Genomic DNA, 56,441 nt, shown 5'->3' on the forward strand with positions numbered 1-56,441 from the left:
GTCGCTCCCCGCGCGGGAGCGTGGATCGAAACGTCGAGTTTCAAGCGCATCAGACGCTGCCGCACGCGTCGCTCCCCGCGCGGGAGCGTGGATCGAAACCAGCGCTCGTCGAGGGCGCTCTGCGCCGCCTGATTGTCGCTCCCCGCGCGGGAGCGTGGATCGAAACCGCATCGATCGCCTTTGCATCGATGTAGCGCCTAGTCGCTCCCCGCGCGGGAGCGTGGATCGAAACGAAATATGGGAGCCAGCCTGCGGGCCGGGGTCGAGTCGCTCCCCGCGCGGGAGTGTGGATCGAAACCGGGCGAATGTAATCGCGGGATAGTGCGTCAGCACGTCGCTCCCCGCGCGGGAGCGTGGATCGAAACACCAGCCGAGACGATGCAATCTGCCCGTCAATGGGTCGCTCCCCGCGCGGGAGCGTGGATCGAAACAACCGCTGCCTGACCATTGCGAAGGCGGTCGCGGGGTCGCTCCCCGCGCGGGAGCGTGGATCGAAACATGCCCTGCGCGCGGATCACCGCGCCCGTGGCGAGGTCGCTCCCCGCGCGGGAGCGTGGATCGAAACGACAGCCTTCGGCGCTTCCGCAAGATCGTGGGCAGGTCGCTCCCCGCGCGGGAGCGTGGATCGAAACTTCTCGGCAAGCATGAGCTTCTGCGCGGCCTCCGGTCGCTCCCCGCGCGGGAGCGTGGATGCGCGGCAGGCAAGCCTTGATCCGGCGAAGCCGGTCTTCATCGACGAGACATGGATCAAGACCAACATGGCTCCCCTGCGCGGCTGGGGGCCAAAGGGAAAGCGTCTGCGCGCCTATGCTCCGCACGGCCATTGGCGGACGCTGACATTCATCGGGGCGCTGCGGCTGGACCGGCTCACCGCGCCTTGCGTCTTCGACGGCCCGATCAACGGCGAGTGCTTCCGCGCCTATACCGAACAGCAATTGGTCCCGGTCCTCAAACCCGGCGACATCGTGGTCATGGATAATCTCGGCAGCCATAAGGGCAAGGCCGTGCGGATGGCGATCCGCAAGGCCGGGGCGAGGTTCCTGTTCCTGCCTCCCTATTCCCCTGACCTTAATCCGATCGAGCAAGCCTTCGCCAAGATCAAACACTGGATGCGATGCGCCCAGAAGCGAACCATCGAGGACGTCTGCGCCCAGATCGGCACCCTCGTCGAAACAATCGTCCCCGCCGAATGCAAAAGCTACTTCGAGAACGATGGATACGGTTCCGTCAAAGCATGAAACGCTCTAGGTCACGTCCCCATAAAGGGGTTCCCGAATCGGGCGTGCTGTGATTCCAACTCCCAAACGGGGGAGTTTCTCATGGCGCGCTTCGATCTGACGGATTTCGAGTGGTCTGTGATTGAGCCTTTGCTGCCGAACAAACCGCGCGGCGTTCCGCGCGTGGACGACCGTCGCGTGCTGAACGGCATCTTCTGGCGGCTGCGCACCGGTGCGCCGTGGGCCGATATTCCGGCCCGATATGGCCCCCATACGACCTGCGTGAACCGCTTCAACCGCTGGCGAAAGGCGGGCGTGTGGGACCGACTTCTCGAAGCGGTTTCAAAGGCTTACGACGGCGACATCCCGATGATCGACTCGTCATCCATCCGTGTCCATCAGCACGCGGCCAATGGTAAAAAAAAGTCGTCCGATCCCGTTGCATGGGTCGCTCGCGGGGCGGCCTGACGACGAAAATCCACGCACTCGTCGACGCCAACGGCCTGCCGATCACGTTGAAACTCACCGAGGGGCAGGCCCACGACGGCCGCTCGGCCGAGGACATGCTGGACGAGGTCAAGGCCGGCGCGATCCTGCTTGCAGACCGCGCCTATGATAGCGACGGTTTGCGCCATACCCTCGAACAGCGCGGCGCGTGGGCCAACATCAGGCTCATGCCGAACCGGAAGAGGCGTCCGGCCTTCTCGGCGTGGCTTTACCGACAGAGAAATGCCGTCGAGCGATTCTTCAACAAACTCAAACACTTCCGCGCCGTTGCAACCCGATACGACAAGCGCGACGACAATTTCCTCGCATCCGTCAAGCTGGCATCAGTCCGTATCTGGTTACGAAGTTACGAGTCGGTGACCTTCCCGAGGCAGGCTTACGAGCAAGATCCACGCGCTTGTCGACGCCGAAGGCCGCGCGATCGGCTTGGCGCTGACAGCGAGGTACTATTATAATAGTTATAATATATTGATATTGCGTAACAAATTTTGCTGAGATATTCACGCGATAATCGTCTTTGTGCGTGTGGCCACATCCTCATCATGACCATCGATCATTTCGGTATCGCCGCTCTATACTCGAACGAGCAAGCCAGACTGAAACGCAAATTGCAGCGGCAAGGATTAACGGCGTCTTCCGCCGACGACGCCGTGCAGGATGCGTTCCTTCGCCTGTTGCGCTTTTCAGGTGCCGACATTCAGAACGAGCGAGCCTATATCAACAGGGTAGCTGAAACGGTTGCCAGCAACACCATGCGAGGAACCCGCCGAGGGGCGGCGGTCATTGATCCGTGCGCGGCTGTCGACGAAAATGTGGCCGATGCCGCGCCGCTCGCCGATGCCCGGATAATCTCACAAGAGCAATTGACGGCGCTTGAAGCCGCTATATCCGAGCTGCCAACCCGCTGTCGGGAAGTTCTTCTTCTTCACAAATATGAGGATCTGAGCTATGCGGAGATTGCCGCGCATCTCGGCATCGCGAAAAACACCGTTATGGTGCATATGGTGAAGGCTCTTGCGCGCCTTCGGGCGTGCCTCCAAGAACAGTGAAATTTTCGACTTCATTGATGCATATTGCTATCCGAGAATTCCTATGGCCGCGAAGAATGGACATTCCGTCGAAGACGACGCTATCGAGTGGTTCGTATTCCTTCGCGACGCTTCCACCACCGACGAGGACCGTGCGCGCTTTCTTGTCTGGCGCGATGCCGACCCGGCGCATGCGCGCGCCTTCGGCGAGATCGAGCGATTATGGAGCAATCTCGATCATGTGTCCCCACAATCCCCTGACCTGCTTGGGTCCGGCAAGGAAGACGTTTCGCGCCCGATGCCTTCGCATACCCCGCCACCCCACGCCATCGGCGGACACGTGCTGTCCTTCGGTTCGAGGGTGGCCTTCGGTTCGAAGGTTGCCGCAGCAGCGCTTGTCTTATGCGGGCTGCTGATATGGGCATGGATCCCTCACGACTTCGCAGACTACCGTTCGGGCATCGGTGAGCGCCGCACTGTGCTGCTGGACGACAATTCCGAAATCGAGCTTGGCACGGCGACCGCTATCGATGTGGCCTTTTCACCCACGCAACGTGAAGTCCGGCTTCTCGAAGGCGAGGCGTTTTTCACGATCACGAAAGACGCCGCGCGACCTTTCATCGTGGCCACGCCTCAAGGCGAGATCGAAGTGCGCGGAACCGCGTTCAATGTGAAGATCACCGACGCGGTGGCCGTCGCCGTCGCCGAGCATAGCGTGACGGTCCGATCGGCAGGGGGTGCCACCGCGTCCGTTCAGCAGGGCAAAATGGTGCGCTTCGACCAGAAAACAGTCTCTCCTGCTTCAAATGCGGATCTCGAAGCGATTCAGGCCTGGCGGCGTGATCAGCTCGTTTTTATCGATACCCCACTCGAAACTGTGCTGACGGATTTGCGCCGCTATCGTCGCGGGCGCATCGACCTCCTGAGCGCCGTGGCCGGTCAGAAGAGGATCACTGCGGTGTTCGAGAAAAATCGTATCGACGATGCCCTCGATACCATAGCGGAAAGCCTCGATCTTCGCGTGATCCGCGCAACGAGCCTGTTCACGGCGCTCGTGACCAACTAGTGGTCCGATTCCGACCCCTCGCGAGCAAATGCCGGATCAAAGAGATCGGTAGCACTCCCCCAAAAAAAGAACGTAGCCAGTAATTACTCCGCCCGCGGCCGGTGTCTCCGTAAATGGAGGCACTGGGCCGCCTCCTCGAAACTGGGCAAGGGGTTGGGGCATGGGTAAGGCACGCGTGCGCGCAAAGCGCGCGCCGAAAGCTGTCGCGGCTTGCGTCGCGGGGGTTAGTTTCTTCTTTTCAACGCCGTTCGAGAGTGTCTTGGCGCAGCAAAGCGCCAGCAGACAAATCAGTATCCCGGCGCAGCCACTGGCTTCGGCGCTCGTCGCCTTCTCGCGCCAGACCGGGGTGGCAATTTTCGCGCCTTCGTCGGCAACCTCGGATAAGCGCTCGTCTTCGGTAGGGGGCAACCTGAAACCCGATGCAGCATTGCGCGCGCTGCTCGCTGGCACCGGATTGTCCTATACTTTTACCTCCGCGACCTCAGCGAAGATCGTGGCTGGAGGAGTGGTCCTCCCTGTTGACGGAAGCGAGACGCTGGACGAGATCGTCGTGGAGGACGGTGCGGGACCGCAATTCTTCGGTACAGCACCAGCAGACACCGGAACAACTGCCATGTCCGGCGACCTTCTTCAGGTCCGAAAGGACGGAACCGGCGATGCCAACGCCATCCTCAAGAACCTTCCGAACGTTCAATACCAGAACGAAGCGAAAAAAGATGGCGGCGATGACGATCAGTCTGTCATCGACTTGAAGCCGAAGGAAATGTCCATCTCCGGTGCGCGCGTTTACGAGAACAACTTCATAATCGATGGCATACCGACCAACAACGTCGCTGGAAGCGTAGAACGCTATGGCGACGAAGATCTGTCGGACGGCTTTCCGAACGCCGACCGCATCTACGGTCTTCACTCGCAGACGGTCTATGTGCCGGCCGAGTTTCTCGATACGGCAACGGTCATGGATAGCAACGTGTCCGCGCAGTACGGCAACTTCCAGGGCGGCGTCGTATCATACAAGTTGAACGAACCGGCGAAGGATCGCCTGCGCACGACCGTAACGACCGGTTATTCGACAAGCGACTGGGCCGAATACAATCTCAAGACCGAGAGCAAGACCAACCCGAACAATGTTCAGCAACCGGACTTCGTCAAGAAGCGCGGGAGTCTCACCGTCACCGGCCCTGTCAACGACTGGCTGTCGATCCTGGGGCAGGTCTCGCATGAAGAGGCCCTCACCCATAAGGACAAGCAGTATCGGTATTACTCCCAGCGCGTGGAGGAAGATTCAGACAAGAATTTCTACCGCTTCAAGGCGAATGCGGACACCCGCTACGGCGAGTTCTCGGCCGAAGTCATCTACGATACGTACCGGCAGCTTTGGGAAAGCCACACCTACCGGGATTTCAAGATGGATATCGGCAAGGATACACTCACGGCGAAGCTCGAAAACACATACAAAATCGGGAATCAGGCGTTCGCTGGTGTCAGTTTCGGGAATGTGAAGCTCACTTCGCGGATGAGCTATAACGGCAGTGAAACAACGGACGACGCCAACGGCAATATAGCGCGCATCAAAAAGCAGACGGAATACGCGGGCGGAGCCGTGAAGTGGACATCCACCGAGTTGTCGGACTGGTGTCGTACGGACCCAACTCTCAAGCAGGCGACGCTCTGCTATGATGGCGCTTGGGGAGATTCTCTTCAGAAACAAAAACAGGTGTCTTGGTCTGAAGCGGTAACAGGCGATGTCTTTCTCGGAAAATTCTCCTTCGGTACGGATTATGCCTACACCGACGCGCAGCGCTCCCGGCCGGAGGACTTCATTTATTATAGCCAGTACACAACCGTTTACGGCGCGAAGGTCTCTCAGTTCGATTGCAGCAAAACCTCCGAGGAATGCAGCAAGGAGCAGTTCGCGAGCATAAAGACCGTCTGGCGCGCCTATGACATCGACGCGCAATTGCACGACTTCGGCAGCTACGCCGAACTCGACCAGACATGGCGCTGGTTCAACATCCGCGCCGGTGCCCGAGCGAGCCTCGACAGCTACATGCACAATCTCGACATCGCGCCTCGCCTGGTTGCGACCGTGACGCCTTTCGAGGACTTTTCCGTCTCCGCTGGCTATAACCGCTATTACAATGCGCAAAGCCTCGCCTATGCCATTCGCGATCAGCAACCGCGCGGGCAAGCCTACATCAGGACGCAAACGTCAGGCTCTGTCAGCGACAGCTGGACGGCGCGTGTCGTCACCGGCACTTACACCAACAGTGCGTCCGGCCTCGACACGCCCTTCAGCGATGAGCGGACGATCTCCATCGCAGGAAAGGAACCGCTTCTCGACGGCTCCTGGCGTATTCGCTTCCTCGACCGTCGGTCGTTCGACCAGTTTGCCTCAGAGGCTAACGGCACGACCTACACTCTCACGAACAACGGCAAGGGCTTCTATGAGTCGGTGACGGGCGAATATCTGAAGCGCCTCAATCCACTGGCGGTCCCTTATATGGACGCGCTCGCCTTCAACGCGTCTTTCACCTGGTCCCGCCAGAGGGTCTCTAACGACAGCTACTTCGAGGATGATCTTCTCGATGATCGCATCTGGTACAACGGCAAATCGTACTCGCTCGGCGGGTTCGGCGCCGTGCTTGGCAACCTCGACATACCGATGCGCCTTCAGGCGGGCCTGACAAGCCGGTGGTTCGATGGCGCGCTGGCCTTCGACATCTTCGGTAACTACAATTTTGCCTTCCGAGGAATTCGCGACACAGAAGAAACCATCAGCATCGACGGTATAACCCACACGATCTACGAGGATTTCGACTTCAGTTCCCGTTTCACGGTGGACGTTGCGGGCGCTTACACCTTCTTCAAGGAGGGCGATACGAGCTTCACCGTCGACGGGCGCGTCGACAACGTCTTCAATGAAACGGGTAATGCCACAGCGAGCAACGCGCGTCCCTGGATCATCGGGCGCACGGTCTGGGTCGGGGCGAAGGCAACCTTCTGAAGATTTCGATCACATGAAACCCATGCTCTTTTCCAAACGTCTTTTCTTCGGCGTGGCGGCTATTGCGGTCGCCACTTCGTTCCTCATTCACACCCATGAAGAAGGTCGTAAGGCCGAAGTCGTCCGCGAGGAAGCGGCGCAACTCGCGACGTCGAAGGCAGACGCGGAACGGCTGATCGAAGATTTTCCGTCCGATCCCGACGCTCAAGCCCTCGGTCGCGTTCGTCAGGCTTATGAAAGGGCACGGGCCGCCTGGCCAGCGCCCTCCTTGCTTCCGGACGCCAAAGTCGCCGAATTCGCGCCGCTCGAAATCCGGCAGAAGCCAAGCGGAATCGCAATCGCGAAGGTCGACCTTGGCCGCATGCTGTTCGAAGATCCGCGACTGTCCGCATCCGGACAGATCGCCTGTCAGAGTTGCCATAATCAGGAACTCGGCTGGGGCGATGGTTTGCGCTCGTCCTTCGGCCACAATCGCAAGCGCGGCAAGCGCAATGCGCCGCCGCTGTTCAGCGCCGCCTATCGTCCGGCCCTTTTCTGGGACGGTCGCGTTACGAGGCTTGAGGAGCAGGCGCTCGGGCCCATGGCAAATCCTATCGAGATGGCGGTCCACGATTTCAGCGACGTGACCGCGCGTCTCGCAAAAGACGATATTTATCGGAAGCGCTTCCGCAGCATTTATGGTTCGGATCAGATCAATATCGCATGGGTTGCAGACGCCCTCGCCGCTTTCGAAACGACGATGGAGCGCCCGACCCGCTTTGATCGCTTCCTCAAGGGCGACGCAGCGGCGCTTACCGATGAACAAGTGTGGGGCATGCATCTTTTCCGCACGAAAGCCGGTTGCATGAACTGCCACAGCGGCCCGCTTCTCACCGACGAGCGCTATCACAATCTCGGCCTTTCCCTGCTCGGCAGACCGCTTGGCGACACAGGTCGACACGCGGTGAGCGGGCTTGAAGACGACGTGGGCCGGTTCCGCACGGCGAGCCTGCGTCACGTCTCGAAGACGGGGCCTTACATGCACAACGGATTGATCCCGGATCTTCGGCGTGTCGTCATCTTTTACGAGATCGGAGGCGGCAAGACGCGTCCCATCACCGGCCAACCTGCGGACGATCTCATGCGCGCTGCGGCGAAGACCTCGCCTCTCGTTAAAAAATTCGACCTCACGCCAGCAGAGCGGCAGGCACTCATCGAATTCCTCAAAGCGCTTTAGGTTTTCAGTCCCAGCTTGTAATGGTGTATTGTTAACGCCGTCACAGCGGGAGGGACTATGGGCCAGGTACTACACGGGTGCGCCACGACAACGCACGCTGTTCGAACGGAACTACAGCGATCGGAAGCTCCGATCGCGGAGCTCGCGAGGCGCTACAACATCAACGAGAAGACCGTGAGAAAGTGGCGCTGAAGGCGGCAAGGGCTTCCTGTTCGTCGCCGTCGACCGCACTTCGAAGCGCGTGTTCGCCCGCATCTATCGCAAGGCGACCAAGCTCGCGGCCGCAGCCTTCCTCAAGGTGCTCGTTGCCGCCGTTCCCTACAAGGTGCACACCGTCTTGACCGACAACGGCGTTCAGTTCGTCCAGCGCGACAGGTCCGGCGACTTCGTCGCTCACGTGTTCGGCAGGGTCTGCGACGAGCAGGGCATCGAGCACCGGCTCACCAAACCCTACCATCCCTGTACGAACGGTCAGGCCGAACGCATGGTGCGAACCATCAAGGACGCGACAACTCACACCTTCCATTTAGGCTCGATCGACGATCTCCGCCGTCATGTCCGGGACTGGCTGTCGGCCTACAACTTTGCCGAGCAACTCAAGGCCTTGCGCTTCCGAACACCCTTCGAGGCTATCCGAAAGCTCAGCGAGGAAAAGCCAGACCTCTTCATCCGAAAACCAGACCATCACACATTGGGACTGAACATCTAGAAGTCTCCTTGCTTCTGCACGCTTGTCGCGCGCCGCCGATAGAGCGATGTCGGGGTACTTCCCGATGGCGAGGGTTTTGTTCTTACCGAGATGACGATAGTTCATGCGCCATAGCTTCGAGCCGTTAGGCCGAACGAGGAGATAGAGACCGTCTGAGTCGGAAAGCTTGAAATCACGCTCTGTCGGCTTCGTGGTGCGGATTTTCAAATCGCTGAGAGCCATAATCGATACCTTCAATAATACCTCGACTTCGGGTGCGCTTGGACGGTACAGATGCCACGAGACAAGTCACTTTAAACGGTTGGCGAATTTCGTTGGAATTATTGGCTTTTGGGAGTAATTGGGACTGCACGAGATCATGGCACCGTTGACCTCGGCGCAACGGGAAAATAACCCCGTTATAGACATAATTCGGTGTCACGTAGCGCATTATGGTTACCGGCAAATCGCGTTGCGGTTGCTTCAAATTGAGTGCTGGAGACGGGATGGGGATGATGAAACCGAGGGTCTTGGCTGCTTTCATGGCGGCCGCCTTCATGGTCGTCGCAGGGTCTTTCGGAGCTGACGCTCAGCGCCGGGGAAGCTCGATCGACGATTGGCTTGGCTTTGACCAGTCGGACGACTCCTGGGAACAACCGATGCGAGACCGCGCCTTTCAGCGCGAATGGGAAACCCAACCCGACCGCGGCTTCCCGACTCTTGCCAAGGAAAATATCGCCACCACCAAGACCGCGATCAAGCAATATGCGGAGATCGTCGCGCGTGGCGGCTGGCCGCAGCTTCCGCCGATCGAACTTCGCACCGGCATGAGCCATCCGGCTGTGGTGCAACTCCGCACGCGCCTGCAGGTTACGGGCGATCTCGCGGCTTATGGCGGCTATCCGGAGGTCTTCGACTCTTACGTCGAACAGGCGGTGAAGCGGGCGCAGCAGCGCCACGGCATTCCGCCCACGGGCTTCCTCGACCAGACGACGATCGACGCGCTCAACGTTCCCGCCAGCGCGCGGCTTCGCCAGCTCCAGACCAATCTTGTGCGCCTGCAAGGCCTTGTGCCGGCCACCCCGGCTGGCAAATACGTGGTGGTGAACATTCCGGCTGCCCAGATCGAGGCTGTGAACAACAATCAGGTGGTTTCCCGCCACGCAGGCGTCGTGGGCAAGCCGGACAGGCCGTCGCCGCTTCTGACCTCGGCGATCGAGGAGATAAACTTCAACAAGGAGTGGGTCGTGCCGCCCACGGTGTTGAAATACGACCTCGTGCCGAAGGGCCGCGGTGGGCAGGATGTGCTCGCGAAGTACAAGATCGACGCCTACGCCACGCATGAAGACTATGCGAAGGGCAGGAAGCTGGATCCGGCGCAGATCGATTGGTCGTCCGACGCGCCGCTCCGCTACTTCTATGTGCAGGCGCCCGGCGACGAGAACCCGCTCGGCTTCGCGAAGATCAATTTCGCCAGCCCACAAGGCGTCTATATGCACGACACGCCCGGCCAGAGCGTGTTCCAGAAGAGCTTCCGGGCCGACAGCTCCGGCTGCATTCGCGTGCAGAACATTCACCAGCTGGTGGCGTGGCTGCTTGAAGACAACGGCTGGTCGGTGCAGCAGGTGCTGCGCATGAAGCAGTCGGGCGAGCGGCTTTTCGTGCGGCTCAAGAAGCGGGTGCCGCTGTATTGGACCTATATCACGGCTTGGTCCACGCCCGATGGAACCGTGCAGTTCCGCCGCGACATTTACCGCAAGGACGGCGTGGAGGCCATCGCCTCGGCCTACTAGGCCCCGTTCCGATTGGTTCGCAATCGCACCTTATCCGATCAAACGCCGGGCACCCGCCCGGCGTTTTTTTTGTGTCCGCTTGCGAACTGCGGCTGCCCGGCGCCGATCAGACGAGCCGATCAAGGCCCCGCTTCAAGGCGATATATCGGGTGGCCATTTTTGCGCCGGCAGGGCACAAGATCGCGTCTCGCGGGTATCACCGTCTGCGGCCAGCGCGAACAAACCCCATTGCATCCGCGCTCGAACCAGGTCCTTGCGAACGCTGTCTGCCGTGCGGTTCGAGCGCGCCCAGGAGAAGCACATGGATTCGCTCCCAGCGTCGACATCGCGCGATTGGCCCGACATCCCCTATGCCGCATGGAAAGACACCGCCGCTACGCTCCAGCTTTGGATGCAGATCGTGGGCAAGGTTCGACTTGCGCTCACGCCATGGCTCAACCATTCATGGCACGTCCCGCTTTACGTGACGTCACGCGGCCTCGACACCTCGCCAATTCCTTACGGCGCACGAACCTTCGAGATCGCCTTCGACTTTCAGGACAACGTCCTGACAATCACGACGAGCGAGGGCAGTCGCCGCGAACTGAAGCTCGAACCGCAAACTGTCGCCGACTTTCAGGCCCGGCTCATGGAAACGCTGGGCAGCCTCGATATCGCGGTGAACATCTACGAGATACCGTCCGAAATTCCGGACGCGATCCCCTTTCGCGAGGACACTATCCATCGCGACTACGACCGGGACGCCGCCCACCGCTTCTGGCGCGCGCTTGCACAGGTCGACCGCGTCTTGAAGCTGTTTCGAACGGGCTTTATCGGCAAGTGCAGCCCCGTACACTTCTTCTGGGGCAGCTTCGACCTCGCGGTGACGCGCTTTTCAGGAAGGCGCGCGCCGCTGCATCCGGGCGGTGTGCCGGGAGTCTCCGATGATGTGACGCGCGAAGCCTATTCGCATGAAGTGTCGAGCGCGGGTTTCTGGCCAGGCGGCAACGGTATCGACTATCCCGCCTTCTACTCCTACGCTTTCCCCACGCCGGACGACTTCAAGCGTCGCCCGGTGGAGCCGGATGCGGCGTTTTTCAGCGATGCGCTTGGCGAGTTTCTGCTGCCTTACGACGCGGTGAGGACTGCCGCCGATCCCGACTCGCGGCTCATCGCGTTTCTTCAGAGCACATACGACGCAGCCGCAACGACCGCCAGATGGGATCGCGAGGCGCTCGAATGTCCGCTGGGGCGGCCGGGCATCCCGAGGCCGCTCGACGGGCGGGGGCCATAGAAGCCGTGATCGGCGTGCGAGCACGCTGTCCCAGCGGCAATAAAGCGGCTTGTAAGCGCGCCGTCCGCTGCCCGTTTCGGTATTTCACGCACCGATAATCGTTAAAATGGAGCGCGTCCCGACAGACCTTCCTCAACGTCGCACGCCTAGCATCGCTCCCAGCACGAGGCGAAACCTGCGTGGCTCGACGCTCATCGAGCTGAGAAGAATGGGAAACGCGTTGAGGCGTCGCCGAGCATCGGTTTTGGATCTGCGATGGAGGACGACATGGACCGGAAAAACGTGAAAGCTTTTGGACTTGGGTTAGCCACGGGTTTGGCGATAGCGGCGCTTGCTGGCGGCGTGGCAGCGCAGGAACGAGGCCGCATCAACGACGGTCAACCGCTGCAGATCGAACGCGAGCCTAACGGGCTTGTCGAACCCAACCCGGAAAAAGGCGGCGTGATCGATGTCGACGAACTTCTCGGAGTCGAGCCCCAGAGAAGAGCGAAGGAAGATGCGGAGCAGGAAAAAAGATCCGCCAACCAGCATTCCCGGCACAAGGAAAAGGGGCCCGAGGGCCGTTAGGATGAAGCTTTCGCAAGAATAGCTCGCCCTAACACCCCCTGAGTACGGCCCGATTCGAAAATGGCCGGCGTCTGACCGATCGGAAGCGTCAGCGCGCGGGGGCGAACACCCTGGAAGCCTTGATGCGCTTTGCCAGAATCTCGGCAAAACCAAGCACCGCGAGGCCCGACACGATATGCGCGATGTGAACGAGCTTCACCGTCTCGATGTCGGCGATGCCCTGCTGGTAGATCCCGATTGCCGGCGTCGCAGCCGCGACGATTGCTGCGAGGATTGCCACGAAAGTGGCACGCGAGAAGCCCTGAATTGCGAGCAGAACCAGCGCCAGCGCCGCAAGGCCGCCAGCTGCTTTGTGAACGAGAAGCGGAACGCCCTCCACGGGCAGGTATTTGCCGAAGAATGCCGCCCCAAGGCCGAGCGCGATGAGGCCGCCAAGGCGGACCAGAATGATGAGAACAGTTGTCATGTCACTTCCCTCGAAAGAGCACGCCGCATGGATGCGACGGGTCGCGAATGCTGCCTCGACGATTAGGCGCAAATCATGGCGAAGACGAGCGGCAGCGGGGTCGCATCCGGTAGCGGCAGGCGCCCCTAGAACAGCATCGCTGCCCCCAACGCCGTATGTTCGCGCATCTATTGGCGCCCCACTCGCCGCTCGCTTAAGGGGCGCTCCCAGCGGCGGACTGACAGCGACGCTTCTGAGTCTCTGAATCGAATCGGTCCAATTCGCTGTTCCGGCCTTTTCGGGCGAAGCACAGATCGGCTTCGCCACGCGATGGGGATGCCCCTGAGTGTTATCCGGGCAACCATTCTCGTAGTACCGAACAAGCGGACGTCGAAGAACAGGGCACCGGTTGCCGCTCCCTAAAATTGGTTCGGAAATCGAAGTCATCCTGAAAGCCGCGAAAGGCAAGCTAGGACAAGTAACTCACAGGTCGAACGCCATTAACCCCGAACGGTATGCCCCCCCTGGGGATGGCCCACTGAAAGGGGCTTTCGGTTAGCTGCCAGTTTCCCTACCGGTGAGTGTCGACGTAGCCCCTCTCCCGACGCCGCCCCGCAGCAGGGCTGGCGGTCGCAACGAATAGCGCTGGGAATCGAGATGGAAAACAGCCTGAAGCGGCGTAACTCCCATGTGGCGGCGATTTCCCTGGCCGTGATGTTCGGTTTCGCGGTCTGCGGACCGGCGCAACATGCTGTCGCCCAGAGCCCCGACAGCCGCATTGGCGGAGGCGCGCCGATCGCGGTCGAGCCACCGCCGGACGTCCGCGGGCCGCTTCCCAGCAATCCGGCTCCACCGCTGCAGGTCGAGCGCACACCAAACCGGCTTGGTGCTCCGCCGAGCGCCGCCGAACCGCCCCGTGCGGGTGTGTTGGCGAAGCGCACGCCCCGCTCGCAAAGAAACCGGGTGCGACGATAGCCGCTGAAAAATACTGAAAAATGAGCGGAGTCGATTCAGAGCGCGCCAGATGGACTCGCCCTCTTCCTAGACCCGCCTGAGAAACCTTCGCTATCGGATCGATGCAATCGTCGGGCGTGGCTTCGGCGCATTTCCGGGCAATGGCACCGACGCCAGCCACGGGCTTGCCGACCGAGCCTTGTCGTAGCCGTAACGGAACAGTGTCTGCATGTAGGGCGCGTTGAAGCCGGGCTGAAGGCCGGGATTGGCCTTGAGCAGATCGTCGAACCCCTGGTCGATGAATGTCAGGTGAAAGCGTCCCGGCCCCACATAGGTACTTGCGGCGTACAGCGTACCCTTGGCGCTTGCCTTGATGAGGGTGGAAAACGCGCGGGGCACCTCCGACAGTATGCCGGATTCCACCACCTCGAACTCGGGCGACAGGCGGTTGTTGATGATCACCCACAATTGGGCGGGCGCGCCCTTCGGGGTTGAAATCCCCCTGCCTGTCGCGAACACCACATCCGGCAGGATGAAGACCTGCGTTGTGGCGCCGCCGTCGATATGCATTTCGCGGAAGCGGCGGCCGTTTGCCTGAACCTCGATATAAGTCGGGCCGAAAATGCCCGGTATGCTTGCGGAGGCGACGAGCACATCGCGGAACAGATCGCGGTACTGCGGACCTGCGGCGGCGATGGCGCCCATGTCCCAGACGACACCGCGCTGCGCATCGAGATTGGTCGTCACGACGAAAAGACGTCGCCCTTTCGCATGTTCGGCGGCGACGGCTCGGAGAAGATTATAATCGACGAAGGCATCCACGAGTTCGACGAGAGACTGGCGGCGAACTTCGGCTGTACCCAGCAGCGAGAACACGCCGCCGAGATCGCCCAGAAACTGCGCGGCGGTGCCCGCGAAAGCCTCCTGAAGCCGCGCGTCGTAGGCAGGGCCCAGAAACGCCAGCGGGGCGATGAGCGCGCCCGCGCTGACGCCCGTCACGATTGCGAATTTCGGTCGCGTCCCCGTCGCCGTCCAGCCATTGATGACGCCTGCACCGTAAGCGCCGTCATAGGCGCCGCCGGAAAGGGCGAGCACGTCGAAGCTTCCCGTCGCTGAAATGGCTCCCGACAGGGCGGTGCCGCGCACGAACTCGCGAAGTTCCGCGTCGCTGCCGTCCACCCAGAAGCGCGCGTGCGGAATGCCGGGAATCTCGGCGATGGCCTGTTCCTGCGCCGTGAAAGGCTCACGCGGGAGATAAGCACAGGCGGCGAGGAGAAACGCGGCCACGATGAGCGCGAATGACTGCCGCGCCGCGACCGCAAGGCGACCTCGGCGGTGCGCATCCCGATTAAAGCCCATTCCGCTTCCCTCTTGCACATCGCACATTCGAGAAAGTTTTTCCACGCGCTGTCCCGAACCGTCAACAAGGCAGGCGCCGTTTCCTCGGATTTCGCCGCCACCGTTGCCCGCATGCAACCATTGCGGGTTGATCACACCTCTGTGTGCAACCGCCAAGGGCCGACTTCAGCCTCGATCACGTCCTTGCGTCAGATCGCGTGCGATTTCTACGCAGACCGGTCGAGCGGAACATCGCCTGTCGAAAGGGGCGCGAAGAAGCTTTCCACGAGGGGCGCGGCAACCTCGCCGATGGACGCATGGGCCCACTTCGGCGAGCGATCCTTGTCGATGACCGCGGCGCGAACTCCCTCCGCGAAATCGGCATGGCGGATGAGCCGCGTCGCAACCCGGTATTCCAGAGACAAGGCGTCCTTGAGACTCGAAAAGGTGGCGGCGCGGCGGTGCAACTCGAAGGTCAGATGCAGCGAAAGCGGCGAGCGCGCCGACAGCGTGGCGAGCGTCGCGCGGGCGAAGTCCCGCCATCGTCCGTCCTCGCGCTCAAGCCCCCGGAACAGCCCTTCAAGCGAAGGCGCGGCGAACAGGCGGTCGATCGGCTCGCGCAAAGCGTCGAGCGCGCTTTCGCCCGCTGGTTCGTGCAAGGCGCTGAGCACGGTGCCGATGGTCTGCCCTTCGATCATGGCCGCCCGGATCGCGGGGAACCGCTCGCGAGGAATGCAATGCGTCACGAGTCCGAGCGCGTAAGCGTCGGCGCGATTCAGCACGGCGCCCGTCAGCGCGAGATAAAGGCCGGTCTTGCCGGGCAGACGCGGCATGAACCACGATCCGCCGATATCGGGCACAAAGCCAATGCCGGTTTCGGGCATCGCGAAGCGGATGTTTTCGCCCGCTACGCGATGGCTGCCGTAGAGGCTCACGCCAACGCCGCCGCCCATCACCGGGCCGTCGATCAGCGCGACATGCGGCTTCGGAAAGCATGCCAGCGACCAGTTGTACCGATACTCCGCCGCATAGAAGCGGTTCGCCTCTTCGGGGGCGCTCGCCGCCATATCGCGGATGGCGCGGATATCGCCCCCGGCGCAGAACGCCTTGCCCTCGGCTTCGAGCACCATGCCGTAGATATGCGGATTGGCTGCGCAGGCGTTAAGAAAGGTGTCGAGCCGTTCGATCATTGCCGGGGTCAAAGCGTTCAACGCCTTGGGGCGATTGAGGCGGGCAAGCCCCGCCCTGCCCTCTACCACGCAGGCGACTCCCTGTTCCAAATCCAGCATGTCGGCTCCATTTTCGGTCGTGCCCCAAGGCCAGACTACGGCGCAAGGGCGCGGACAAACAGCCACTCGGCGTGTGCGCGCGAGGTTCGCGCCTCCTCGATCGTCCAGGCCGCAAAACCGGCATCGGCGAGAAGCGGCTCCAGGGTTTGCCGCTCCCAATAGCAGAAGAACCGCGGCGCGCCGATTTTCTCGCTGGACCAGGCTTCCCCTTGGCCCTTTTTCAGACTGAAGGCTAAACGCCCGCCAGCCTTTATGGAACGTATCAGTTTTTTCAGGATGAATTCGAACTCGTCTCTCTCGAAATGCAGCAGAACCGCATTCGCGAAAATGAGGTCGTAACGCTCGCCTAACTCGTCGGTCAGCACATTGAAGCGCCGGGCGTTGAGCCCCCTGGCCTGCAATTCCGTGACAAACCCGGCGACGGCGTCGGTGCAATCGACCTCGAAGCCCCTCGACGCGATGTAGGCGGCGTCGCGTCCGAAGGCGCTCCCCAATTCGAGAATGCGCGCTGTGGCCGGGAGCCCCGAGAGGGCGGCGTCGATCCAGTCTTTCGCCTCGCCGCTTACCGTCTGCGCCGTGCCCTCGATATAGTCGCGCACGCGCCCGCCATATGACTGCAAGGTCTCATCATTCGAACCGCTCATCGCTGATCGCTCTCGGGAGCCTCATCCGTCTTCGTGCGGTAAACGGCAACGGGCACCGGCGAGAACAGCCATGTCTTCACCTCGCTGGCGAAGGGCAGCGGCACATGCCTGAAAAGCTCCATCTGCTCGCGCCCCGTCTCACGGCCCGCGTTCTCGAAAATCAGCCAGATCTCGCGCGGCTCGATCCGAAGCGACGCTGCGAGATAGCTCAGGATGATGTCGATATGCCCCGCCGGAAGAGCGTCGGGGAAGAACAGCACCGAGGGCTGCGAAGGGATCAGAAGGCCGTCGCGGTCGCCACGCAGCGCGCGCACGTCGCGGCAGTCGAGCCAGGAGCGCGGGTATTGGGCGAGGTTCATTTCGAGGATCTCGCAACCTTCGGTGTCGAAGGCGTAGCCCGCCGCATATTCGAAATTTCGCCGCGCGGCGAGAAGCAGCGTGCGGCCATTGCCTGCGCGGAAATCGACGAAGGCGTGGCGCTTCAGATCACGGGGCAGGACGGAAAGCGCCCAATCGAGTACCTTCTTCGGCATCGGGCCGCGATAGACGAATTCCTTTTCGATGCCATTTTCGCCTTCGCTGATGGCGTAGACTTCAAGCGGTGGCGTCTTGCTGAACAGAAGACGCTCGGTCTGGCGGTCGAAGACATGCCGGTGCACGAGGGCGACAAGCGCGAGACGTCTGCGACGCCAATCCTTGAGGCGCATGCGCCGGGACAGTGCCGCACCGAGATCGGTGGCGATGCGCCGACTGGTCCGAGCAAGATGCGAGGCCTGCTGCCTTGAGCTTTGCATCCGCTCGGCTGCCGCGATCTGAAAGCCGCGCAAACTTTCCCTCGCGCGACCGATAAATGAGCCCCGCGGCTCCGGCGTCACGTCGACCGTGTTGGGCACGGTAAGGGAAAGGGCGCCTTCCGGCGGCAGAATCTCGACGTCGATAATGGGCGGATGCACCCGAGGCGGCTCACTTTCACCGACCGGTGCCTGTCTGATCTGCTCGCGCGCGCTGTGCAATTCCTCGATCAGCCGCGCATGGATGACATCGGACGCGGGCAACGGCGCGTCCGGGACATGGGTCGCCGCGCGATCCGTGGGCAGCGCTCCGCTCCGGATCACCTGTTCGAGCGCCTCCGCGAGCGGGTCCGGCTTCGCGGCGGCAGGACCGTTGAAGCTGTAGGCGCCACGGTCAGCCCTCGAAAACTTGCTCAGACGCTGCTTTTCGGAGTCGTCGTCTGTCATGCCGCCCTGCCGCGAGATTGTCCGCGAACGGCTTTCCGCCGCCGCCATAAACGCATGAATGACAGTTTTTTCACGACTTCAGCGATAAAGGCAATTGCTGTAAGCGACGAAATCGACCGAAACCCGAAGCGGCTCTGCGTGCAGTCCCGGCTGTTGTCATTTTACCGCGCGTCAACCTTTCCATGTCATTATCGGCCAGAGTAACGGTTCTTTCAATTTGTAGAGGAGGCCGCGTATCATGGCGAACTTCGGGCAGAGTCAGAGCCGCGCGCGCGACGGTCTTCTCGCGGCGGCACCGCGTCTTTACAAGTTCGCCCTGGCGGTCACGGCCAATGCCGACCTCGCTCAGGCTCTTCTTCGCGGCGCACTCAAGAGCCTGCAAAACCGGAGGGATTGGCGCGAGGACGATCGCGATCATCTGACGGAAGCCTTCCGCCGCATCTACGCGCTCTGGAACGCGAAGCTTGCCGAAGATCCGAACCTTCAGAAGAAATACGTACCCGACGCCCGCCTCTTCAGCGCGAGCCTGCTGAAAGGATCGCTTGCCGGCAACGCCCATTTCGCAAAATTCATCTCAAGTCTTCCGTCGCAGCAACGCGCGGCTCTTTACCTCGTTTACGGTGAGGCCGCGTCCTATGACGAAGCGGCGGACGCCGTCGGCCTCGAAGTGCTCGCTCTGATGAAATGCCTCGCGCGCGGCCATGTCGCGCTCTCGCATTGGCTCGACACGCGTGGCCTCTCGGATGGCCCCCGCGAGCGCGGCCTTGAAATCGATCCGTCGATCATCAGGGAGCGTGCCGCATGACGCAACTCTCGGACGAATTTCTGCTGGCCTATCTCGACGGGCAGCTTGAAAAGACCCAGGCTGCCGAAGTCACACAGCTTTCCTCGGTCAATGCCGAGGTTTCGCGGCGCATCGCCAGGCTGAAGCGGACGCAGGCCCAGCTCATCGAAACGTTCGGCGCCTTTGCGCGCGAGGACGTCTCCGTGCCAAAGGCCGCTCTCCAGACGGGGGAAACCGACGCGCAGGCGCGCCCGCAGCGCGCGGTCCAGCAAGCCGGGGCCAGGCTTTCGGGGAATGCATCCAAGGTGACCCACGCGCCAGCGGCGGCGCGGCAGATGGTTTTTGTCGCGGCCGTTTTCCTCGGCGGACTTCTGGGCGGTTACGGAGCGACGCTACTTGCAGGCGACCCCGCTCCCCTTCCCGCAAAGGACACCGACCGGCCTCTCTCCGCGGTGATCGCACCGACGGCATGGCCGACAGACATCGCACGCTTTCACAGCTACTTCCCGCGCGAGACGCTGACACCCTATCCGGACGCCATCGCAAATCCGGAACTCATCCGCTTTCAGCTCTCCAAGATAACGGGACGGGCGCTGACGCCGCCCGATTTCTCCAAGCAGGGCTATACCCTGTATCGCGGCCAGACGTTCAATTACCGTCAGGACCGGATGATGCAGCTCACCTATTCCTCGAAAACGGAGCCGCCGATCACCTTCTACGCCCTCCCCGGCGCAGAGAGCGGCGACAGCGAAGTCGCGGTGCAGACCGTCGGGTCGCTTAAGGGCGTGAGCTGGGTTTTCGATCGCGTGCGGTTCTTCATCACCTCGGACCGGAGCGAGGAAGATCTGAAGGTGCTCGCCGCCATCGCGCAGAGCCAGACGCCGAAGCGGTAAGTCTCGCTTGGTTTCAAATCGAGACGGTTTAACGCGGACCAAATGTAAAGTTGCGCAAACGCCACGTCCTGCGGCGTTAAGCTGCGCGAACGGTAGCTTCTTTCGCTTTCGTTGCGGGCGGAGTATGAAGGAGGTGTTAACCGGCCACACCTCCAAGAGCTATCCATGTCCTTTCAGAAGCCAGCGTTCGTCCTGACCCTTTCCTGCGCCGATCAATCCGGGATCGTCGCATCCATTGCCGGGATATTGGCCGAGCACGGATGCAACATCACGGATAGCGCGCAGTTTGGCGATGTGAAGTCGAACCGATTTTTCATGCGCGTTTCGTTCTCCGCGCCGGACACGATGGACGAGCCGGCGGCGGAACGCATGCTGAAGCCCGTGGTCGACCGCTTCAAGATGACCACGCGGCTTCATCCCGTGGCCGAACGCATGCGGGTTCTGATCCTCGTTTCAAAATTCGGGCATTGCCTGAACGATCTCCTGTACCGGCACCGCGTCGGCGCGCTCCCCGTCGAAATTCCCGCCATCATATCGAACCATCGCGATTTCTACCGGCTCGCCGCCAGCCACGACATTCCGTTTCACCATCTGCCCATGACGCCCGACACGAAGGAAAAGCAGGAGCACAAGCTCGCCGAAATCATCGACGAGGAGAAGATCGATCTCGTCGTACTCGCCCGCTACATGCAGGTGTTGTCAGAAGACCTGTGCCGCAAGCTCGAAGGGCGCGCGATCAACATCCATCACTCCTTCCTGCCGAGCTTCAAGGGTGCGAAGCCTTATCATCAGGCGCACATGCGCGGCGTGAAACTGATCGGCGCCACAGCGCATTATGTCACGCCCGCCCTCGACGAGGGGCCGATCATCGAGCAGGAAGTGGCGCGCGTGGATCATTCGATGTCGATCGAGGATCTTGTCAATATGGGCCGCGACGTTGAAAGTCTTGTTCTCTCTCGCGCAGTAAAGTGGCATGTGGAACACCGTATTCTGGTCAACGGCAATCGGACCGTCGTTTTCCGTTAAGAAACGACAAGAATAGAGCGCGCGAAGGTCGGTTTTTTGCCTTTGCGTGGCTTCCCCTTGCCATCTAGGGACGCCTTAAGGCGCAGGCAGCAAATGAAATTGTCTACGTTTTTAGTTGTTAAGTCTGAATAGATTTTTCGTTCCCGTACGAGGCTAACAACTATTATATTCAGTCAATCGCATTGTGAATGGTGATGCAATGAAAAAGATTGATAGCCTTATTGTCGAAATCCAGTCAGTAATCGAAAAACTATCCGGGATAAATGCTCGTCTACACGAAATAAAAGAAGAAAACGAAGCAATAGAACGGGCACGAGACAGGCTGAGAAGTCAGAAAAATATCAAAAAAAATACGAACGGTGTCTGACCTGCATAATGATCTATATTCAGGCACTCTCCGAAGCGCAGTTTCAAATATCTGATAGATCTATGCTGTGTGAACCGACCTCTCCGCCAGAACGCCAAAGGTTCCTTGGGCGTACCAAGGGCTTTGGCGAGAGGCATTTTTAGCTTGTAACACCCGCGCCGAACCTGCTCTGTGTGAACCTCGAACGCGCGGCCCGAGACGCGCGATTGGTCACGAGGTCCGCTCCCATGAATGCCCTCAGCCGCTATGCGCTTCAAAGCGTCGGTATCGCCGCGCTTGTTCTCGCGCTGAAGGGGCTTGCGGCTGCGGTAACGGGGTCGGTCGCTCTCTGGTCGGACGCGCTTGAGAGCATCATCAATGTCGTTGTGGCAGCCGTCGCCTATTTCGCGCTGCGGCTCAGCGCCAAGGGACCGGACGCCAATCATCAATTCGGTCATTACAAGGTGGAATATTTCTCCGCCGTATTTGAAGGCGCGCTCATCGTCGTGGCCGCGTTCGCGATCTTCCGCGAAGCGACCGCGAGCTTCCTCGATCCGAAGCCGCTCGACGCGCCGATTCTCGGTCTTGCGATCAACGGCGCTGCCACCGTCATCAACGCGGGCTGGGGTTGGCATCTGTCTCGTATCGGGCAGCGCGAACGCTCGCCCGCGCTTTATGCCGATGGCCAGCACGTTCTAGCCGACGTCGTTTCATCGATCGGCGTCATCCTCGGGCTCATTGCGGCCGTTCTCACCGGCTGGCTATGGCTTGACGCGGTCATCGCGGCCTGCGTCGGCGGCTGGATCCTCATTTCCGGGTGGCGGCTTGTAAAGGAGAGCGTCGGCGGGTTGATGGATGCGGCCGCCGATCCCGACACGCTCGCCGCCATCAAGGCCATCATTGGCGCGGAAGCAAACGGCGCGCTTGAAGCGCACGACCTGCGCACGCGCGCCGCCGGCCCCGTCACCTTCATCGAGTTTCATCTCGTGGTGCCCGCCGGCATGACCGTGAGCGCCGCGCACGATATTTGCGACCGCATCGAGAATGCGCTGATGAGCGAAGTTCCAGGCGCCCGCGTCACGATCCATGTCGAGCCCGAGAACAAGGCAAAGCACGCCGGCGTAAGGATGCGCTCGTCGCACGCGTAACGCCGGGTTCGGCCGAGAGCGCGCGCTCGCCTCGCTCGCCCCACTGTCATGCTTCGGCGCGCCGTTTCTGTGCGCGCTCGTAAGCGGCAGCCAGAGCGCGCGCGCGGACCACGCCATCCGGCAGCGCGAAGCGATATTGTGCCGATAATTCGAGCAGGAAAAGAGCGTCCGGCGGAAAGTTCAATTCGTCCATCAGGTCGTGCCAGGGAAGCCTTCCCCAGCCGAGCGGCAAATGCAGGTCGCCGAGGCCATAAGCGACGCGCTCCGACGGCACGAAAATGGCCATGTCGGCGGGATCGGCAAAGCAATCGTGCAGATGGAGATGCGCCGAAATGCTGGCCAGAGCCTTCGCTTCGGCCCGAAAATCCGCCCCCTCCGCCGCGCAGGCAAGCGCTGCGTGAGCGAAATCGAGGCAGCCGGTCACATTCGGATGTGCGATGGCAGCGATCTCACGCGCTATTTGCGACGGCAGCGGCGCGATCCGCCCTCTGTCGGGCACATAGATGTTTTCAATGGCAAGGCTCATGCCGCCCCGCTCGGCAACATCGGCAAGTGCCCGGAACGCGTCGCGCTGGCGTGCATAGGCCGCCTCGATCCGGCCTTCGTCGGCGCGCGCGATGTGCCCGGTGTGCAGAACGATGCGGAAGACGCCAAGCTCGGAAGCCGCTGCTATGGCCGCTTCCGCCACGATGCGGTGACGCGCAAGGAGATCGGAAGCGTCCATCATGTTGACGCCGACGGGACCGTGCGCCGTCAATGCAAACGGCCTCGTCCCGATCGCCAGCGCCAGTCGCCTCATCTGGTCGGGCAGCACCCGGCCGCCCGCGATGATATCGAGCGCGAACAGCGGCAGTTCCACGACGTCCACGCCCAGCTCCTCGGCGAGATCGAGATTGCGCCGGAGTGCCTCGAAATCGGGGTCTTCGCATGCCGCGCTCGCAAACCCTATCCCGCCTGAGATTGCCATCGCGCCCCCCCCCCCCGTTTTCCGAATCCGGGGAACGATAGCACAGCGGCGGAGCATGTTCAGGCGTTCGCGCGGCCAGCCTTGTATACTTCAATCATGTCTTGCATCTCGCGCACGCTGTCGTCGAGCGCATACCAGTAACGCGGCGGCAGTTCGAGGTTGAAGATGACGTCGGGGCGGAAGGTGAAGCGCTGCATCATCTCCAGCCACGGAAGCTTGCCCCAGCCGATGGGCGCATGCAGATCGCCGAGGCCGTAGGCGAGCCGTTCTGCATCCGCAGAGGTGCGGAGCTGCGTCGGATCGCCGAACGAATCATGGACATGAAGGTGGATGGCCACGCGCGCGAGCGCCTCGGCCTCCGCCAGAAAGTCCGCTCGCTGCGACGCGCAGGTAATGGCACCGTGCGAGAAATCGAGGCACGCGAAGACGTTTGAATGCCCGATGGCCTCGATTTCGCGGGCAAGGCGCGAGGGAAGCGCGGTCACCTCGGCTTCGCTCGTCGAGAATATGTTTTCGATGGCAATGATGATGCCGTGCGCGGCGGCGATGTCGCCAAGCCTCGCGATATAGTCGCGCTGGTTGCTGTAGGCCGCTTCTATTGTTCGCGGATCGCTCTCCCTCGTGACGCCGGTGTGAAAGACGACATGCACCGCGCCGATTTCGGCAGCGGCCTCGACACTCGCCCGCGCCACCTCGAAGTGACGCTCCGAAAGCTCGCGCTGCATGAAGTTGACCGCAATGGGGCCATGCGCGGTGTAGCCAAGCGCGCGCGGGCGCAGCGCCTCCTTCAGGCGGCGCAGCTGGCTAGGGATGATGCGTCCGCCGGCGATCAGGTCCATCGCGAAGATCGGGATTTCAACGAAGTCGACGCCGAGTTCCTCGGCCTGACTCAGATTGCGCCGCAAGTTTTCGAAATGATAATCGTCTCGAACCGCGCTCGAGAAACCGGCTCCACGAACAGCCACCATTTTTTCACCTCTTGCTTTTGGCGCACAAGGCTAGGCTGCGCCTGCGAAGCGATGATGACATGGCGATGGGGCCTAAATCCGGCCCACTTATTCTGTAAACTGGAAAAACAAATAACATGTGGGAGTGCGGCTATGGCAAAACCTAAGTACGAGGAAACCGAACGTTTCGAGGACGTTATCTCCCCCATCGGAACCTTCGAAGGGCACGAAATCGTTAGAATCCGAAATAATGAAACCGGAGAGGAGACGACCGGGCGCGGGCGCACGTACGAAGAGGCACGCGACCGTGCTGTTTCCCAACACATCGAAAACGAAAAAAACAAGTAGATGCTCTACCTGTGCAGTCTTGCCGACTGCACAGGCTAACTATACGCCGAGGCGCTATTTCAGGCTTGCGCAGAAGCGTTGAATGCGGCGGCCCGCTTCCTCAAGCTCCTTCGCGGACGTCGCATAGGAGATGCGGAAATACGGCGACAGCCCGAACGCGGCGCCGTGGACGACCGCCACGCCTTCGTCTTCGAGCAGCGCCGTCACCACGTCCTCGTCGTTCTCCAGCACCTTGCCGCCGGGCGTCTTCTTGCCGATGAGGCCCGCGCAGGATGGATAGACATAGAACGCGCCTTCGGGCGTCGGGCAATCGATGCCGTCGGCGTCGTTCAGCATCGACACGATGAGGTCGCGCCGCTGCTTGAAGCTCTCCGCGCGCGCGGGCAGGAAATCCTGCGTGCCGTTCAGCGCCTCGACGCTCGCCCATTGCGAAATGCTCGTCGGGTTCGAGGTCGTCTGCGACTGGAGCGTCGTCATCGCCTTGATGAGCGCCTCCGGGCCGCCGCAGTAGCCGATACGCCAGCCTGTCATCGCATACGCCTTCGAAACGCCGTTCACGGTGAGCGTGCGGTCGTAGAGCGCAGGCTCGATCTCGGCGGGCGTCGTGAACTTGAAGCCGTCATAAACGAGGTGTTCATACATGTCGTCCGACAGCACCCACACATGCGGATGGCGCAGCAGCACGTCGGTCAGCGCCTTCAGCTCGTCGCGCGTGTAGGCCGCGCCCGTCGGGTTCGACGGGTGGTTGAAGATAAGCCACTTCGTCTTCGGCGTGATGGCCGCTTCGAGGGTCTCGGGCGACAGCTTGAACTTCGTGCCGATACCCGCTTCCGCGAATACGCAGGTGCCGCCGGCGAGCAGCACGATATCGGGATACGACACCCAGTATGGCGCCGGGATCACCACCTCGTCGCCGGGGTTCAGCGTCGCCATCATGGCGTTGAAGATGACCTTCTTGCCGCCGGGCGCCACCATGATCTGGCTTGGCTTGTAGTCGAGGTTGTTCTCGCGCTTGAACTTCGCCGCGATCGCCTGCTTCAGTTCGGGGATGCCGTCGACGTTCGTGTACTTCGTCTTGCCTTCGCGGATGGCCTTGATGGCGGCTTCCTTGATGTTGTCCGGCGTGTCGAAATCGGGCTCGCCCGCGCCGAGGCTTATCACGTCCTTGCCCGCCGCTTTCAGCTCGCGCGCCTTGGACGAGACGGCGATGGTGGGCGAGGGCTTAACGCGAGCGAGCGCGTCGGACAGGAAGGCCATTGTCTTTCTCCAGAGATGCGGGAATGCGCACGCAAACTATGCCTGTCGGGCAAGACGCGCAAGAGCGGTTTCCTTTGCCAAGCCCGGTTCGTTACTTAGGCGGACAGCACCGGCCGCGCCGCGCGAGATGGAACACAATTTTCTGATGCAGACCGCTCTTCTTTCCCTTTACATCGGAAATGTTCGATGACACCCTGAACGTATGAGCAATGCAACGAAAGGAGGTGATCCGATGTCGAGTGGGATTTCAGCGCTGGAGCAGCAGCTTGTGCGTGTCCCGGCGTCGTTGGGGCAGCCTCCTGCGAATGCCTGATGCGCCGTAGCGTTGCGCCATTGATGGCGCAACGGGCTGTGTGACAGCCTGTCTCACGAAGCCGCGGGAAGCGACACCCGCGGCTTTTTCTTTGTCCGCTGAACGGCCTTCAATCCGTCGGCGGTTTCTCGTCCGCCGTCAGCAGAAACACGGCCTGCTGCGCGACGATGTTGTGCAGAAAGGGCGGCACGCGGCTGCCGAGCGGGCGCCCGTGCGGCGACAGCGCGAAGGAGCGCTCGATCTTCGCGCCCACGACGACGCAAAGCTCGCGGAAGTCGGCGATGGTGCAGAAGTGAATGTTCTGCGTCTGATACCAAGGCTCCGGCAGGTTCCACGTCATGGGCATGCGCCCCTTGAACAGGATCTGTGAGCGAATGCGCCAGTGTCCGAAATTCGGGAACGAGACGATGACATGGCGTGCGATGCGCAGCAATTCCTGAAGAACCTCCTTCGGGCGCGTCGTGGCCTGAAGCGTCTGCGACAGGATCGCGTAATCGAACGCCCAATCGGGATAGTTCACGAGGTCGTGGTCTGCGTCGCCCTGAATCACGGACAGGCCTTTTGCGACGCAGAAATTCACACCGGACTGCGAAAGCTCGATGCCGCGCCCGTCGACCTTCTTCTTTTCTTCGAGAAGCTTCAAAAGCTCGCCCGTGCCGCAGCCGACATCGAGCACGCGCGCGCCATCCTCGACCATTCCCGCGATCAACAGAAGGTCTATGCGGTGCTGCGCCGTCTGCGCTGACGCAAAAGTCGCGCGGTCCTGATAGGCCGTCATCAGATGCCCTCCCCGGAGATCCCCTCCTCCGCCGCCGTGAGCCCGCGCTTCGCGCCAGCCGACTCGAGGAAGCCGCGGACAGTGGCGAACAGTTCGGGCTCGTGCAGGAGGAACGCGTCATGGCCCTTGTCGGTGTCGATCTCCACGAAGCTGACATTGGCCGCGACCGCATTCAGCGCCTGCACGATGGCGCGGCTTTCGCGCGTCGGATAGAGCCAGTCGCTTGTGAACGACACGAGGCAGAAGCGCGCCTTCGTCCCGGTGAAGCTGTTCGCGAGGACTCCCCCGAAATCCGCAGCGAGGTCGAAATAATCCATCGCGCGCGTGATGTAGAGGTAGCTGTTGGCGTCGAAGCGATCCACGAAGCTGATGCCCTGATGGCGGAGATAGCTTTCCACCTGAAAATCGGCGTCGAAACCGAAGGTGATCTTCTGCCGGTTCTGCAGGTTGCGGCCGAACTTCCGGTGCAGCGCTTCATCGGAGAGGTAGGTGATATGCGCGGCCATGCGTGCCACCGCAAGCCCCTTCGCAGGAGTTGTGCCTTCCTCTAGATAGCGCCCGGCGCGCCATTCCGGATCGGCCATGACGGCCTGGCGGCCGACCTCGTTGAACGCGATGTTCTGCGAGGATTGGCGCGCGGCGGTCGCGATCGGCATTGCGGAAAAGACACGGTCGCCGTAGCTGGCGCACCATTCGAGCGCCTGCATGCCGCCCATCGAGCCGCCGATGACGCAGAAAAGGTCCGGGATTTCCAGATGTTCGATTAGCCGCGATTGCGCGCGAACCATGTCGTCGATTGTGATGACGGGAAAATCCAGTCCCCACGGTTTGCCGGTCGCCGGGTTGATCGATGCCGGCCCCGTCGATCCCATGCATCCGCCGATGACGTTCGAGCAGATGACGAAATAGCGCTTCGTGTCCACCGGCTTGCCGGGACCGACGAGCGTCTCCCACCAGCCGGGCTTTCCCGTGATCGGGTGCCGGTCGGCGACATGCTGGTCGCCCGTCAGCGCGTGGCAGACGAGAACCGCGTTCGTCTTGTCCGCGTTAAGTTCGCCATAGGTCTGGTACGCAATCTGAAAGGTTTCGAGCGAGCGCCCGCAATCGAGCGGCAGTGGCTCGCTGCTCTGGAATAGCTGGCACGCTAACGGTATCGTCCGGTACTCGCTGCCGGTAACAAGCAACCTGCTCATTGGCGAAACGGCCCCAACCCTCTCGACGGACGGCCGACCGTGTTAACGCGCGGGGACCGGGGCGAGCCACGGCCTTTTAGCGAGTTTTTTAACGTGGCTGCAAGCCGGCCGGCCAAATCACCACGATCCATCAATAAAGGACGCCAGACGGCCTACGTCAAGAGCAGCCTAGTCAGCGCCCCGGCCGCCCGGCGGAGAATAAGGCGATCACCCGACTTGCGTCTTGAGATCGTCTTGCGTCTGGGCGCTTCTGTCTTCAAGCCCCTTGCGATGGTGAAGGACCGTGAGAACCTCCAGCACGACGACGGCAAATTCATTGAATTGCCAGCCTCGCCGCTCGGAATCGAGCCAGAGATGTTCGATCTTCTTTTCCATCGACGTCGTGAATTTAGGCCTTGGGGGAGAGGGCACTAGTTCAATCTTCTTTTCCATCGGCGGCGCGAGCCTATTATTGATATTGGCTATCAGGCTTCTCTCTGTACGCATTACGTCCACCCCTACCCTTTATGAGTTTGATCGCGCTATTCGCCGGTTTGAATAAGGCAAGCAACTCGTCTTCTTTTTTAGAACTCGGCGATTCTGCTGTCAGACTTCAAGGCTTCACAATCATTTATAACCAGGTGATGTGGTTAGAAGCGCGCCCCTCCCAAAGTAGGAGCGAGGCGTTTTTCTCCCCAAATCCCGAACGCATTCGCAAGCTGTTGCGTCTGCGAGGGTTTCCACACAAGCACCGCTGAAGACAAAGGTCTGTGACAAAAGCCAATGCTATGCGCCTTTCGGGGGGATCGCGTTTTGCTTGCCATTGACGTATACGTAAACTACTTAACGCTTGCAGGAGCGCGACGGTCGGCGTCTAGCGGCGGACCAGCGCTGAAAATGACCGAGGGAGGGAATACGATGACCAGCTACAAGGCGCCGCTCGACGATTACCGGTTCATCCTCACCGAGCTTTGGGACGCGCGCGAACTTTCGGCTATGCCCGGATTCGAGGATGCGACGCCGGACGTCATCGCCAGCGTGCTCGATGAAGCGGCAAAATTCTGCGAGGAGGTCCTTCATCCGCTGAACCAGAGCGGTGACGCGGAAGGCTGCGCTTTCGAGAACGGCACCGTGCGCACGCCGAAGGGCTTCAAGGAAGCCTATGAAAAATATGTCGAAGGCGGCTGGCCGTCGATGACCGCGTCACCCGAACACGGCGGCCAGGGGCTGCCGCACACGGTCGGCTTCGCCATCGAGGAATTCATCTGCTCCGCGAACCTCGCCTTCGGTCCCTATCCCGGGTTGACCGCTGGCGCCTATTCGGCCCTCGCGGCTCATGCGTCCGAAAACATCAAGGCGCGCTATCTGCCGAAGATGGTGTCGGGCGAATGGTCCGGGACGATGTGCCTCACCGAGCCGCATTGCGGAACCGATCTCGGCCTCATCAGGACACGCGCCATCCCTTGCGAAGATGGTTCATTCCGCATCACCGGCACGAAGATCTTCATTACCTCGGGCGAGCACGATCTCACGAACAACATCATCCACCTTGTCCTCGCGAAGCTGCCCGATGCGCCCGCGGGGTCCAAGGGCATCTCGCTGTTCGTCGTACCGAAATTCCTGCCGAACGAAGCAGGCGAACCGGGGGAACGCAATGCCGTTTCCTGTGGTGCGGTCGAGCACAAGATGGGCATCAAGGCCTCCGCGACCTGCGTCATGAACTTCGACGGCGCAGTGGGTTGGCTCGTGGCACAGCCCAATCAGGGCATGCGCGCGATGTTCACGATGATGAACGCGGCCCGCCTCGGCGTCGGCATTCAGGGCCTCGGCATCGCCGAAATCGCCCGTCAGAACGCGGTGATCTACACGAAGGAGCGCCTGCAGGGCCGCTCGCTCACCGGCGCCAAGGCACCGGAGAGGCCCGCCGATCCTCTGATCGTGCACCCGGACGTACGCAAGAATCTGCTCGAAGCGAAGGCATTCACCGAGGGCGCGCGCGCGCTCGCGGTGCTGATCGGACTCGGCATCGACCGGGCGGCGCATCACGCCGACGCCGCCGTGCGCCAGCAGTCGAACGATCTCGTCGCGCTGCTGACGCCCGTCATCAAGGCCTATTTCACCGACATGTCGGTGGAAACGGCGATCAAGATGCAGCAGATGTTCGGCGGCCACGGCTACATCCGCGAGCATGGCATGGAGCAGTTCGTCCGCGATGCGCGCATCACCATGCTTTACGAGGGCGCAAATGGCGTGCAGGCGCTCGATCTCGTCGGACGCAAGCTGCCGCAGAACGGCGGCGCGGCGGTGCGCGCTTTCTTCGCCATGATTCAGGCCGAGATCGAAGAAACGCTCACCGATCACGACATCGCCGATATCGCGGCCGCGCTCGAAGAGGCCTTCGCGAAGCTCCAGCAGGCGACCGCCTGGCTCGCGCAGCACGCCTTCGCCAACCCGGACGAGGCGGGCGGAGCCGCGACCGACTATCTGCGCATCTTCGCGCTCGTCACCATCGGCTGGATCTGGCTGAAGACGGCTCGCGTGGCGCAGGCGAAGTTGAAGGAAGGCGGCGAGGCAGCGCCCGAAATCTACGACGGCAAGCTCAAGACCGCGCGTTTCTTCGCGGCGAAGGTGCTGCCCGAGGTGGAAGGCCGCTTCCGCATCCTGACCGGTGGCTGCAAGCCCATGATGGATATGGCCGACGAGCAGTTCTGACGGGCGACAAGCCATAATTCGGCGGCGGGCGGAAGGCCCGCCGCAGCTGCGCCGGAAGAGCGCCGTCACCGCTCAGCATCTCAGGCGTCTACTCGCACCGCCTGTAGGGAAGCGCCTCGCTCAGCGCCTCTTGCTCCTGCGCCACGGCTTCGCGTTCCTGTTCGAGAAAACGCTTGGCGGCCCGGGCCAGACCGGGGCTCGCGAAGTAATGCAGACTGTAGGTCGTTTCCGGCGCATAGCCCCGCGCGAGCTTGTGCTCGCCTTGCGCGCCCGCTTCCACATGCGCGAGCTTGCGAGCGATGGCGAAGTCGATGGCTTGATAATAACAGGCCTCGAAATGCAAAAATGTATGGCTTTCGAGGCATCCCCAATAGCGGCCATAGAGCGTGTCTCCGCCGATGAAATTCAGCGCGCCCGCGATCGGCTCACCGTGGCGCATCGCCATGACAAGGAGGATGCGGTCGGCCATTGCCTCGCCGATGAGGCTGAAGAAGGCGCGCGTCAGATAGGGGCGCCCCCATTTGCGACTGCCGGTATCCATGTAGAACGCGAAGAACGCATCCCAGTGCGCCTCCTTGATGGCGCTTCCGGTGAGCCATTCAAACGCGATCCCGCTCGCGCGGGCCTGCTCGCGCTCCTTGCGCACGGCCTTTCGTTTTCGAGAGGCGAGCGACGCGAGGAAGTCGTCGAAGCTCGTATAATCCCGGTTGTGCCAGTGATATTGCGTGTCGGTGCGCTGCAACAGACCGAACCCGCCGAGCGACGCCCACTCGTCCCTCGATGCAAAGGTGACATGCCAGGACGACGCATCGCTCGCCTTCACCAGCTCGACGGCGGCGGACGAGAGGAGCGCGCGAGCCTGCTCCGCATCGACGCCAGGCCGCACCAGAAGCCGCCGTCCCGTGACCGGCGTGAACGGCACCGCCGTCTGAAGCTTCGGATAATAGCGGCCGCCCGCGCGCTCGTAAGCCTCCGCAAAGGGGTAATCGAAGACGAATTCGCCATAGGAATGCGATTTTGCGTAGCACGGCATCACCGCCGCCACCTCGCCCCTCTCGTCCGTCAGCGCGAGATGGCGGGGAGCCCAACCCTTTTCCGCGGTGGCCGAGCCGCTTTCTTCGAGCGCCGACAGAAAGGCGTGCGCGATAAACGGATTGAATGGAAGGCCCTGCGGGTTGGCACATGCGTCCCACGCCGCTGCCGGGATATCGCGGATGCGGTCATAGACGCTGACGCTCCAGGCGCCGGGTTCAGCGGTCAAATTACGGCTCCCGCCTGTCTTTTCTGCGTGCCCGCCAGTGAGGCCTACGCGGCGTTCGCGCGCTTCAGCCTCCGGCGCGCAGCGGACGAAGGAATGCGCAACGCATCGCGATACTTTGCCACCGTACGGCGCGCGATGTCGATGCCGTCGGCCTTGAGCATGGTCACGATCCGGTCATCGGACAGGATCTCCTCGGGCGACTCGTTCAGGATGAGTTCCTTGATGCGGTCGCGAACCGCTTCCGAGGAATGAGCCTCGCTCGACGCGCTCGCCGAGGCGATGGCCGACGTGAAGAAATACTTCATCTCGAAGATGCCGCGCGGCGTCTGGATCGCCTTGTTGGATGTGACGCGGCTCACGGTCGATTCGTGCATGCCGATCTTCGCCGCGATCTGGCGCAGGTTGAGCGGCTTCAGATGCCGCACGCCGTGATCGAAGAATGCAGACTGCTCCTCCACCATCGCCGTGGCGACCTTGAGGATGGTCGAAAGCCTTTGTTCGAGGCTCTTTACGAGCCAGTTCGCGGAAGAGAGACGGTCTGAGAGGTAGTTGCGCTCGCTATCGGACCGACATCGGTTCTTGAGGCTTGCATAATAGGCGCGGTCGACGGCGAGCGACGGCGCCGCCGACGGGTTCAGTTCGGCCCGCCATTCGCCATCGGGGCCGCGCCGCACGATGACGTCCGGCACCAGGGTCTCGATCTCGGCATGCTCGAAAGCCGCGCCGGGCTTGGGGGTCAGCGCGCGCAGCTCCTGCAGCATCTCACGCAGGTCGTCCGCGTCGACGCCGCAGACGCGCCTGAGCTTCTGCATGTCGCAGGCGGCAATGAGATCGAGATGGGCGAGAAGCCGCTCCATGTAGGGATCGCAGCGATCCTTCTCGCGAAGCTGGATGGCGAGGCACTCCGCGAGATCGCGCGCGCATACACCCACCGGATCGAAGGTTTGCAGCACACCCAGCACCCGCTCGATATCATCGAGCGGCAGCGAAAGAAGCTCGGCCGCGTCTTCGAGCGGAGAGCGGATATAGCCGTCTGCATCGACAAGGTCGATGAGGTAGCGGGCGATGAACCGATCCTGCGGGTCAGGAAATGCGAGTTGGGCCTGTTCATTCAGATGATCGGTGAGCGACTCCGCCTGGGAGAGCGTGGCGAAGGGATCGTAATCCTCGCTCGGAGAACCGGTCTTCCCGCTGGTCGAAAGCCATTCCGCCTCCGGTGAAGCGGCGGACGGGGCACCCTCATAGGCGCGATCGCCGGGGGTTTCCGGCTCCCAGTCGGTTTCGGCAACGGCTTCGACGGCGGGGGCGGCATCGCGCGCATCGAAGGCCGGAACATCCGCATCCGAGCCGGACGCGGCATCACCGTTCGGCGGCGGCGCTTCTCCATCCGCGCGCTCCTCGGCGGCGAGCAGAGGATTATCGCGGATCTCGTTTTCGATATAGGACTGAAGTTCGATGGCTGAGAATTGCAGAAGCTTGATCGCCTGCCGAAGCTGAGGCGTTATAACAATTTTCTGGGTTTGCCGTTGCTCAAGCCTTAGTTGGAGCACATCACCACCAATGCGTAAGCGAGACCCTTTCAGCCGCTACCGCGAAAACATGTCGCCCAGATAAACGCGTCGGACATCCTCGTTGGCGACCACCTCGGCGGGCGTGCCCTCCGTGAGAACACGACCGTCATAGATGATATATGCACGGTCAATTAAGTCCAGAGTTTCGCGCACATTGTGATCGGTGATGAGAACACCGATGCCGCGATCGGTCAGGTGCGTCACGAGTTGGCGGATATCGCCGATCGCGATAGGGTCGATACCCGCGAACGGCTCGTCGAGAAGAACGTAGGACGGATTGCTCGCAAGCGCACGCGCGATCTCGCACCGACGCCGCTCGCCGCCCGACAGCGCGATGGACGGCGACTTTCTCAGACGGCCGATCTTGAACTCGTCGAGGAGTTCGTCGAGCCGCCTCTTGCGCTCTTTCCGGTTCGGCTCGGAAACTTCCAGCACCGCCATGATGTTGTCTTCGACCGACAGTCCACGGAAGATGGATGCCTCCTGCGGCAGGTAGGCGATGCCGAGCCTTGCGCGGCGATACATGGAAAGCGCGGTCACGTCGTAACCGTCGATATGCACGTTTCCTTCGTCCGGCTTGATCAGCCCCGTGATCATGTAGAACACGGTGGTTTTGCCCGCGCCGTTCGGGCCCAGAAGGCCGACGGATTCGCCGCGCTTCAGGTTGACGCTGACGCCCTTCACCACCATGCGCTTCTTGAAGCTTTTCTTTACGCCGTTCACGACGAGTTGCTCGCGAACCTGCGGGACGGGACGGCGCTCGCGGAGCACCAGGGGTCCCTCATTCCAGCCGGACTCCGCCTGCGGACGCTGCCCCATTCTCGGAAATGGCTGATCCTTGTCGAGAACGACCATGAAAATCTCACGCCTTGGCTTCGGTTGCGGTCACGTTACTGGCTTTGCGGCTGCCAGCCGGATCTCGGCTGTGGCTGTGGTTCCGCGGGGGCTGCATCCCTTTTCTTCTTGCCGCCGAGCGGTGAATCGGCCGGGAGGACGCTTTTTGCCGCCCCCTGATCGAAAACGGCCTGAACGCGGCCCTTCTCCGGAATTACCGTCGCACGGCCGGTTTCAAGGTCGATGCTGAGTTGCTTGCCCTTCACGACGTTGGCTTTCTGGGTGAGGATCACTTCCTTGCCGGTCATGGTGATCTTCTGGCCCTTGACGTCGTAGAGCGCCTCGTCGCCCGTGACCTCCTGCTCGTCCTTCTTGTTCGTGACGACGACATGGCCGCCGAGCGCACGGATGTAGCGGATCTGGCCGCTGGAAATCGGGTCGGCGGCGGCCCCGTCCGTCGTCTTCGGAGCTTTTCCGGGCGAGTCGCCCGGCGCGGCGGACACTTTCTGTGCCTTGCCGCTCGCGGCTTCTGCCGCCTGGCGTTCATAGGTGACTTCGAGGCGTGGCGCTTTCAGATTGTAATCGCCCTGGTTCGCCGAAACATTGCCGATGAAGATGGCAACGTGACGCTTGTCGTCCACCTCAAGGCGGTCTGATTCTATGTCGATAGGCTTTTTCGCATTGTCACCCGAACCGATCCCGCGGAAACCCGAGCCGGGAGTCTGGGCGTGGGACGGCGGGGAAAGGACCGCCGCCGCCATCAGGATTGCGAACGCAAGGAGCGCCTTCTTCGCGATCATCGATTGAGCCCTCCTTCGCTTGCCATGCCGTTCGTCGCGTCATCGGGCGAACCGATTGCGGGAGCCGCCGACCATGTGCCGCCATCGGGTTGCAGCTGCTGAGGCGACGTTTTCGGCTGAGCCTCGCCTGCCGCCGGTTCCTGCCGCTCGACATGCGTGCGGACGTTGCCTTCGAAGATTGCGCGGCTTTCGCCCCAGTACAGCGTCACACCATCTGCGTGAATCGTGCTCTCATGAAGGCGAACGACAACGGGCGTATTCGAGATCGCCTTCTGCTCCTTCATGAAGGCAGTCGCGGTCTGGAACTCGGCCACAAGGCCCGGCTCGCGCCGGATCGTGACGCCATTGTTGAACGTGATCTGATCGGCCTTGCTGTTGTGGGTGCCGTCAGGTGCGGTGAGCGTCGTCACCTTGCCGTCCTGCCCCGTCATGCGGCCGCGCACATTCACGAGATACATTTCATCCGCCTTCACCGACGCCTGCGTCGCCGTGTCGGCTGTGAAATCGTAGGATTCGTTCTTCTCGTTCACGCCGCGCACGTGGGGCTCGATCATCTTGAGAGCGCCCTTCTCAAGCTCGATGGCGCGAACGCTGGCCGTGCCGCGTCCCTTGTCGACCGAAACGCGCAGGAAAGACGGCAGCGCATAAAGGCTGAGAATGCCCATCGCCATCAGCGGCAGCGCGATCCTCAGGACCCGCACGCGTTGCGAATGTCGCCGTGCGAGCCGGAATTCGCGGTCGCGGTCGACACCGCGTCCCGCTCCCCGCGCCATGCCGGGACTGCGGCCGAGGGGAGACGTGGTTGCAACCGCCATCGTTCACCCCCCGCTGCGCCGAGCAAGAAAGCGCGGCGGCCAGATGTCAGGCCGTATCGCGTTTCCGAACGGAAAACCGGCTCCCGCTTTTCCCGCAATTGCTCTAGTGATTGAAGACATCCGCGTCGTCATGCCAGCCTTTCAGGTCGAGTTCGGCGCGGTAAGGCAGGAAGCCGAAACAGGCCGCCGCCAGCTCGGATCGCCCTTCCCGGACAAGCAGCGCATCGAGCTTTTCCTTCAGGGCGTGCAGGTGAAGCACGTCGGATGCCGCGTAGCTGAGTTGCTCCGGCGTGAGTTTCGCCTGCCCCCAGTCGGAAGTCTGCTGCTGCTTCGACAGCTCGACGCCGAGAAGTTCGCGGCAGAGATCCTTGAGCCCATGACGCTCGGTGAAGGTACGCACGAGCTTCGCCGCGATCTTGGTGCAATAGACGGGACTCGTCTGCACGCCGAGATAATGCTGCATCACCGCGACGTCGAAGCGTCCGAAATGGAAGATCTTGAGAACCGCGGGGTTGGTGAGCAGCGCCTTCAGATTGGGCGCGTCGTAGCGACCCTTCTCAAACTGCACGAGATGCGCGTTTCCGTCGCCAGCCGAGAGTTGGACGACGCAAAGCCGGTCGCGGTGCGGCTTGAGGCCCAGCGTTTCCGTATCGATGGCGACGGAGGCGCCAAAGTCGATACCCGGAGGCAGATCGTTCAGATGCACGGTGATTGTCATGGTCTGGGCATTTCTTGAGGCACGAGCGGAAAACGGGAGGAGGGAGCCACAAACGCAAAGTCCACGCAAGACATAGTTTTTCGCAAATTTGGGTTGGCACCGAAACGGTCTTTCGAGACGTAACGGGTATAGATGACCCGTTACAACTTCGCCTTTCTAGCCTTTTTCTGAAAAGAGAGCCGTTCATGATTGCCCTTGCCCCGCTCAAGACGGCTCTGCCGGCCGCGCTCTTTTTCTTGTCGGCCGTCGGCGCAAGCCTAGCCGCACCCGATGACGGCCTCATCGAACGAGGCAAGTATCTGGCCACCATCGGCGACTGCGCCGCCTGTCATACCAGGCAGGGCGGCGAACCGTTCGCGGGCGGTCTCCAGATCCAGACGCCGTTCGGAAGCGTCACTACCCCGAACATCACGCCCGACAAGCGCACGGGCATCGGCGAATGGACCGAAGACGAGTTTTACCGGGCATTGCACGAGGGGATCGGCAAGCACGGACAGTATCTCTATCCGGTCTTCCCCTTCACGTCGTTCACCAAGGTCAGGCGCGATGACGTGAACGCCATCCGGGCCTATCTGATGTCGTTGAAGCCGGTGCATGCGCCGCGCGAAGCCAACAGCCTGGCCTTTCCCTTCGATATTCGTGAAACGCTGTCGGTGTGGCGCGGTCTCTTCTTCGTACCCGGCGTGTTCGAGCCCGACCCGGCCAGGAGCGAGCAGGTCAATTGGGGTGCCTATCTGGTCGAAGGGCTCGGCCATTGCGGCCAGTGTCACACGCAACGCAATCTGATGGGCGCGACCATACCGGGTGACGCGCTTCAGGGCGCGGCCGTGCAGGGTTGGTTCGCGCCGAACATCACCGCCGACATGACGCGTGGTATCGGCTCGTGGAGCGAACAGCAACTCGTCTCCTATCTGGCGTCGGGCGTCGCGCCGATGCGCAGCATCGCCGAGGGGCCGATGGCGACCGTCGTTCACGACAGCCTTTCAAAACTCAAGATCGAGGATCTTCGCTCGATCGCGGCCTATCTGAAGCAGACGCCCCCCCGCGCGGACGTCGCGGGCGGCTCGGTTGTGCCTGTTCCCGCGGGCGCAGCGGGCATCTATGTCAGCAATTGCGCGTCGTGCCACGGGCTTGACGGCGAAGGCTTCAAAGACAGGATTCCGCCGTTGTCGAAGAACGGCACGGTGAATGCCGAACAGCCCCAGGACATCATCAAGGCGGTCCTTGCCGGTCTCCCGGCTACGCAACAATATGGTCCGATGCCTTCTTTCGCGGCATATCTGAGCGACGGAGACATCGCGGCGGTGGCGAATTACGTCCGGTCGCGCTGGGGCAACAACGCTCCGACCGACGCCGACAGCTTCCTCGTGCGCGAGATCAGGCAGTCGACTCCCATCATGCTGGCTGGGGGCGAAGGCAGCACCCAATGCCCGCCGCCCTTGAACGAGAAGGAGCGCGTGGTGATGGATAAGGCCAAGGCAGAGGCCGGCGATCTCCTTCGGACGACGCAGGGAGGAAACCTGGTGCTGCGAATTCGGGAGATTCTGCCGAAGGTCAGGGCCGCAGTTCATCATGCGTCCGAAGCGGACATCGTGAATGGCCTGACAGCCGCGTTTTGCCCCGTCGTTGCGGATCGCGAGACGATGACGGTCGCACAGAAGCGGAACCTGCTCGATATCTTCGCGCAAATTACCTATGCCGAAGCGAGCGGCATGCTGGGCCGGCGTCCCTCGCGGCAGTAATGCGACCGCGCGAACTCAGGTCGAGACAGACACCGGCGCTGTCTTGACCCGTGCCATTTCATCCGAAACCCAGTCGAGAATGTGAGCCAGCGCCAGCATGGGCGGCACGCCGTGGTCGATGGCCTTCTCGAACCCCTCGATGACGGAAGAGCGAAGGGCATCGACCGCTTCTTCTTCTCCCACCACACGATCGGTGCCGGTGCGAAGCAGCGTCTCGAAAAGGTCGATCTCGATCTGCGAGGTTTGATGCATGAGCATTGGTTAATCCTCATTTTTTCAACAAATTACAAACTAGAGAAAACGCCAGTGGTTGACTACTGCCCGTCTTGCAAGCAGACAGACAAACAATCGTGTACCGATGCAATAAAAACACATAAAACTTGCACGACACTGGACTAACTCAACCCATGTTCAGAGTGACGCGAGTAAAACATCTTGTACTTATGATGCAGCGCTTAGAAAAGACGTGGGGCATGGCTCCGTTCGGACGTCTATTTGACTGGCGTTTCATGCCTGCTGGCGGCATTCTCTGACATCTCTCGCCATAGCATGCCGAGAGGTTGAAAAAGGCGCCGCGTCCCCAAGGCTCACGCTTCCCGCCGATATCCCGAGTTCTGAGCCTTCGCGAATACGATGCCAGGCCGCTGGCGGCATACACTTTTTCCCAAGTCCAAAACTCTCTTTAAGCTCAAAAGCTCTCTTTCAGCCGCGCATCCCTGGTTGAAAAAAAGCGCAAAAAAAAGCGGGGACCGACAGGCCCCCGCTCCGGGATTTCGTGGCGATTTGTCCGCCGTGCGTCAGTGTTTGACGTTGCGCCAGATCAGCTTCTTCGAAGTGTAGAGCAGACCGGCGAGAATGATCAGATAAACCAGCACCCATGCGCCGAGCTTCTTGCGGTCGGCCAGGGTCGGCTCAGCTGCCCACGCCAGGAACGCGGTCACGTCCTTCGCCTGCTGGTCGAGGGTGTTAGGCGTTCCGTCGTCGTAATCCACCGCACCGTCGGTGAGCGGCTGCGGCATGCCGATCTGATGGCCGGGGAACACGCGGTTGTAGCTCAGGCCCGGCAGCAGGTTGAAGGTTGCCGGCGGCTCCGTATATCCGTTCAGGAGAGCGTGCACATAGTCCGCGCCCTGCTCCTGATACTGCGTCAGGACGTCCTTAAGCATAATGAACGGAAAAGCGTACCACTCGACTTCCCGTTCGACCGTGCGGGCCTTCGTGATCAGCGACAGATCCGGCGGAACCGCGCCGTTCAAAGCTGCCGCAGCTTCCTTGTCGTTCTTGAACGGGCCGACGAACAGGTCGGACAGCTTCGCCGGACGCATGTTCACTTCGCCAGCATCGTTGAAGCCATCGGCAACCTGCTTCTGGGCGGCGTAAGCCTCGACCTCTTCCTTGGGCAGTTCGGGACCACCCGGCTGCGTGAGGTTGCGGTACGACAGGTGGGCCAGATTATGACAGTTCTGGCAAACCGTCTGGTACACCTTGAAGCCGCGGCGAAGCTGCTGCTTGTCGAAATAGCCGGAGAGGCCGCCAAAGGTCCATTCCAGACGCGGAACCTGGAAATGTTCCGCCGTCTCGGAGGCCGACGCCGGCGCGCTGACCGCCGTCACGGAGAGAACTGAGCCGATCACGAACGCTCCGAGCGAGCGGCGCACAAGGCTCGATGTCATCGTCGTCATTGTCTGGTCTCCTACTCGGCCGCCACGGGGCGCGTGCCACGGCCAGACCCGTCGTCCGATTTATGCGTGAAGGTGTCTGCGATCGAGTCCGGCTGCGGTTTCGGTGTCTCATAGATACCGACCACCGGCATGACGATCAGGAAGAAGGCGAAGTAGTAAAGCGTGAAGAACTGCGAAGCCAGCGTCGACGTCTCGGTGACCGGAACAGCACCCAGATAGCCGAGCGCAAGGCACGAGAACAGGAACGCCCAGAAGAACCAGCGGAAGATCGGCCGGTAGTTCAGCGAGCGCACGCGCGACGTGTCAAGCCAGGGGATGAAGAACAGCACGGCAATCGCGCCGAACATCGCAATCACGCCGCCGAGCTTGGACGGCACCGCGCGCAGGATCGCGTAGAAAGGCAGGAAGTACCATTCCGGCACGATGTGCGGAGGCGTCAGCAGCGGATTGGCGGGCACGTAGTTCACAGCGTCGCCGAGATAGTTCGGCGTGAAGAAGATGAAGTACGCGAAGAGGACGCCGAACACCGCGAGGGCGAAGAGATCCTTGGTCGTGAAGTACGCGTAGAAGGGCAGCGTTTCCTTCTCGACGTTCTTGACCTCGACGCCGGTCGGGTTGTTGGAGCCGACGACGTGCAACGCCCAGACGTGCAGCGCGACAAGACCGACGAGCACAAAGGGAAGCAGGTAGTGCAAGCTGAAAAGACGGTTGAGCGTCGCGTTATCGACGGAGAAACCACCCCAGATCCACTGCACAAGCGTGGTGCCGAGGCCCGAATAGATCGAGTCGAGCGACGAAAACAGGTTGGTGATCACGGTCACGGCCCAGAAGCTCATCTGTCCCCAGATCAGCGAGTAACCCATGAACGCCGTCGCCATCATGACGAGGAAGATCGCCACGCCGATCATCCACAGCACCTCACGCGGCGCCTTGTAGGAGCCGTAGTAGATGCCGCGGAAGATGTGGATATATACGGCGAGGAAGAACATCGACGCGCCGACCGCGTGCGCATAGCGAAGCAGCCAGCCGTAGTTCACGTCGCGCATGATCTTTTCGACCGAGTCGAACGCGAGCGCGGTGTTGGGTGCGAAGTGCATCGCGAGGATGACGCCCGTAACGATCTGGGCGACGAGCATGAACGCGAGGATCGCGCCGAAGGTCCAGAGGTAGTTGAGGTTGCGAGGCGTCGGGAAAGCCATGAAGTCCGCTATGAAGCGGATGATCGGCAACCGCTCGTCTAGCCAGCGTGTTACCGAGGTCTTCGGTTCGTATGTGGAAGCGTGGGACATTTCAGAAAAACCTTCTCGGAATGGCGGGAACTAGCCGATCAGAATCTTTGTGTCCGTCGTAAACTGGTACGGCGGGACGTCGAGATTGCGCGGCGCCGGTCCCTGGCGAATTCGCCCGGCGGTGTCGTACATCGAACCGTGGCAGGGGCAGAACCAGCCGCCATACAGGCCCCTGTCGTCGCCCGGGGCCTGGCCCTTCGGTACGCAGCCGAGATGGGTGCAGATGCCGATCAGCACGAGCCACTGTTCCTTGCCGGCTTTCGTGCGGTTTGCATCGGTCGCGGGCAGATCGGACGGCGCTCCGAGCACCTCCGCGTAGGGGTCTTTGAGGTCCGAAACCTGGACGGCCTGGGCCTTCTTGATTTCGTCAGCCGTGCGGTGACGGATGAACACCGGCTTGCCGCGCCAGAGCACGGTGATCGCACCGCCCTCCGGAACCGGCGTCAGATCGACGTCGATCGACGCGAGCGAGAGCGCCGACGCGTCGGGGTTCATCTGATCGATCAGCGGCCAGAGCGCGGCGGCCGCTCCGACAGCCGCGAATGCCGTGGTTGCGAGATAGATGAAATCACGGCGCGACACGTCGCCTTGATCACCGTCGTATGTTGTGGCCATCGGAAGTTCAACCTTGTAGGACGTTTTGCGGGAGCGAAAAAATCGTGCTCTTATGCATGCAATCGATTTCCGTGTCCATGGCACAATTTAGCTCGACCATCCACGGGGACCGCTCCTGATGCGTGTAGCTTTATATCAACCAGACATTCCGCAAAATACAGGCACGATCTTGCGGATGGCGGCATGTCTAAACGTCGCAGTCGACATCATCGAGCCTTGCGGATTCGATTTGTCCGACCGGGCGCTTCGGCGCGCAGCCCTCGACTATTACGACAAGGTGAGGCTGCAACGCCATGCTTCTTTTGAAGATTTCTTAAACGATATCAACATGAGCGGCAGAAGGCTGGTCCTTATGACGACGAAGGGCGCCACGCCCTATCACGATGTGTTGTTTCGCGAAGACGACGTAATTCTGGCGGGCCGCGAAAGCGCGGGCGTGCCGGAGAGAGTCCACGAATGCGCGCATTTGCGGGTCCGCATTCCCATGCGGGAAAGTCTTCGGTCGTTGAATGTCGCGGTGTCGATGGCCATGGTTCTCGGTGAAGCCCTTGGCCAGACTGGCGGTTTTTCGCATTTCCTGTAGAAAGGTGGCGATTCTATCCCTTCCCGGAACGCCAAGCGGCGGAGCGCCATGCCGAGACACAGCCAAACGCGCATATCTGACATGCCGAAAACGCAATCCTCGCCTTCGGAAAATTCCAATCCGTTCCACTCCGAGATGTCGAAGGCGCGTGTCTGGTTCGCTTCGCTGCGTAATGACATCTGCACGGAGTTCGAGCGGATCGAGGATGAACTGAAAAGCGGACCGCATGCCGGCCTGGCGCCGGGGCGCTTCGAGAAGACGCCCTGGCGGCGCACCGACCACACCGGCGAGGATGGCGGAGGCGGAACCATGGCGATGATGCATGGCCGCGTTTTCGAGAAGGTCGGCGTGCATGTTTCCACCGTTCACGGCGAGTTCGCACCCGAATTTCGCGCGGCGATTCCCGGCTCCGAGGCAGATCCCCGGTTTCGCGCGTCGGGAATTTCCCTGATTGCGCATATGCGCAACCCGAATGTGCCGACCGTGCACCTCAACACGCGCTTCATCGTGACATCGAAATGGTGGTTCGGCGGCGGCTCCGACCTGACGCCGATGCTCGCGAAGCGGCGGCGCGCGGAAGACCCCGACGTGCTGGATTTCCACGCCGCGTTCCGGTCCGCCTGCCTCAAACACCCTGTCGCCGATTACGGCCGCTACAAGGAATGGTGCGACGAATATTTCTATCTTCCCCATCGGCGGGAGCCGCGCGGCATGGGCGGCATTTTCTACGACTATCATAACTCCGGCAATTGGGATGCCGACTTCGCCTTCACGCAGGATGTGGGGCGCGCCTTCCTCGCCGTCGTGCCGAAGCTCATCCGGCGCAACATGAATGCGCCCTGGAGCGAGGCGGACCGCGACGAGCAGCTCGTCCGACGGGGTCGGTATGTCGAGTTCAACCTGCTTTACGACCGCGGCACGGTTTTCGGGCTGAAGACCGGCGGCAATGTCGATTCGATCCTGTCGTCGATGCCGCCCGTGGTGAAATGGCCGTGAGGCAGGAGCGAAATTGCTCGGCAATTATCCTCGCCGCCCTCAACCCGGCGCAGATCGGTTGTAACATCGATCACGCCGGGAATAAGCCACAAGGCATCGCGTAACAAAAACCTGTAGCTATTTGTATGGGGAACGAAGGTTGATTGATCTCGCACGACCTTTGCAGGGATAAGGATCGCTCGCACGACGCAAAATGCGTCATCGAATAATACGGCGGCGAGCACGTCGAATCCATCAAGATCGCGAATGGCGGAGAGCTGACGTGACTTGTTACGTCTATGCAAGCGGCGCCCTTTGATCTGGTAGTGAACGCCGCCCGCTCCTATCGCGTCAAACGCCTTGGCCGAGTTGGGCTCCTGTACCCAGCAAAGGCTTTGCAAAACAGATATTCGGCGAGATCGCCTGTCGGGTTATTGGCAGACCGCAGCACATTGCGATCCCTCAACTCATCAGAGACCGCCGCGTGAATGGCAAGCAGCTCGGCAATCGACTTGTCGCGCAAAAAATCCATCGCGTACGAGGTCTTGTGCAAAAAAGCATTTAGAAAGAACACTGTGGGGGTGTTGAATGGTCGGAGCGAGAGGATTTGAACCTCCGACCCCCGGTCCCCCAGACCGGTGCGCTAACCGGGCTGCGCTACGCTCCGTTGCCGCGCACTTTGCGGGCAATCGGCCCGCCCGTCAAGCATTGTAACGGGCCGATTTCATTATGACGCGCCGATCAGGACGAGACGACGCGCTTTTTCGCAGACGATGTTTTGGGCGCGCGTTTCGGCGCGGCATCGTCGGGCTTCGTCTTGGGAGATTCGGTCGACGCGGCCGCCTTCGGAGACGGCTCCTTCACGGCCTTGGTCGCAGGCTTGGCGACGTCCGCCTTCGCGGCTTTTGGCTTCGCTTCGACCTTCGGCGTCGCATGTTCCGGCGTGGCCTTTTCTTCGACGGGAGCGGCCTTCGCCGACGCCTTCGCAGGCTTAGGCTTCGCGCCGTCGTCAGCCTTGGAAGCGGCCGCCGCTTTCGCTCCGGCCTTCGCAGGCGCCTTCTTCGTCGCCACAGCCTTCACGGCGGGTGGTGGCGACACGACCTTCGCGAGACCGGCATTGATCCGGTCCTTCATGATGTTGCTGGCCTTGAAGACGATGACCCGGCGCGGCGTGATCGGAACGATCTCGCCGGTTTTCGGGTTGCGACCCACACGTTCGGATTTCTGGCGAAGGCCGAATGATCCGAAAGAAGAAAGCTTGATTGGCTCGCCACGCTCAAGCGCGTAAACGATCTGCTTGAGAACTAACTCTACAAGTTCAGCTGCCTCGTTGCGAGGTAGACCGACTTTTTCGAAGACTGCCTCAGCCAAGTCGGCTCGGGTCAGTGTTTTCCCGTTGAGCGCCATATGCGCCGTGTCCTCCCCAAAGAACGAAGCGCAGACAATGTTAACGCTCGGCCCGGACCATAGCAAACAGTAATCTTGTAAAAATCCCTTTGGAAACAGATATTTTTGGGCAAAAATGCCGCAGGGACACAGATTATTAACCTTATGTTGTGAAAGTTCGGGATCACCACCGAACAAGATTCGCGCCCCAGGTGAACCCGCCGCCCATTGCCTCGAACAGAACGAGGTCGCCGCGCTTGATGCGGCCGTCGTGAACCGCCGTCGAAAGCGCAAGCGGAATCGAGGCCGCCGACGTGTTGCCGTGCCTGTCGAGCGTGATGACGATCTTCTCCTCGGCTATGCCGACCTTCTTCGCCGTGCCGTCGAGAATGCGCTTGTTGGCCTGATGCGGCACGAACCAGTCGATATCGCTGGGACGGAGATTGTGAGCAGCGAGCGTGCGCTCGACCACGTCCGAGATCGCGTTGACCGCAAAGCGGAAAACCTCCTTGCCCTGCATGCGGAGATGTCCGACCGACCGGGTGGAGGACGGCCCGCCGTCCACATAGAGCTTGTCCTTGTGGCGCCCGTCCGAGAACAGCATCGAGCCGATGACGCAGCGCTCGCGCATCGGATCCTCGACCTGCGTCGCTTCAAGAACGACCGCGCCTGCGCCGTCTCCGAAGAGCACGCAGGTTCCGCGATCTTCCCAGTCGAGGATGCGGGAGAACGTTTCCGCGCCGATCACGAGACCGCGCTGGCCCTGCCCTGCCCTGATGAAATTGTCCGCCGTCGCCAGTGCGTAGGCGAAACCGGAACACACCGCCTGCACGTCGAAGGCGAAGCCGTGGGTGAGGCCGAGCGCCGCCTGGATCGTCGTCGCGGTCGATGGGAAGGTGTTGTCGGGCGTGGACGTCGCCAGAATGATGAAATCGATAGATTGCGGGTCGATGCCCGCGTGATCGAGAGCAGAGCGCGCCGCCGCGATGCCCAGGTCTGAGGTATTTTCGCCATCGGCGGCGATGTGGCGCGTCTTGATGCCGGTCCGCTCGCTGATCCACTCGTCCGACGTATCGACGATGCGAGCCAGATCCTGATTGGTAAGAACGCGCTCCGGGAGATACGACCCGCAGCCTAGGACGACCGATCTCGTTTGTTTCACTGGGCAACCGCTTTCAGGGCTTGTTCCGGTTTGGCCTGAAGAGAATCGTGGAAGCTCTCGACGCCGCGCTGAATATCAGCCACCAGGCCACTGGCTGCCATGTCGTAGCCCAGGTCGATGGCGCTTGCAAAGCCCACCGCGTCCGCACCGCCATGACTTTTTATTACAACACCATTCAATCCGACAAACATGCCGCCGTTCATGGTGCGCGTGTCCATTTTCGCGCGCAGCGCCTTGAAGGCCCCTTGCGCGAACACCGCGCCGAGCTTCGACATCAAAGAGCGCGTCATTGCGGCCTTGAGATAGGCGCCGATCTGCTTCGCGGTGCCCTCTGCCGTCTTGAGAGCGATATTACCGGCGAAGCCCTCGGTAACCACCACGTCGACAACGCCCTTGCCGAGGTCGTTGCCTTCAACGAAGCCGTAATACGTGATGGGCAGCCCCGGCGTCTTCAACGCCGCCGCCGCGCGCTTGATCTCTTCGAGCCCCTTCACTTCCTCGGAGCCGATGTTGAGAAGCCCGATCGTCGGCTTCTCCACCTGAAACAGCGCGCGCGCCAGCGCAGCGCCCATATTGGCGTTATCGACGAGCCCCTTGGCGGTCGCGCCGACATTCGCGCCGACGTCGAGCACGATGCTTTCGCTCTTGAGGGTCGGCCAGAGCGCGGCGATCGCGGGCCGCTCGATGCCGGGCAGCATGCGAAGGCAGAATTTCGACATCGCCATCAGCGCGCCGGTGTTGCCGGCGGACACGGCGGCCTGCGCCTCGCCCTGCTTCACCGCTTCGAGCGCCATCCACATGCTGCTCTTCCAGCGGCCGTAGCGCAGCGCCTGACTCGGCTTGTCGTCCATCGCGATGGCGACGTCCGAGTGAACGATTTTCGAGACGGCGGCCAGCGGCGAATCCTTCGACAGATGCGCGCGGATCTCGTCTTCGCGACCGAAAATGATGAACCGCGTCTCGGGATGCCGGATGAGCGAAAGCGCCGCGGCCGGTATCACCACGGACGGGCCGAAATCTCCGCCCATCGCGTCGAGCGCAATCGTGATTGGCGTTCCCATGCTTGAAACCAGAAGCCCCGCACTGGCCTGTCAGGCCTTAACCCTCTGCAATAGACGCGGCACCATACTGTATAACGGTTTTGTGACAACGAAAAAGATGGTCGCGATCCCGGTCTGCGTCTTCTTATCCATCCACGCCGTTGCCGGTCTTGGGCCGAAGGCGGATAAGCTCCGCGAAGGGATGCGCAAGGCTTTCGTCCGGCGCCTGCCAGTCGAGACTATCGCCCTCGTTGCGCGGATAGGGTTCGAGCGAAACCGAAAACAGTTCGCTGAGAAAAGCGCCGATAAGAATCTTGGTGCCCGATAGCGCCTCCGGCGGCTCGTCCTCGAAGGAAGGTTCTCCCTCGCTGTCACCCTCGATCAGCTCGGGCGGCCAGAACTCCACCTGGAAGCGCTCGTCGAGCTGCGCGGGCACGTCGGCAAGGTCGACCACGCTCGCCTGCACGACGTCGGCCTCAAGCCGTCCGCTGACCCGAAAGCGGCCGCCATTCAGGGGAATAACCTGAACGGTCGCCTTAAAGCTCTTGACCTCGCGCACGTCGGCGTAGGCGCCCAAAGCTTCGCGCTCCGCGGCGTCGGCTTCAAACGAGAGCGTCTCGACGGCACGCGTCAGCGTGTGCGTATCGACAGCCCAGACAAGCGGCGGTGTTTTCAGCATCGTCAGACCGCCTGCTTCAAGCCGTAGACTTCCGGGAAGTTCAGATGCCCCTGAAGGAGCATGTTGAGCGGCATTTCCCCGACATTCTTTATGGAGTGAAAGATATAGTCCGCGAGTTCGTCGGCGGCGACATCGGCGTTCTCGTCGCCCGACTGGAAGCTCTTCCAGATCGCCTCGGCGAGCGCGGCCTTGTTCTTCTGCTCGACGGCGTTCGTGTAGACCACAAGCTGGCGATAGAAGAGGTCGGCGATCTTGCGGACTTCCTGCGCCACGTAAGCGTCGGCAATCCCGAGATCGCGCACCATGCTGTCCATCTCGCGAACGAAAGCCTCGATGATTTCCTTGCCGAGCAGCTTGCCCTCGTTCGCCCCGAGCTTCAGGTTCTGCATGACGATGAACATGTGGATGACGAGCATGTCGAAGCGACCCGACAGCGTGTCAGGTACTCCGCATCGCACATAGAAAACCGGATTGCGCGACTGCGCGACTATCGAATCGTATATTTTCTCAGCGGCCTCACGGCGGGCTGAGCGTTCTGCAAACCAGCGGAACATCGTTCGGCCTGACTCCAGTTTTGCGCTCTTGGGGTAACCGTACCTTATAAAGCCTTAATCGCATCCAAAAAGGGTGCAATCACGTCGGGGTATGTTTGGTCAGAACGCGAGGCGCTGACGCCAAACAGCAAATTTGGGGGCGAAATGTCAAATCAATCCTCGAAGGATTTCGAACGAAATCGCCTTTGGGCGAAGGCGGTCGCGAGGGCTGTCGTGGTGTCGTCGGCTCTTGCCGTCGCAAGCATGACGCTTCAAGGCTGCGCGGGCAATGTCATCAAGCAGGGCCATCAGTTTCAGGAGGAAGACCTGAATCAGGTTCGCGTCGGCATGTCGAAGGACGAGGTCGTGCTGGCGCTTGGCACACCGGATACCCAGTCGGCCATCGCGGGCGGCACCTATTACTACATATCGCAGACCGCCGAGCAGCCGATGGCCTTCATGAAGCCGGAGGTGGTCGACCGGCGCGTTGTCGCCGTCTACTTCGACAAGAAGGACAAGGTCGAGCAGATCGCGAATTACGGGCTGAAGGACGGCAAGGTGTTCGACTTCATCCGCCGCGAAACGCCGGTCTACACGCGCGACCAGGGCATGCTGAAGGAAATCTTCCGCAATATCGGCGTCGGTCCGACGATTCCGGGTGTGCAGAAGTAGGTGAAGTAGCAGGTTGTTCGCGGAAATCGCTCGCCCCGTGCCGGACACGGGGCGAGAATTCTCTAGCGCACCTTCACGACAAGGCCGTCAGGGCCGTTCTCGACGTCGAGTCCCTGCCCCGCAGCCATCGAAGTCAGCCGCGCCGCGCCGCCTGGAAAATCGAACGCGATTGCGGCGCTCCTCGGGTTCACCGAGCGCAAATCCCAGTTCTGTACGCCCGGAAGGCCCTGAAGCTGGCGGCGGATCGTCTGCCACTCCTTCAGCCCGGAATAAAGCGCGGTCACCTGCAGCGTTTCCATGCTGCCGTCATAGGCCGCGGCGGAGGTCCCGTTATTGGGGACGGGGATGGTACCGCCATCGCCGTCAGACGCGGCCACCGGAGCCGCCGGCGCGGATGCATCGCGGGCGAGTTTCCAACGCTCCTGAACCGTGTCGAAGGCGAGGTCGGCCGCCGCGTCGAGCGCGGTCCCGTCGCCGCCGTCCTTCGCCCTGACCTTTCGCTGCACCGAGAACTGGCCGCCTGAATCGAGGCCGATCAGCTTCAGCGAAATGGTTTCGCCATCACCATCGGTTTCCGCGAGCGCGAACATGATCTGCTGCGTCTGATATTGCGTCTTCAGCGTTTCGAGGGTCGCGGCGGGACTTGCGATATAGGCATTCGCGATCGCCGCCGTGATGTCGGAGCGCGCGGGCGCGACTTTCGCCGGAACGAGCGCATGAGTGAGATCGAGCGAAGTCAGGGCCGTGCGCCATGCGTTGCGGTCGGCGGTTCGCGCGGCGCCGCCTTCGACATAAACCGGCACGATCAGGATTTCGGGACCGCGGTCGGTGATGGCCGAAACACCGTAGCGGGCGAGCAGCGCCTGCACGGCGCGCTCCGAGAAGCTCACGCCGAAAGTTGCGACATAGCCGGTGCCGCTCACGCCCTCGCCTCGCACATCCATATCGGACACAAGCCCTTCGATCTCGTTCAGCGCGAGATCGGGAATGCGCGACTGCGAGCGGTAATCAACGATGCGCGATACAAGCTTGCGGAAAGCGCGGCTCTGCGCTTGGCCTTGCGCGATTTTCTTCGCTTCGACCGCGTTCTGCGCCTCGGCCGAGGCCTTCACGTTCGACACCGCGAAGACGCTCGCCGGCCGCGTCTGTGCGCTTGCCCCGGCGGTGGCCATTCCCAGTCCAAAGCACGCGAGCGCGAACAACGCACCCGCCCTCGTCAACGCCCTCTTCATCGCCATGAAAGGAACTCCCCGCTCGAAAGGCATTTGTGGCGCTTGTGTATCATGCGGCTAAAATGCTAGTGGTCCGATTTCGGCATTTGCCTCCGTTTGCAGCACCCTCGCGAGCAAATGTCGACCACGAACACGTGTGATTCGGTGGAGCTTTTGGATTTGACATTTGACGAAGTGCTTGCGGCGGACGGTACTCAAATGTCAAATTCGCTCCACAAGCCCTCTCATAAATGGTGGACCACGCCCCTGGCAAGCTTTTGCCGGGGCAGCGAGGCGGCCCTGCGGCGGAAAGCATGACAACGGATTCGGACGGTTCTTATAAAAGCGCTGGCGTCGACATCGACGCGGGCGAGGCGCTCGTCGAGCGCATCAAGCCGCTGGCGAAGGCAACGGCGCGAGCGGGCGCGGGCGCGGCGCTCGGCGGCTTCGGCGGCCTTTTCGACCTGAAGGCGGCGGGCTTCACCGATCCCGTGCTCGTGGCGGGCAATGACGGCGTCGGCACCAAGCTCAAGATCGCCATCGAGACGGGCCTTCACGACACGGTCGGCATCGATCTCGTCGCCATGTGCGTGAACGACGTCGTCGTGCAGGGCGCGGAGCCGCTCTTCTTCCTCGACTATTTCGCATGCGGTCGCCTCGATGTCGACACGGCGGCGGCCATCGTTGCTGGCATCGCCGAAGGCTGCAAGCGCGCGGGCGCGGCGCTCATCGGCGGCGAGACGGCGGAAATGCCGGGCATGTATGCCGATGGCGACTACGACCTCGCGGGCTTCGCTGTCGGCGCGGCGGAGCGCGGCTCGCTGCTGCCACGCGCCGATATCGCGGCCGGGGACGTGGTGATCGGCCTCGCCGCCTCGGGTGTGCACTCGAACGGCTTCTCGCTCGTGCGCAAGATCATCCGCGATCACGGCCTGTCCTTCGCCGACCCCGCCCCCTTCGATCCCGCGCGCCCGCTCGGCCGCGCGCTGCTCGACCCCACGCGCATCTATGTGAAGCCCGCGCTCGCCGCGCATCGGACCGGCCGCGTGAAGGCGTTCGCGCATATCACCGGCGGCGGCCTTCCCGGCAACGTCAACCGCGTGCTGCCCGAATCGCTCGCCGCGCGCATCGACCTCGACGCGGTGCCGTATCTGCCGGTGTTCCGCTGGCTGTCGGCGGCGGGCGGCGTGGCGCAAAGCGAAATGCTGCGCACGTTCAACTGCGGCGTGGGCTTCGTGGCAGTGGCCGCGCGCGAGGATGCGGGCGCGGTGATCGATGCGTTCACGGCGGCGGGCGAAAGCGCGTTCGTGCTCGGCGAGATCGAGGCGCGAGAGCACCTCATTCGTAATGAGGAGGCCGAAGGTTCCCCGCTCGGCCCGCAGGTTCTGTTCTCCGGCTCGCTTGGTGGCGCACGATGACCGCGAAAAAACGCGTCGGCGTGCTCATCTCGGGGCGCGGCTCTAACCTCGTCTCGCTGATCGAGGCGGCCCGCGCGCCAGACTTCCCGGCCGAAATCGTGCTCGTGCTCTCGAACAAGGCGGACGCGGGCGGCCTTGAGCGTGCCGCCGACGCCGGCATCGCGACGCGCGTCATCTCGCACAAGGGCCTTGCGCGCGAGGCGTTCGACGAGGCGATGGTGGCGGCGCTCCGCGAGGCGGGCGTCGAGATCGTCTGCAACGCGGGCTTCATGCGGCTGCACTCGGCGGTGTTCGTGCGCGCCTGGCATGGCCGCCAGCTCAACATTCACCCCTCGCTCCTGCCGTCGTTTCGGGGCCTCCACCCGCAACAGCGCGCCATCGACGCGGGCGCGCGCATCGCGGGCGCGACCGTGCATTTCGTGAGCGAGGAGATGGACGCAGGGCCGATCATCGCGCAGGGCGCGGTGCCGGTGCTGCCTAGCGACGACGAAGACGCGCTCTCCGCCCGCATCCTCGCGATGGAGCACCGCGTCTATCCGCTGGCGCTCAGGCTCGTGGCGTCCGGCGCGGCGCGGCTCGAAGGCGACCGCGTGGTGTTCGCGGACGGCGCGCCCCCGCCGTTCTTGTTTTAGCGAATAGTTACTCTCCCCATTGCGAACCTAAGCAGTTTCTGGCTTAACCAGTGCCGGGGGCGATGCCGTGCGGCCGCGCGGCGCGAGGGGGACCGCCATGAACCAGGACGAGACGATTGCGCTGTTTCTGGAGTGCGAGGCAAAGCGCAAGGAGGCGTTCGAGGCTGCGCTAGCTGACGGAAAAGGCGAAGGCCACGCCCGCAGGATAGCCCATCAAGCAGCCAAGGCGCGCTGGAACGAATGGGCGAACGGCATGCTCGCCGAGCGCAAGGCGTTGGAAGCGGCGGGGAAGTGGGCGGCGGAGAAAAACCGGTTCGGCGAACTTGAACCGCAAAGCGACGATACGCGCCAATGGCTTGAAAAAGCCTCCGTCGATTTCTCCCACTGTTCCTTCTTCATAAGGAAGGAAGCCAGAATAGAAGACGCTAAGAGAGAACGGAAGAGGGTTGACGACTCGCTTCTTGTTTATGCGGAGAGAATTACCTTCAGTGGTTTCGTGTTTCCCGGAGGCGCCTCGTTCTGGTGCGCGACCTTTCAAGCCTATGCCCACTTCTCAAACACGATCTTCAGTGACTACGCTTCCTTCTCAAGCGCCACCTTCAACGGCGGAGCCGACTTCCAGAGCGCAAAATTCAACGGCTACGCGTTCTTTCAGAAGGCGACCTTTTCCGGCGATGCTATCTTCGCACATGCAACCTTTTCCGCCTACGCACTCTTCTTGACAACAAATGTTTCCGGCGATGCCTCCTTCTTTAGCGCGACCTTTTCGGGCAACAGCAGGTTCGACGATGCGCGGTTCAGGAATAACGCGATCTTCAAGCTTGCCGGATTCAGAAAATACGCCTCGTTCGAGCGCGTAACCTTCGAAGGCCCGGCCTCCTTCTCCGCCATTCGAGGCGACAGCGGCTTCACCATGGCAGGGGCGAGGTTCGATAAGGTGCCGGATTTCATCCAGGCGCATTTCGAGGAAGCGCCGCGCCTCGACAATATGAAAGTAAGTTCGGAGCGCAATTCCGACTTAGCGGGCAACGAACAATGTGCCCGATGGCGCGCCTTGAAGCACCTCGCGATACAAGCACACGACACCGACCGCGAGCTGGAATTCAACGCCCAAGAAATCACCGCCGAGCGCATGGCTGCGCTATCGAGCGGAAAAGCATGGTACGGCGGGGTTCGCTCGATAGCGAGTTTTCTATACCGCTGGACCTCTGATTATGGACGATCTCTGACCTTGCCTTTCGCTTGGTGGGGCGCCGCAATCGCCATCTCCGCGTCCTTCTATCTCAGTCAAACACCGGCTGTTCAGCGTGACCTTGAACTGAAAGATACTACTGTCGTGTTCGAGATCCTGCGCACGGTCGGATACGCGTCATCAAACTCTGTACAATGCTTCAATCAAGACGGCTTGGAACTAAATAAGAGCGCCATCGGCGGCCTGATCGATGGCTTCCGCGACACGACGAGCGCACGCGCCGAAGCGCTCCACCTCGCGTTCCGCAACGCATTCATCGTGCTCGACGGGTCGAGCGAGGCGGCGCACCGCACCTATGGCTGCCTCTACGGCGTGGAGCTTTACGGCGGGTCGAACCCGGTCGCGGTGGTGCCGAGCGCGGTGTCGACCGCGAGCGCCGTGCAGAAGCTGTTCTCGGCGCTGATGATCTTCCTGTTCGGCCTCGCGCTGCGCAACATGCTGAAGGTGAAGTGACGCGCCGCCGCCGAGTTCAGGCGCGCGCCTCGCTGAGCGTGGCTTCGGCTTCCGCTTGCGGAGCGGCGGGCGGCGTGGCCGTCTCCCAGAAGCGCGCATGCCACGCCAGCACGCGCGGGTTCATGAGGCGGACGAAGCGCTCGGGCCAGAGCGTGGCGAGAAGCGCCATCGCGCAGAATCCGCCGGGCAAGCGCGGGGCGGGGCCTGTCGCACTCCACGCGTGCTGGCTTCCAAGCGGCTCGAAATGCCCCTGCCCCAGCGGACGGCGCAGAAGCCCGAACCGCGCCACATAGGCGCCCGCGTCGATCACCACCCAGGCCGCGAAAGCCTGCACGAACAGCGCCATCACCCCCCGCGCGCCGCCGAGGAGAAACGCGGCCTCGATCAGCACGGCATAGGCGATGAAGGCGCGCAGGAACGCGTTCGAGAGGCTCAGCGTGGAGCGGCCTTCCGCGTGGAGCCGCTCCTCTTCCGCGTCCCAGGCCACGAACAGGCCGATGAAGGTCGAGCGGAGGAAATAGCCGTAGAAACCTTCGCCGATGCGGGGCGTGGCGGGGTCCTTGGGCGTCGCGGCGCGCGCATCGTCTTCGCCGCCATGGCGGAGCGCGAAGGAGCCGTAGAAGATCGGCCATGTGAGGAGTTCGGCACACGCGCGGTTGAAGCGGCCGCCGCGTCCGAGGAGCGCATGGGCGGATGCGCCGCCAACGCCTCCAGTTGCAAGGCCGATCCCGATGGCGGCGACGAAAAGCGCCGAGCTGCCGAGCGTGTCCGCGGACGCCGGGAGACCGAGCACCAGCGCGAACTGAATCGGCACCCACACGAAGGCGAAGACACGCTGTATCCGGCTCGCGGGCGCGGCGCGCGCGCATAGCCCGAGGACGTGATCCGCTGCCGGAACGAGCAGGAGGCCGTAGAGGACGAAAGCCGGCAACCACGGCCCGCCGTAAAGCAACGCCAGCGCGGCGAGCGGCACGAAAGCGAGCGAAACGAGAACGGGGAGCGCGCGCATGCAGAAATCCCGTGTCGGCAACCGGCTGGCAGCGGCACCGGTTGCGTATGCCTCGAACGAAAGGCGTCTCGCACAAAGGCGGGAGCCTTGCGCGACCTTAGCGCAGCCTTGCGGCGCCGTAAAATATTCGCGAGGCGGCATGGCGCGGGACGTCCACGCTCTCGGCGAGCAGACCGAAAGCGCCGGTCGATCGCGCCCGTCTCACCGCTTGCGCACGAATACCGTGCCCGCCGAATAGCCCGCTCCGAAGCTGCAAATCAGCCCCGTATCGTCGGCCGCGAGATCGTCGGAATGCTTGTGAAAAGCGATGATGGAGCCCGCCGACGACGTGTTCGCGTATTCGTCGAGGATGATGACGTTCTCGCCCGCCTCCGGCTCGCGACCGAGCACGCGCTGGCCGATCAGGTGATTCATGTTGATGTTCGCCTGATGCAGCCACAGCCGCTTGAGCCGATGCGTGTCGATGCCGATATCGGCGGCGTGTTCGGCGATCAGCGCCGACACCATCGGCACCACCTCCTTGAACACCTTGCGGCCCTGCTGCACGAAAAGCTTGTCCGCCAGGTCGCGCCCCTCGGGCCAAGCGCGGTTGAGGAAGCCCGAATTGTTGCGGATGTTGTTGGAGAATTGCGTCTTGAGCCGCGCGCCGAGAATATCCCAGCCGCCCGCCGCCTCGTCGCCGCGCTCAACGATGACGGCGGTGGCGACATCGCCGAAGATGAAGTGGCTGTCGCGGTCGCGGAAATTCAGATGGCCCGAACAAATCTCGGGGTTCACCATCAAGACCGCGTCGGCGGAGCCGGTCGCCACATAATCCGCCGCCGTCTTGATGCCGAAGGTTGCCGACGAGCAGGCGACGTTCATGTCGAAGGCGAAGCCGTGAAGACCAAGCGCGGCCTGCACCTCGATCGCCATCGCGGGATAGGACCGCTGCATGTTCGAGGCCGCGCAAAGCACCGCGCCAATGCGTTCGCGCGGCTTGCCCCATCGCGCAAGCGCGTCTTCGGCGGCCTTCACGGCCATCTCGGCCAGCAGCGATAGCTCCTCGTTCGACCGCTCCGGGATGACGGGACGCATCACGGCAGGATCGAGAATGCCCGACTTCTGCACCACATAGCGCGACTTGATGCCGGACGCCTTTTCAATGA

The 56,441-nt window shown here is 61.8% G+C and carries 50 protein-coding genes, 1 tRNA gene, 5 pseudogenes, 1 CRISPR repeat array and 1 riboswitch (1 of these 58 running past the window's edge); of the genes and pseudogenes, 24 read left to right on the forward strand and 32 right to left on the reverse strand.

The genetic code is table 11. From position 1 onward, the window contains the following. Positions 1-698: direct repeats of the CRISPR family, unit length 32 nt; unit sequence GTCGCTCCCCGCGCGGGAGCGTGGATCGAAAC. 12 nt (positions 699-710) lie between these two features. The 7 genes and pseudogenes from EK416_RS09480 to EK416_RS09515 form a co-directional block, all read left to right on the forward strand. Further along, positions 711-1,238: pseudogene (locus EK416_RS09480) on the forward strand (IS630 family transposase); the annotation flags it as partial. Between the two features lie 81 nt (positions 1,239-1,319). Then, a pseudogene (locus EK416_RS09485) lies at positions 1,320-2,065 on the forward strand (IS5 family transposase); the annotation flags it as partial. A 201-nt stretch (positions 2,066-2,266) separates the two neighbouring features. After that, a complete protein-coding gene (locus EK416_RS09495; protein WP_127077265.1) occupies positions 2,267-2,773 on the forward strand; it encodes an RNA polymerase sigma factor in 507 nt (168 codons plus the stop codon). Between the two features lie 43 nt (positions 2,774-2,816). Then, positions 2,817-3,818, forward strand: a complete 1,002-nt coding sequence (locus EK416_RS09500; RefSeq protein WP_127077266.1) for a FecR family protein — start codon at positions 2,817-2,819, stop codon at positions 3,816-3,818. A gap of 160 nt (positions 3,819-3,978) precedes the next feature. Next, entirely contained in the window at positions 3,979-6,825 is a 2,847-nt protein-coding gene (locus EK416_RS09505; protein WP_127077267.1) for a TonB-dependent receptor, read from the forward strand. 13 nt (positions 6,826-6,838) lie between these two features. After that, positions 6,839-8,041 carry a cytochrome-c peroxidase gene (locus EK416_RS09510; RefSeq protein ID WP_164729957.1) on the forward strand — a complete coding sequence of 401 codons (1,203 nt, stop codon included), beginning with the start codon at positions 6,839-6,841 and terminating at the stop codon, positions 8,039-8,041. A 57-nt stretch (positions 8,042-8,098) separates the two neighbouring features. Next, a pseudogene (locus EK416_RS09515) lies at positions 8,099-8,750 on the forward strand (integrase core domain-containing protein). Between the two features lie 54 nt (positions 8,751-8,804). Here EK416_RS09515 and EK416_RS18225 read toward each other — a convergent pair. Together EK416_RS18225 and EK416_RS17740 are read right to left on the reverse strand one after the other, a co-directional pair. After that, positions 8,805-8,972: pseudogene (locus EK416_RS18225) on the reverse strand (Arm DNA-binding domain-containing protein); the annotation flags it as partial. Next, the gene (locus EK416_RS17740; RefSeq protein ID WP_164729954.1) at positions 8,923-9,273 is read right to left on the reverse strand and encodes a hypothetical protein; all 351 of its coding nucleotides are present in this window, start codon (positions 9,271-9,273) and stop codon (positions 8,923-8,925) included. The pseudogene EK416_RS18225 and the gene EK416_RS17740, both read right to left, overlap by 50 nt. A 115-nt stretch (positions 9,274-9,388) precedes the next feature. Between EK416_RS17740 and EK416_RS09525 the strand changes: the two genes are divergently transcribed. From EK416_RS09525 to EK416_RS09535, 3 genes are all read left to right on the forward strand, one after another. Continuing rightward, positions 9,389-10,522, forward strand: a complete 1,134-nt coding sequence (locus EK416_RS09525; protein WP_245434013.1) for a L,D-transpeptidase family protein — start codon at positions 9,389-9,391, stop codon at positions 10,520-10,522. A 301-nt stretch (positions 10,523-10,823) separates the two neighbouring features. After that, positions 10,824-11,795 (forward strand): DUF5996 family protein, encoded by a 972-nt coding sequence (locus EK416_RS09530; protein ID WP_127077270.1) that lies wholly within the window; start codon positions 10,824-10,826, stop codon positions 11,793-11,795. Positions 11,796-12,062: 267 nt separating this feature from the next. Continuing rightward, complete coding sequence (locus EK416_RS09535) at positions 12,063-12,362, forward strand: hypothetical protein (protein ID WP_127077271.1); 300 nt, start codon at positions 12,063-12,065, stop codon at positions 12,360-12,362. An 88-nt stretch (positions 12,363-12,450) separates the two neighbouring features. On the opposite strand, the gene EK416_RS09540 is transcribed toward EK416_RS09535, so the two are convergent. Beyond that, entirely contained in the window at positions 12,451-12,828 is a 378-nt protein-coding gene (locus EK416_RS09540; RefSeq protein ID WP_127077272.1) for a hypothetical protein, read from the reverse strand. Between the two features lie 636 nt (positions 12,829-13,464). On the opposite strand from EK416_RS09540, the gene EK416_RS09545 reads away from it, so the two are divergent. Beyond that, entirely contained in the window at positions 13,465-13,782 is a 318-nt protein-coding gene (locus tag EK416_RS09545; protein ID WP_127077273.1) for a hypothetical protein, read from the forward strand. Between the two features lie 90 nt (positions 13,783-13,872). Here EK416_RS09545 and EK416_RS09550 read toward each other — a convergent pair whose 3' ends face one another. The 4 genes from EK416_RS09550 to EK416_RS09565 all read right to left on the reverse strand — a co-directional run bounded on the left by EK416_RS09550 (position 13,873) and on the right by EK416_RS09565 (position 18,270). Further along, the gene (locus tag EK416_RS09550; protein WP_164729958.1) at positions 13,873-15,120 is read right to left on the reverse strand and encodes a patatin-like phospholipase family protein; all 1,248 of its coding nucleotides are present in this window, start codon (positions 15,118-15,120) and stop codon (positions 13,873-13,875) included. Positions 15,121-15,326: 206 nt separating this feature from the next. Continuing rightward, positions 15,327-16,388 (reverse strand): enoyl-CoA hydratase/isomerase family protein, encoded by a 1,062-nt coding sequence (locus tag EK416_RS09555; protein WP_127077275.1) that lies wholly within the window; start codon positions 16,386-16,388, stop codon positions 15,327-15,329. A gap of 35 nt (positions 16,389-16,423) precedes the next feature. Continuing rightward, positions 16,424-17,032 (reverse strand): class I SAM-dependent methyltransferase, encoded by a 609-nt coding sequence (locus EK416_RS09560; RefSeq protein WP_127077276.1) that lies wholly within the window; start codon positions 17,030-17,032, stop codon positions 16,424-16,426. Beyond that, positions 17,029-18,270, reverse strand: coding sequence for a hypothetical protein (locus EK416_RS09565; RefSeq protein WP_127077277.1), 1,242 nt, complete (start codon positions 18,268-18,270; stop codon positions 17,029-17,031). Before EK416_RS09565 ends, EK416_RS09560 begins: the two co-directional genes overlap by 4 nt. Positions 18,271-18,508: 238 nt before the next feature. Here EK416_RS09565 and EK416_RS09570 point away from each other — a divergent pair, with 238 nt between their 5' ends. From EK416_RS09570 to EK416_RS09585, 4 genes are all read left to right on the forward strand, one after another. Continuing rightward, positions 18,509-19,075, forward strand: a complete 567-nt coding sequence (locus EK416_RS09570) for a hypothetical protein (RefSeq protein ID WP_127077278.1) — start codon at positions 18,509-18,511, stop codon at positions 19,073-19,075. Continuing rightward, complete coding sequence (locus EK416_RS09575; protein WP_127077279.1) at positions 19,072-19,947, forward strand: anti-sigma factor family protein; 876 nt, start codon at positions 19,072-19,074, stop codon at positions 19,945-19,947. Before EK416_RS09570 ends, EK416_RS09575 begins: the two co-directional genes overlap by 4 nt. 165 nt (positions 19,948-20,112) lie before the next feature. Further along, positions 20,113-20,973, forward strand: coding sequence for a formyltetrahydrofolate deformylase (gene purU, locus EK416_RS09580; protein ID WP_127077280.1), 861 nt, complete (start codon positions 20,113-20,115; stop codon positions 20,971-20,973). Positions 20,974-21,567: 594 nt separating this feature from the next. After that, positions 21,568-22,467 (forward strand): cation diffusion facilitator family transporter, encoded by a 900-nt coding sequence (locus EK416_RS09585; RefSeq protein ID WP_127077281.1) that lies wholly within the window; start codon positions 21,568-21,570, stop codon positions 22,465-22,467. Positions 22,468-22,513: 46 nt separating this feature from the next. On the opposite strand, the gene EK416_RS09590 is transcribed toward EK416_RS09585, so the two are convergent. Then, a complete protein-coding gene (locus EK416_RS09590) occupies positions 22,514-23,434 on the reverse strand; it encodes a sugar phosphate isomerase/epimerase family protein (protein ID WP_127077282.1) in 921 nt (306 codons plus the stop codon). A 59-nt stretch (positions 23,435-23,493) separates the two neighbouring features. Next, the gene (locus tag EK416_RS09595; RefSeq protein ID WP_127077283.1) at positions 23,494-24,402 is read right to left on the reverse strand and encodes a TIM barrel protein; all 909 of its coding nucleotides are present in this window, start codon (positions 24,400-24,402) and stop codon (positions 23,494-23,496) included. A gap of 132 nt (positions 24,403-24,534) precedes the next feature. Between EK416_RS09595 and EK416_RS09600 the strand changes: the two genes are divergently transcribed. After that, positions 24,535-24,729, forward strand: coding sequence for a hypothetical protein (locus EK416_RS09600; protein ID WP_127077284.1), 195 nt, complete (start codon positions 24,535-24,537; stop codon positions 24,727-24,729). Between the two features lie 54 nt (positions 24,730-24,783). Here the strand turns inward: EK416_RS09600 and EK416_RS09605 are convergent, their stop codons facing one another. The 4 genes from EK416_RS09605 to EK416_RS17745 all read right to left on the reverse strand — a co-directional run bounded on the left by EK416_RS09605 (position 24,784) and on the right by EK416_RS17745 (position 28,645). Then, positions 24,784-25,986 (reverse strand): pyridoxal phosphate-dependent aminotransferase, encoded by a 1,203-nt coding sequence (locus tag EK416_RS09605; RefSeq protein WP_127077285.1) that lies wholly within the window; start codon positions 25,984-25,986, stop codon positions 24,784-24,786. 422 nt (positions 25,987-26,408) lie between these two features. After that, complete coding sequence (gene metW / locus EK416_RS09610; RefSeq protein WP_127077286.1) at positions 26,409-27,077, reverse strand: methionine biosynthesis protein MetW; 669 nt, start codon at positions 27,075-27,077, stop codon at positions 26,409-26,411. Further along, positions 27,077-28,270 carry a homoserine O-acetyltransferase MetX gene (gene metX, locus EK416_RS09615; protein WP_127077287.1) on the reverse strand — a complete coding sequence of 398 codons (1,194 nt, stop codon included), beginning with the start codon at positions 28,268-28,270 and terminating at the stop codon, positions 27,077-27,079. The genes metW and metX overlap by 1 nt, the downstream gene beginning before the upstream one ends. A 56-nt stretch (positions 28,271-28,326) precedes the next feature. Beyond that, positions 28,327-28,404, reverse strand: a riboswitch (SAM riboswitch). A 73-nt stretch (positions 28,405-28,477) separates the two neighbouring features. Further along, positions 28,478-28,645, reverse strand: a complete 168-nt coding sequence (locus EK416_RS17745) for a hypothetical protein (RefSeq protein WP_164729959.1) — start codon at positions 28,643-28,645, stop codon at positions 28,478-28,480. Positions 28,646-29,167: 522 nt separating this feature from the next. On the opposite strand from EK416_RS17745, the gene EK416_RS09620 reads away from it, so the two are divergent. Further along, on the forward strand, positions 29,168-30,961 hold the full coding sequence (locus EK416_RS09620) for an acyl-CoA dehydrogenase C-terminal domain-containing protein (RefSeq protein ID WP_127077288.1): 1,794 nt from the start codon (positions 29,168-29,170) through the stop codon (positions 30,959-30,961). A gap of 88 nt (positions 30,962-31,049) precedes the next feature. Here EK416_RS09620 and EK416_RS09625 read toward each other — a convergent pair whose 3' ends face one another. The 6 genes from EK416_RS09625 to EK416_RS09650 form a co-directional block, all read right to left on the reverse strand. Then, positions 31,050-32,222 carry a GNAT family N-acetyltransferase gene (locus EK416_RS09625; RefSeq protein WP_127077289.1) on the reverse strand — a complete coding sequence of 391 codons (1,173 nt, stop codon included), beginning with the start codon at positions 32,220-32,222 and terminating at the stop codon, positions 31,050-31,052. Between the two features lie 44 nt (positions 32,223-32,266). Further along, the gene (rpoN, locus tag EK416_RS09630) at positions 32,267-33,772 is read right to left on the reverse strand and encodes an RNA polymerase factor sigma-54 (protein ID WP_127077290.1); all 1,506 of its coding nucleotides are present in this window, start codon (positions 33,770-33,772) and stop codon (positions 32,267-32,269) included. Positions 33,773-33,808: 36 nt separating this feature from the next. Next, positions 33,809-34,648, reverse strand: coding sequence for an LPS export ABC transporter ATP-binding protein (gene lptB, locus EK416_RS09635; protein ID WP_127077291.1), 840 nt, complete (start codon positions 34,646-34,648; stop codon positions 33,809-33,811). Between the two features lie 35 nt (positions 34,649-34,683). After that, entirely contained in the window at positions 34,684-35,427 is a 744-nt protein-coding gene (locus tag EK416_RS09640; protein WP_127077292.1) for an LptA/OstA family protein, read from the reverse strand. Further along, positions 35,424-36,242, reverse strand: coding sequence for an LPS export ABC transporter periplasmic protein LptC (lptC, locus tag EK416_RS09645; protein ID WP_127077293.1), 819 nt, complete (start codon positions 36,240-36,242; stop codon positions 35,424-35,426). The genes EK416_RS09640 and lptC overlap by 4 nt, the downstream gene beginning before the upstream one ends. Positions 36,243-36,345: 103 nt before the next feature. Beyond that, positions 36,346-36,960, reverse strand: a complete 615-nt coding sequence (locus EK416_RS09650) for a ribonuclease D (RefSeq protein ID WP_127077294.1) — start codon at positions 36,958-36,960, stop codon at positions 36,346-36,348. Between the two features lie 185 nt (positions 36,961-37,145). Between EK416_RS09650 and EK416_RS09655 the strand changes: the two genes are divergently transcribed. Continuing rightward, positions 37,146-38,702: a c-type cytochrome gene (locus EK416_RS09655; protein ID WP_127077295.1), complete on the forward strand. Its 1,557-nt coding sequence runs from the start codon at positions 37,146-37,148 to the stop codon at positions 38,700-38,702. 15 nt (positions 38,703-38,717) lie between these two features. Here the strand turns inward: EK416_RS09655 and EK416_RS09660 are convergent, their stop codons facing one another. From EK416_RS09660 to petA, 4 genes are all read right to left on the reverse strand, one after another. After that, positions 38,718-38,960 (reverse strand): hypothetical protein, encoded by a 243-nt coding sequence (locus EK416_RS09660; protein ID WP_127077296.1) that lies wholly within the window; start codon positions 38,958-38,960, stop codon positions 38,718-38,720. A gap of 539 nt (positions 38,961-39,499) precedes the next feature. Then, positions 39,500-40,384, reverse strand: a complete 885-nt coding sequence (locus tag EK416_RS09665; protein ID WP_127077297.1) for a cytochrome c1 — start codon at positions 40,382-40,384, stop codon at positions 39,500-39,502. An 11-nt stretch (positions 40,385-40,395) separates the two neighbouring features. Beyond that, a complete protein-coding gene (locus EK416_RS09670) occupies positions 40,396-41,673 on the reverse strand; it encodes a cytochrome b (RefSeq protein WP_127077298.1) in 1,278 nt (425 codons plus the stop codon). Between the two features lie 30 nt (positions 41,674-41,703). Beyond that, positions 41,704-42,288 (reverse strand): ubiquinol-cytochrome c reductase iron-sulfur subunit, encoded by a 585-nt coding sequence (gene petA, locus EK416_RS09675; protein WP_127077299.1) that lies wholly within the window; start codon positions 42,286-42,288, stop codon positions 41,704-41,706. Positions 42,289-42,463: 175 nt separating this feature from the next. Here petA and EK416_RS09680 point away from each other — a divergent pair, with 175 nt between their 5' ends. After that, positions 42,464-42,871, forward strand: a complete 408-nt coding sequence (locus tag EK416_RS09680; protein ID WP_425376115.1) for a tRNA (cytidine(34)-2'-O)-methyltransferase — start codon at positions 42,464-42,466, stop codon at positions 42,869-42,871. An 81-nt stretch (positions 42,872-42,952) separates the two neighbouring features. Then, positions 42,953-43,867, forward strand: a complete 915-nt coding sequence (gene hemF, locus EK416_RS09685) for an oxygen-dependent coproporphyrinogen oxidase (RefSeq protein WP_181952136.1) — start codon at positions 42,953-42,955, stop codon at positions 43,865-43,867. 568 nt (positions 43,868-44,435) lie between these two features. On the opposite strand, the gene EK416_RS09695 is transcribed toward hemF, so the two are convergent. The 6 genes and pseudogenes from EK416_RS09695 to EK416_RS09720 all read right to left on the reverse strand — a co-directional run bounded on the left by EK416_RS09695 (position 44,436) and on the right by EK416_RS09720 (position 48,667). Continuing rightward, positions 44,436-44,513 (reverse strand) — tRNA-Pro (locus EK416_RS09695). Between the two features lie 437 nt (positions 44,514-44,950). Next, positions 44,951-45,253, reverse strand: a pseudogene (locus EK416_RS18005) (integration host factor subunit alpha); the annotation flags it as partial. 163 nt (positions 45,254-45,416) lie between these two features. Then, on the reverse strand, positions 45,417-46,394 hold the full coding sequence (locus EK416_RS09705) for a beta-ketoacyl-ACP synthase III (protein WP_127077302.1): 978 nt from the start codon (positions 46,392-46,394) through the stop codon (positions 45,417-45,419). Beyond that, a complete protein-coding gene (gene plsX / locus EK416_RS09710) occupies positions 46,391-47,455 on the reverse strand; it encodes a phosphate acyltransferase PlsX (RefSeq protein ID WP_127077303.1) in 1,065 nt (354 codons plus the stop codon). Before plsX ends, EK416_RS09705 begins: the two co-directional genes overlap by 4 nt. Positions 47,456-47,579: 124 nt before the next feature. Then, on the reverse strand, positions 47,580-48,113 hold the full coding sequence (locus EK416_RS09715; protein WP_127077304.1) for a DUF177 domain-containing protein: 534 nt from the start codon (positions 48,111-48,113) through the stop codon (positions 47,580-47,582). A gap of 2 nt (positions 48,114-48,115) precedes the next feature. Next, positions 48,116-48,667, reverse strand: a complete 552-nt coding sequence (locus tag EK416_RS09720; protein ID WP_127077305.1) for a ubiquinol-cytochrome C chaperone family protein — start codon at positions 48,665-48,667, stop codon at positions 48,116-48,118. 144 nt (positions 48,668-48,811) lie between these two features. On the opposite strand from EK416_RS09720, the gene EK416_RS09725 reads away from it, so the two are divergent. Beyond that, on the forward strand, positions 48,812-49,318 hold the full coding sequence (locus EK416_RS09725) for an outer membrane protein assembly factor BamE (RefSeq protein ID WP_127077306.1): 507 nt from the start codon (positions 48,812-48,814) through the stop codon (positions 49,316-49,318). A 62-nt stretch (positions 49,319-49,380) separates the two neighbouring features. Here the strand turns inward: EK416_RS09725 and EK416_RS09730 are convergent, their stop codons facing one another. Continuing rightward, positions 49,381-50,556, reverse strand: coding sequence for a DUF2066 domain-containing protein (locus EK416_RS09730; RefSeq protein ID WP_127077307.1), 1,176 nt, complete (start codon positions 50,554-50,556; stop codon positions 49,381-49,383). A gap of 287 nt (positions 50,557-50,843) precedes the next feature. On the opposite strand from EK416_RS09730, the gene purM reads away from it, so the two are divergent. The 3 genes from purM (at position 50,844) to EK416_RS09745 (ending at position 54,284) form a co-directional block, all read left to right on the forward strand. Further along, positions 50,844-51,947 carry a phosphoribosylformylglycinamidine cyclo-ligase gene (gene purM, locus EK416_RS09735; protein ID WP_127077308.1) on the forward strand — a complete coding sequence of 368 codons (1,104 nt, stop codon included), beginning with the start codon at positions 50,844-50,846 and terminating at the stop codon, positions 51,945-51,947. Further along, the gene (purN, locus tag EK416_RS09740; RefSeq protein ID WP_127077309.1) at positions 51,944-52,579 is read left to right on the forward strand and encodes a phosphoribosylglycinamide formyltransferase; all 636 of its coding nucleotides are present in this window, start codon (positions 51,944-51,946) and stop codon (positions 52,577-52,579) included. The genes purM and purN overlap by 4 nt, the downstream gene beginning before the upstream one ends. Positions 52,580-52,832: 253 nt before the next feature. Next, positions 52,833-54,284, forward strand: coding sequence for a pentapeptide repeat-containing protein (locus tag EK416_RS09745; RefSeq protein WP_164729961.1), 1,452 nt, complete (start codon positions 52,833-52,835; stop codon positions 54,282-54,284). Between the two features lie 16 nt (positions 54,285-54,300). Here EK416_RS09745 and EK416_RS09750 read toward each other — a convergent pair whose 3' ends face one another. After that, positions 54,301-55,293 (reverse strand): fatty acid desaturase family protein, encoded by a 993-nt coding sequence (locus EK416_RS09750; protein ID WP_127077311.1) that lies wholly within the window; start codon positions 55,291-55,293, stop codon positions 54,301-54,303. Between the two features lie 201 nt (positions 55,294-55,494). Beyond that, on the reverse strand, positions 55,495-56,441 hold the 3' portion of the coding sequence (locus tag EK416_RS09755) for a beta-ketoacyl-ACP synthase III (RefSeq protein ID WP_127077312.1). The gene runs 169 nt beyond the window's last position; the window shows 947 of its 1,116 coding nt (coding positions 170-1,116); the start codon falls outside the window, past its right edge — the gene reads right to left on this strand; the stop codon is at positions 55,495-55,497.

Origin of the sequence: Rhodomicrobium lacus (assembly GCF_003992725.1) — a bacterium.
Classification (GTDB): domain Bacteria; phylum Pseudomonadota; class Alphaproteobacteria; order Rhizobiales; family Rhodomicrobiaceae; genus Rhodomicrobium; species Rhodomicrobium lacus.

What these genes read in the sequence shown, in the direction of transcription:
- EK416_RS09655 (WP_127077295.1), top strand. Translation starts at nt 37,146, where the DNA reads ATGATTGCCCTTGCCCCGCTCAAGACGGCTCTGCCGGCCGCGCTCTTT.
- EK416_RS09665 (WP_127077297.1), bottom strand. Translation starts at nt 40,384, where the DNA reads ATGACGACGATGACATCGAGCCTTGTGCGCCGCTCGCTCGGAGCGTTC.
- EK416_RS09660 (WP_127077296.1), bottom strand. Translation starts at nt 38,960, where the DNA reads ATGCTCATGCATCAAACCTCGCAGATCGAGATCGACCTTTTCGAGACG.
- EK416_RS09555 (WP_127077275.1), bottom strand. Translation starts at nt 16,388, where the DNA reads ATGCTGGATTTGGAACAGGGAGTCGCCTGCGTGGTAGAGGGCAGGGCG.
- EK416_RS09545 (WP_127077273.1), top strand. Translation starts at nt 13,465, where the DNA reads ATGGAAAACAGCCTGAAGCGGCGTAACTCCCATGTGGCGGCGATTTCC.
- purU (WP_127077280.1), top strand. Translation starts at nt 20,113, where the DNA reads ATGTCCTTTCAGAAGCCAGCGTTCGTCCTGACCCTTTCCTGCGCCGAT.
- EK416_RS17745 (WP_164729959.1), bottom strand. Translation starts at nt 28,645, where the DNA reads ATGGAAAAGAAGATCGAACATCTCTGGCTCGATTCCGAGCGGCGAGGC.
- EK416_RS09650 (WP_127077294.1), bottom strand. Translation starts at nt 36,960, where the DNA reads ATGACAATCACCGTGCATCTGAACGATCTGCCTCCGGGTATCGACTTT.
- purM (WP_127077308.1), top strand. Translation starts at nt 50,844, where the DNA reads ATGACAACGGATTCGGACGGTTCTTATAAAAGCGCTGGCGTCGACATC.
- EK416_RS09605 (WP_127077285.1), bottom strand. Translation starts at nt 25,986, where the DNA reads ATGGCCTTCCTGTCCGACGCGCTCGCTCGCGTTAAGCCCTCGCCCACC.
- EK416_RS09540 (WP_127077272.1), bottom strand. Translation starts at nt 12,828, where the DNA reads ATGACAACTGTTCTCATCATTCTGGTCCGCCTTGGCGGCCTCATCGCG.
- EK416_RS09535 (WP_127077271.1), top strand. Translation starts at nt 12,063, where the DNA reads ATGGACCGGAAAAACGTGAAAGCTTTTGGACTTGGGTTAGCCACGGGT.
- metX (WP_127077287.1), bottom strand. Translation starts at nt 28,270, where the DNA reads ATGAGCAGGTTGCTTGTTACCGGCAGCGAGTACCGGACGATACCGTTA.
- metW (WP_127077286.1), bottom strand. Translation starts at nt 27,077, where the DNA reads ATGACGGCCTATCAGGACCGCGCGACTTTTGCGTCAGCGCAGACGGCG.
- EK416_RS09550 (WP_164729958.1), bottom strand. Translation starts at nt 15,120, where the DNA reads ATGGGCTTTAATCGGGATGCGCACCGCCGAGGTCGCCTTGCGGTCGCG.
- EK416_RS09680 (WP_425376115.1), top strand. Translation starts at nt 42,464, where the DNA reads ATGGCGGCATGTCTAAACGTCGCAGTCGACATCATCGAGCCTTGCGGA.
- EK416_RS09575 (WP_127077279.1), top strand. Translation starts at nt 19,072, where the DNA reads ATGACGCAACTCTCGGACGAATTTCTGCTGGCCTATCTCGACGGGCAG.
- EK416_RS09745 (WP_164729961.1), top strand. Translation starts at nt 52,833, where the DNA reads ATGCTCGCCGAGCGCAAGGCGTTGGAAGCGGCGGGGAAGTGGGCGGCG.
- lptB (WP_127077291.1), bottom strand. Translation starts at nt 34,648, where the DNA reads ATGGTCGTTCTCGACAAGGATCAGCCATTTCCGAGAATGGGGCAGCGT.
- EK416_RS09565 (WP_127077277.1), bottom strand. Translation starts at nt 18,270, where the DNA reads ATGACAGACGACGACTCCGAAAAGCAGCGTCTGAGCAAGTTTTCGAGG.
- EK416_RS09640 (WP_127077292.1), bottom strand. Translation starts at nt 35,427, where the DNA reads ATGATCGCGAAGAAGGCGCTCCTTGCGTTCGCAATCCTGATGGCGGCG.
- EK416_RS09620 (WP_127077288.1), top strand. Translation starts at nt 29,168, where the DNA reads ATGACCAGCTACAAGGCGCCGCTCGACGATTACCGGTTCATCCTCACC.
- hemF (WP_181952136.1), top strand. Translation starts at nt 42,953, where the DNA reads ATGCCGAAAACGCAATCCTCGCCTTCGGAAAATTCCAATCCGTTCCAC.
- petA (WP_127077299.1), bottom strand. Translation starts at nt 42,288, where the DNA reads ATGGCCACAACATACGACGGTGATCAAGGCGACGTGTCGCGCCGTGAT.
- EK416_RS09600 (WP_127077284.1), top strand. Translation starts at nt 24,535, where the DNA reads ATGGCAAAACCTAAGTACGAGGAAACCGAACGTTTCGAGGACGTTATC.
- EK416_RS09585 (WP_127077281.1), top strand. Translation starts at nt 21,568, where the DNA reads ATGAATGCCCTCAGCCGCTATGCGCTTCAAAGCGTCGGTATCGCCGCG.
- EK416_RS09495 (WP_127077265.1), top strand. Translation starts at nt 2,267, where the DNA reads ATGACCATCGATCATTTCGGTATCGCCGCTCTATACTCGAACGAGCAA.
- lptC (WP_127077293.1), bottom strand. Translation starts at nt 36,242, where the DNA reads ATGGCGGTTGCAACCACGTCTCCCCTCGGCCGCAGTCCCGGCATGGCG.
- EK416_RS09500 (WP_127077266.1), top strand. Translation starts at nt 2,817, where the DNA reads ATGGCCGCGAAGAATGGACATTCCGTCGAAGACGACGCTATCGAGTGG.
- EK416_RS09530 (WP_127077270.1), top strand. Translation starts at nt 10,824, where the DNA reads ATGGATTCGCTCCCAGCGTCGACATCGCGCGATTGGCCCGACATCCCC.
- EK416_RS09560 (WP_127077276.1), bottom strand. Translation starts at nt 17,032, where the DNA reads ATGAGCGGTTCGAATGATGAGACCTTGCAGTCATATGGCGGGCGCGTG.
- EK416_RS09570 (WP_127077278.1), top strand. Translation starts at nt 18,509, where the DNA reads ATGGCGAACTTCGGGCAGAGTCAGAGCCGCGCGCGCGACGGTCTTCTC.
- EK416_RS09730 (WP_127077307.1), bottom strand. Translation starts at nt 50,556, where the DNA reads ATGGCGATGAAGAGGGCGTTGACGAGGGCGGGTGCGTTGTTCGCGCTC.
- EK416_RS09715 (WP_127077304.1), bottom strand. Translation starts at nt 48,113, where the DNA reads ATGCTGAAAACACCGCCGCTTGTCTGGGCTGTCGATACGCACACGCTG.
- EK416_RS09505 (WP_127077267.1), top strand. Translation starts at nt 3,979, where the DNA reads ATGGGTAAGGCACGCGTGCGCGCAAAGCGCGCGCCGAAAGCTGTCGCG.
- EK416_RS09595 (WP_127077283.1), bottom strand. Translation starts at nt 24,402, where the DNA reads ATGGTGGCTGTTCGTGGAGCCGGTTTCTCGAGCGCGGTTCGAGACGAT.
- EK416_RS09590 (WP_127077282.1), bottom strand. Translation starts at nt 23,434, where the DNA reads ATGGCAATCTCAGGCGGGATAGGGTTTGCGAGCGCGGCATGCGAAGAC.
- EK416_RS09720 (WP_127077305.1), bottom strand. Translation starts at nt 48,667, where the DNA reads ATGTTCCGCTGGTTTGCAGAACGCTCAGCCCGCCGTGAGGCCGCTGAG.
- EK416_RS09525 (WP_245434013.1), top strand. Translation starts at nt 9,389, where the DNA reads ATGCGAGACCGCGCCTTTCAGCGCGAATGGGAAACCCAACCCGACCGC.
- EK416_RS09670 (WP_127077298.1), bottom strand. Translation starts at nt 41,673, where the DNA reads ATGTCCCACGCTTCCACATACGAACCGAAGACCTCGGTAACACGCTGG.
- purN (WP_127077309.1), top strand. Translation starts at nt 51,944, where the DNA reads ATGACCGCGAAAAAACGCGTCGGCGTGCTCATCTCGGGGCGCGGCTCT.
- EK416_RS17740 (WP_164729954.1), bottom strand. Translation starts at nt 9,273, where the DNA reads ATGAAAGCAGCCAAGACCCTCGGTTTCATCATCCCCATCCCGTCTCCA.
- EK416_RS09725 (WP_127077306.1), top strand. Translation starts at nt 48,812, where the DNA reads ATGTCAAATCAATCCTCGAAGGATTTCGAACGAAATCGCCTTTGGGCG.
- EK416_RS09510 (WP_164729957.1), top strand. Translation starts at nt 6,839, where the DNA reads ATGAAACCCATGCTCTTTTCCAAACGTCTTTTCTTCGGCGTGGCGGCT.
- plsX (WP_127077303.1), bottom strand. Translation starts at nt 47,455, where the DNA reads ATGGGAACGCCAATCACGATTGCGCTCGACGCGATGGGCGGAGATTTC.
- EK416_RS09750 (WP_127077311.1), bottom strand. Translation starts at nt 55,293, where the DNA reads ATGCGCGCGCTCCCCGTTCTCGTTTCGCTCGCTTTCGTGCCGCTCGCC.